Source organism: Pseudoalteromonas sp. MEBiC 03485 (assembly GCF_004195145.1).
Lineage (GTDB): Bacteria > Pseudomonadota > Gammaproteobacteria > Enterobacterales > Alteromonadaceae > Pseudoalteromonas > Pseudoalteromonas apostichopi.
Window position 1 is genome coordinate 1,639,609 of the sequence record NZ_SGBT01000001.1, and the last position, 57,671, is coordinate 1,697,279.

Below are 57,671 nucleotides of genomic sequence, written 5' to 3' on the forward strand. Positions count from 1 at the left end.
TCCGTCATAAAGATATGCCTATAAGCAACGAAGACGCAGCGCAAATTAAACCTATGAGTGCTGAACGCGCTGCGGTTTTATGGACCACTATGGTAAGCCGTGAGCATGACCACCCGGACTTTTTTGATAAAACAGATTGGTGTGGCAAAGAAGACAGCTTTTCAGAAACCATTAACTGGGAAAATGCGTGGGAAGCTGGTGATGAGCAGTTACCAGAAGAGATCCTTAACCACTTAGCGTGGGAAGCAAACACCACTGTGTATTTTTGTATGGCTCGCGACAATATTATTGAAACCAGCTTTGCGGTTTTTAAACGTTGTTGGCAAAACTTTATGTTTTTAGCTGATGGTAGTTTGTTATTAGGTAAAAAGCGTGATGCAGTGGTGCAGTTTTTAGAAACTGGCAACGCAAAATTGGGTAAAAAAGGCGCAGTAAAGTAGCGCTCAATAAACGCTCTATGCTATAAAACAGTCAAGCATTTGTTTTATAAGAGCGCGCATTGTCTAAACCAACTTCACAGAGCGAACACTCGCAACAAGCCGAAATTTGGCAGACTGATGCCGATCGTGCTTTGTATGCGCAGTTATGCAACGCATTTTATGCTCGTGAGATCCCACGTTTGGTTGATGAACCAGATGCTGCAAGGCTAAAACGCTTATTAGCAAGCTTGCCCTACTACATAGAGCGTTTGGCTATGCGTATTGTGAGTGGTGATGCGCCATTGCAGCTAGATTCACAAAACGGTAGTTGGCTTGAAAAACAAAAAACAACGCCGCCAGTTTATAATAAAAAAGACTCAGAAGAGTTTTATAGTCACCATGCTAAGCGCGGGTTAATTGTTCCCGTGCTAATTAATGACGAACAATGTACTACGGTGCGCATAGACAGCTTAGATCAAGTAAGCGACAATAAGGTACATTGCAACGAGCTTGGTTGGTTTGATAATTCAGGTGAATCGTTAGAGCACACACATGTACACCTGTTAAAGCCTGCAAAAGCGGTGATGGCAGCTGCGTGCTGTGGCCATCAATGGCAATTTAATAAACGCACTACACCTAAGCGTTTGTCATTAAGAGAAATGCTACTTGCAAGCAATATAAATTGGCGTAATTTAAAACGCCCTTTGACTTAATTTAACCGCGAAGGAGTGTTCAATGCGGGTTTTTCAATTCGCCTTGTTATGTTTGGCTTTATTTATTCAGTATCGCTTATGGTTTGGCCATAATGGAGTGCAAGATTACACTCGTTTAAAACAGGCGGTTACCTCTCATCAAGACGCTAATGCAAAATTATTAAAGCGCAACAAGGTCCTCAAAGCCGATATTCAAGATTTAAAACTCGGTCAAGAGGGAATCGAAGAGCGAGCGCGCAATGAATTAGGAATGATTAAACCTGGCGAAACCTTTATTCGTGTATTACCAGGTCAACAGCAAAATGAACACTAAGCAAATTATAACCGCCATTGTTCCCGCTGCGGGAGTAGGGAGTCGAATGCAGCATTCGGCGCCAAAACAGTATATTGAACTTGCGGGTAAGACTATTTTAGAACATACCCTGAGTAAGCTTGCCGAACTGAACGATTTACATACTATTAAAGTAGCAATCAGCGATGATGATGGCTATTTTGCTGATTTACCTCATATTGATAAGCGTATTGAACGCGTTTCAGGTGGCAAAGAGCGCGCTGATTCTGTGCTAAATGCCTTAGTATCACTTGCCGACAACCCGCCAGATTGGGTGCTTGTTCACGATGCAGCAAGACCATTAGTGTGTTTGGCTGATATTCAGCGTTTAATAACTGAATGTATAAAAGATAATGAAGGCGGTATTTTAGCGTCAAAAGTAAAAGACACCATCAAGCGCGGCCATTCGCACAGTGAGCAAACGGTGCCACGTGATGATTTATGGCTGGCTTTAACCCCTCAATTTTTCCCTTATCAGGCGCTGACAGATGCGCTATCACAAGCTCTTAAAAGTGGTGTGACTATCACCGATGAGGCATCGGCAATTGAATGGGCTAAGCAGCCTGTTAAGCTGGTTGTTGGTCGTAGTGATAATATTAAAATCACCACCCCAGAAGATTTAGATTTAGCAACATTTTTACTGCAAAAACAACAAAACGAGAGTACCTCATGATTCGAATTGGCCATGGCTTTGATGTACACAAATTTGGCGGCGAAGGACCGCTGGTAATTTGTGGTGAAAAAATAGATTATCCGCAAGGTTTCTTAGCTCATTCAGACGGTGATGTAGCAATCCACGCATTATGTGATGCCATTTTAGGTGCATTAGCAATGGGTGATATTGGCAAGCATTTCCCTGATACCGCCAGCGAATACGAAAATATTGATAGCCGAATTTTGCTACGCCACGTGGTTGGTCTTGCTAAAGAGCAAGGTTACGTACTTGGCAATGCCGATGTCACGATTGTTGCTCAAGCGCCAAAAATGTTGCCGCATATTCAAGCTATGCGTGAAAACTTATGCCAAGACCTTGAAGCTGATATTTCTCAAGTAAATGTGAAGGCAACAACCACAGAAAAGTTAGGGTTTGAAGGCCGTAAAGAAGGTATCTCTAGCCACGCTGTAGTGATTATGAGCAAACAAAACGCATGAGTGAGTTAAACTACTTATACGGTAAACCCCTTTCTAAGGCTGATTTTAAAACCCACGCCGAAGACTTCATGGTTGATGAAGATTTAGGTATTGAGTTTACAGGCTCTGGTGAGCATGTTTGCTTACAGGTTGTAAAAAAAGGCGAAAATACTCAGTTTGTTGCTAAACGCATTGCCGAAAAAGCTGGCGTATCCCCACGTGATGTAAGTTATGCGGGTTTAAAAGACCGCCATGGTGTGTGTACACAATGGTTTAGTGTGCCAGTACCGATTAAAAAGCACATTGAATTTAGTGAGTTAAATAACGAGCAGTTTTTTGTTGTATCGCAACAGCGTCATAATCGTAAGCTTCGAACCGGCTGCCATAAAGGCAATCGCTTTAGCATTACTTTACGAAATGTGACTGAGCCACTGGATATTTTGTGTCGTATTAATGCGGTGCGCGCAGGGGTGCCTAATTACTTTGGTGAGCAGCGCTTTGGTCATGGTGGCCACAACCTTGAAATGGCAAAGCGAATGTTTGCTGGAGAGCGTATCCGTGATAAAAAATTGCGTGGTTTAGTTATTTCAGCTGCACGCTCTTATGTCTTTAATGAAATAGTAAGCAAGCGTGTTGCCGAGCATGGCCTTGCTAAAACAATGCACCGCGAAGTGTTTATGCTTAGCGGAAGTAATGCGTTTTTTGAAGACAATATAAGTGATGACAATATAGCGCGTTTAGCGTCTGGCGATATTATGATGTCGGCCCCTATGGTTGGTAAAGGCGAAAAGGGTTTGACCAAGACCGAAAAAATGTGGCTCGAACCTTATCAATCTTGGATAGATGGGCTAAGCGAGTTAGGCCTTAAGAACGAACGTAGAATGTTACGTCTTATTCCAGACTCATTGGCAGTTGAAACCATTGACGAAATCACTTTAAAGTTAAGTTTTGGTTTGCCAAAAGGTTGTTTTGCTACAGCCTTGTTAAGAGAGCTGGTGGAGTATCAAGACGCTAGCCCTAAAGAACAAAAACAAAAGGATGCGTAAATGAAAATCTTACTAAGCAATGATGATGGCGTGCATGCTAAAGGGATTGCGGTTTTGTATCATGCGTTAACGCAAATTGCTGATGTGACCTTAGTGGCTCCAGATCGCAATTGTAGTGGCGCAAGTAATTCATTAACGCTAATGAATCCATTGCGTGCAACCACGCTTGATAATGGCTTTATTTCGATTAATGGCACGCCGACTGACTGTGTGCATTTAGGGGTTAATGAACTAGTTGAACAGCAGCCAGATCTAGTTGTAGCCGGTATAAACCACGGTGCAAATTTAGGTGATGATACCTTGTATTCAGGTACTGTTGCAGCTGCTACCGAAGGACGCCATCTAGGACTACCGGCTATTGCTGTTTCGTTATGCTCTAAAGAAGGAAATCATTTTGAGACTGCTGCGGCCGTTGCTGTAAGCATTATTAAAGAGTTGGCCTCGCACCCATTACCGAAAGATCAAATCATCAACTTAAACGTGCCAGATATTCCGCTAACTGAGCTAAAAGGCGTAAAGGTAACCCGTTTAGGTTCGCGCCATAAAGCTGAAACCATGACTAAACAACAAGATCCATGGGGTCGTGATATTTATTGGTATGGGACTTTAGGTGCTGAAAGTGATGCTGGTGAAGGTACTGATTTTTACGCCATTAATAATGGTTTCGCATCAGTCACACCTCTCAGTGTTGATATGACGGCGAAAGAAAGCTTACAAGCCGTTGATAGCTGGTTAGCAAATATGGAGATTAATAGTGCTGACTAATTATAATCGCAGCGCACTCGCATTAGCTGAATTATTAAAACGCGAGGGTGTAGAAGATAGCACTGTGCTTGAAGCGATTGCCTCGACACCCAGACATATTTTCATCGATGATGTTTTACAGCACAAAGCTTATCAGAATACCGCATTGCCAATTGGTCAAGGACAAACGATTTCGCAGCCCTATATTGTGGCGCGCATGACAGAATTACTTCGCTTAGCTGGGGTACGTGACAAAGTGCTTGAAATTGGTACTGGGTCCGGCTATCAAACCGCAATACTGGCAAAAACCTTTACTAAAGTGTGCTCGGTGGAGCGTATCAAAGCACTGCAATGGCAAGCAAAGCGCCGTTTACACAAGCTTGATTTATACAATGTCACCATGAAACACGGAGACGGTTGGCAGGGCTGGCAGTCACAAGCACCTTTTGAAGGAATTATTGTTACAGCTGCAGCTGCCACTATGCCGCAAGGGCTACTTGCACAACTTGCTGATGGGGGCGTTATGATTGCACCTATTGGTGAGCAAGATCAGCAATTAATGATGGTCGTTAGAAATGGCGACACATTTACAGAACATAAAGTTGCACCAGTACGATTTGTACCTTTGGTACCTGGTGATATTGAATAGGACGTTAAACTTTGAAGTTGTTTACTAAGTTATATGATATGGCGCTTATATGGGCTAAACACCGCCATGCAGAGCGCTATTTAGCAGGGATGAGCTTTGCTGAATCCGTTTTTTTTCCGGTGCCGCCGGATGTCATGCTAGCGCCTATGTCGCTAGCCCAACCAGATAAAGCGTGGCGCTTTGCCAGCTTTACCACCATAGCTTCTGTAATCGGTGGTATTTTAGGTTACTTACTTGGTTTTTGGTTATTTGAACCTGTGGTTGAACCACTCATCACACAAATGGGTTGGCAAGCTAAATTTGATACTGCATTAAGCTGGTTCGAAAACTATGGTGTATGGGTTGTTTTCTTAGCGGGCTTTTCACCTATACCTTATAAGGTTTTCACCATAGGTGCAGGCTTGATGCAAATGGCATTCTTGCCGTTTTTAATTGCCTCGACAATAGGCCGTGGTGCACGCTTCTTCTTAGTGTCGGCTTTAATGAAGTGGGGGGGTGTTAAAATGGAACAAAAATTACGTCAATATGTTGAAGCACTTGGCTGGGGATTAGTTGTTTTAGTAGTGGTTGCGTACTTTTTACTGCGATAACCCGCAAAACCATTAAATTAGTACGATAAGGAGCATTTTACGATGAGCAGGCAGTTAACAGTCTATGTTACTTTGTTTCTTAGTATTTTGCTCTTTGGTTGTACTTCTCGCGAAGCACCGGCGCCTGTCAGTAGTTTAGATAATAAAGTTAAACCAGCCACTCGCAAAGTAAATATCTCTGGCTCAAAATATGTAGTCAAAAAGGGAGATACTTTGTACTCAATTGCCTTCAGCGCTCAGCAAGATTTTCGCACTCTTGCAAAAATAAACGATATTCCAGCACCTTATACTATCTTCCCGGGGCAGAGAGTGCTGCTTAAAAAATCGGCACAAAAACCAAAAAAGACGAAAAAATATACGAATTTGAGTAAAAAGTCTACTGTTTATACACAAAAAAATAACAAAAAATTAAAGAAAGAGCTTGATCAGCCAAAACAACGAGAGTATGTTCAGAAACAAGCCAACAAAATAATTAGTGATAAAAACAGTAATTCTAATGCAAAAGTTGTATGGAGCTGGCCTGCAAAAGGTAAAGTAACACAACGATTCTCTAATAAAGAGAATGGCTTTAAAGGATTACAAATTACTAATAAACAAGGGGCTTCTGTTTTAGCTGCTGCACATGGAACTGTGGTATACGCGGGCAACGCATTGAGGGGGTATGGTAATTTAATTATTCTGAAACATAATGATGATTACCTAAGTGCTTATGCGCACAATTCAAAGTTGCTTGTAAAGGAAAAACAGGAAGTAAAGGCGGGGCAGAAAATAGCAGAAATGGGCAGTTCAGACTCTTCGGTTACGGCTTTGAGATTTGAAATTCGTTATCGGGGTCAAGCAGTCAATCCTGCTAAGTATCTACCTTAGCCATTTAGGGTATTGATAAAGTGATTTAGCTCAATCACATATTTGCTCGGGAGGACGCTTATGGGTCACACAGCAAAACTTGAGAAAAAAACTGACACGATTGACGATAAATTTGAAGACACGGTAGTCGAAGAAGAATCTTCTGAATTATTAGAAGAAGTCGACAACGAAGATGAAATTTTTGCAAAAGAAGAAGTTGCCAAAAATCTAGATGCTACACAACTGTATCTAGGTGAGATTGGTTTTTCTCCGCTGCTAAGTGCAGAAGAAGAAGTCTATTTTGCTCGAAAAGCACTGAAAGGCTGCGAAGCCTCTCGCAAGCGAATGATCGAAAGTAATTTACGTTTAGTGGTAAAAATTGCCCGCCGCTACAACAACCGTGGCCTTGCGCTACTTGACCTTATCGAAGAAGGTAATTTAGGCCTTATCAGAGCCGTTGAGAAATTTGACCCTGAACGAGGATTCCGTTTTTCAACTTACGCTACTTGGTGGATACGTCAAACCATTGAACGTGCCATCATGAACCAAACACGTACGATTCGATTACCTATTCATGTGGTAAAAGAGCTTAATGTTTATTTAAGAACTGCCCGTGAATTGACGCAAAAACTTGATCATGAACCAACCGCAGAAGAAATTGCAGAGTGCTTAGATAAGCCGGTTGAAGATGTTACTAAGATGCTGCGTTTGAATGAAAAAATCACCTCTGTAGACACACCTATTGGTGGTGAAAATGACAAAGCGCTATTAGATATAATCGCCGATGAAAAAGACTATGGTCCTGAGGGCGAAGTACAAAACAACGACATTAATAAACACATTGTTGATTGGCTTGGGGAATTAAATCCAAAACAACGTGAAGTACTTGCTCGTCGTTTTGGTTTGCTAGGCTACGAGCCATCAACACTTGAAGATGTTGGTCGTGAAATTGGTTTAACACGTGAACGAGTTAGACAAATTCAAGTGGAAGCATTACGTCGCTTAAAAGATATTTTGCAACACGAAGGCTTAAGCACAGACAGCCTATTCGATCAATTCACCTAATTTGACAACAATGTATACCTGATCAAGGGTATTAGGCCTTTGGGTCTAGAACACACAAAAAAGCTGACGTAATGTCAGCTTTTTTTATATCAACTTTATACCTACAGTAAATCTTTTAATTGATACAGTAGTTGGTGAGCTTGCCTTGGCGTTAAGCTATCTGGGTCAAGCTGTTCTAAGGTTAATTCAAGCTCGGAAGGTTCATCATCAAAACTTAATGTTTGTTGTTGCTGCTCAATTGGGGCTGTAACAGGTTGGTGATTTTCGAGCATTTTAAGTTTCTGTTTTGCTTGTTGGATTACCGCCTTTGGCACACCTGCTAGGGCCGCAACTTGTAAGCCAAAGCTCTTGCTTGCAGCGCCTTCAAGAACGGTATGCATAAAGGCAATTGTGTCGTTATGCTCAATGGCATCTAGGTGCACATTCACCAGTCCTGTTTTTTGCTCGGCGAGTTCTGTCAACTCAAAATAATGGGTCGCAAATAAGGTTTTGGCGGCAATTTTTGATGCTAAATAGTCAGCTGTTGCATAGGCAAGCGATAACCCATCATAGGTTGAGGTGCCGCGACCAATTTCATCCATCAGCACCAGTGATTGTGCTGTAGCATTATTTAAAATCGTTGCAGTTTCTGTCATTTCAACCATAAAGGTTGAGCGCCCTGATGCTAAGTCATCACTTGCGCCAATACGCGTAAAGATACGGTCAATATTACCGATTTCTGCACTATCAGCAGGAACGTAACAGCCAATGTGGGCCATCAGAACAATAAGCGCAGTTTGACGCATGTAGGTTGATTTACCACCCATATTTGGACCTGTGATAATCAACATTTTACGGTCGTTATTAAGCTCTACTGGATTGGCAATAAACGGGTCTTTCATAACCTGCTCTACCACCGGGTGGCGACCTTGTTTAATACTGATGTTATCGTTATCGCACAGTATTGGCTTAGCATAATTAAGCGCCTGCGCTCGTTCTGCTAAATTGTTCAGTACATCTAAGTCTGCCAGTACTGCTGCCATTGTTTGTAGCTGCTCAATGTGCGGAGCAATAAGCTCAAATAATTGCTCATATAGCTGTTTTTCAAGCGCGAGGGCTTTTGATTGGCTACCAAGTACTTTATCTTCGTGCTCTTTAAGCTCAGGGATGATATAGCGCTCATTATTTTTTAGCGTTTGGCGGCGAATATAATCCGCAGGAACTAAATGTGAATTAGCGCGGCTTACTTCAATAAAAAAGCCGTGGACCTTGTTATAGCCAATTTTTAAGGTGCTAATGCCTGTACGTTCACGCTCACGTTCTTCAAGCTTTTCAAGAATATCGGTTGCACCTTGGCTTAGCGCACGCCACTCATCAAGTTCGCTGTTATAACCTGGTGCAATTACACCGCCATCACGGATAAGCACCGGTGGGGTTTCGATTACAGCACGTTCTAGTAAATCTTGTAGTTCAGGTAACTTTTGTGACTTTGCAATAATTTGGCTAATACGCGGATCGTTAGCATCCATAAGTAATTCGTGAAGTGGCGCTAGAGCCTGCAGTGCACTTCGAAGGCGCGTTAAATCACGCGGCCTTGCTGTGCAAAGCGCTAAACGTGCAATAACACGTTCAATATCGCCAATTTGCTTTAACGATTCTTGTAGCTCACCACATAATTGAGCATCGATAATTGCGCTGATAGCGTTTAGTCGCGAATTGAGCTCTGTTTTGCTGCGCACTGGGGTATGAATACGGCGTTTTAATAAGCGAGAACCCATTGCAGTCGCTGTTTTATCAAGTACTTGTGCAAGTGTATTCTCGTAACCGCCCGATAAATTAACTGTTAGTTCAAGGTTTTTACGGGTCGCTGCATCTAAGATCACCGCGTGTTCATTTTGCTCAAGGGTAATAGCACGAATATGCGGTAAGGCAATGCGCTGAGTATCTTTTACGTATTGCATTAAGCAGCCTGCAGCAACTAAAGCCGCGTGTGCTTTTTCTACACCAAAACCTACTAAATCTTTGGTGCCAAATTGGTCGCATAGTAAATGCTGAGCAGTATCTAAATCAAACTCCCATTCTGGGCGGCGACGCGCCCCTTTGATATGCTCAATTAGGTGAACATTTGCAAATGTTTCACTATAAAGCAGTTCAGCAGGGGCTAAACGCTGTAATGTTGAACTAAACGCTTCATCCGTATTAACTTCTAATACATTGAATCGGCCAGAGTTAATATCTAAATAAGCAATACCATAAGCGCCTTGTTTATTTTGCCAAACACTGGTTAGCAGGTTGTCTTGGCGTTCTTGTAACAGCGCTTCGTCAGAAATCGTGCCCGGCGTAACAATACGTACTACTTTACGTTCAACTGGGCCTTTGCTGGTAGCAGGATCACCAACTTGTTCACAAATAGCCACTGATTCACCCATTTGTACAAGGCGAGCTAAGTAGTTTTCGACTGCGTGATAGGGTACGCCTGCCATTGGTATTGGATCACCACCGGCTTTACCACGATGTGTTTGAGAAATATCAAGAAGTTGTGCTGCACGCTTGGCATCATCAAAGAAAAGTTCGTAAAAGTCGCCCATACGATAAAACAATAAAATGTCCCGATGCTCGGCTTTTATTTTTAGATACTGCTGCATCATAGGGGTTTGTTGTTTTATAGTGTGCGGTGCATAAAGATCAAACGACATGTATTTACCCAAAGGCTGAATATGAAATTACATCAAGAGATTAAAACACTTGCTGCGAAATTAGGATCTATTTTAACGGATAAACGCTTATGGATCACTACCGCAGAATCATGCACCGGTGGTGGCGTTAGTTATGCCTTAACTGATACCCCTGGTAGTTCTAACTATATTGATCGAGCGTTTGTCACTTATAGTAATCAAGCAAAACAAGAGCTAATTGGCGTAAATGAGCAAACTTTAAACAGTTTCGGTGCGGTTAGTGAACAAACAGTTGTTGAAATGGCATCGGGTGCTGCTAAAGCTGCAAACGCAGATATCGCAATAGCTATTTCTGGTATTGCAGGCCCCGGTGGTGGAACACTGGATAAGCCTGTGGGCTTAGTATGGTTTTGTATTCATTTTTCAGGTAAAAACTACCCAAGCCAGCAGGTTTTCTCTGGCGATAGAGCTGAAGTTAGGCTGCAAGCTATTGTTTATTCATTAAAAAGTATAATTGAACTGATAAAATCTGAAAATTAGCTTGATACTGTGATTTCATACAGTATACTGTCTGCATTAGCCGGATTTGGAGAACAGAATGAACGATAACAAACAAAAAGCCTTAGACGCTGCTTTATCACAAATTGAGCGTCAATTTGGTAAAGGCTCAATTATGAAACTGGGCGACAACAAAGCCCTAGATATTGAAGCAATCTCAACAGGTTCACTGGGTATCGATATCGCATTAGGTATTGGTGGTTTACCTACGGGTCGTATTGTTGAAGTGTATGGTCCTGAATCATCAGGTAAAACAACGCTTACTTTACAAGTTATCGCTGAAGCTCAAAAGCAAGGTAAAACCTGTGCATTCGTAGATGCTGAGCACGCTCTAGATCCTGTATACGCACAAAAATTGGGTGTAAACATCGATGACTTACTTGTTTCTCAGCCAGATACTGGTGAGCAAGCATTAGAAATCTGTGACATGTTAGTTCGTTCAAGTGCTGTTGATGTTGTGATTGTTGACTCGGTAGCAGCTTTAACACCTAAAGCTGAAATCGAAGGCGACATGGGTGACTCACACATGGGTCTTCAAGCTCGCTTAATGTCACAAGCATTACGTAAGCTTACAGGTAACATCAAGCGTTCAAACACGCTATGTATTTTCATCAACCAAATCCGTATGAAAATTGGTGTTATGTTTGGTAACCCTGAAACAACAACGGGTGGTAACGCACTTAAGTTCTACGCTTCAGTACGTATCGATATTCGTCGTATTGGTTCAGTGAAAGAAGGCGATGAGGTTGTAGGTAATGAAACCCGCGTTAAAGTAGTTAAGAATAAGGTTGCTCCGCCGTTTAAACAAGCTGAGTTCATCATTATGTATGGTGAAGGTATTTCTAAACAAGGCGAGTTAATAGACCTAGGTGTTAAGCATAAGATTGTTGAAAAATCAGGTGCTTGGTATAGCTACAATGGCAACAAAGTTGGTCAAGGTAAAGCAAACTCAATTAAGTTCTTAAAAGACAACCCTGAGATCGCAGATGAGATCGAAGGTAAGTTACGTGAGATGCTATTACTTCAAGCAACTGTGCAACCTGAAGATGGTGAAGATGCAGGCCTAATAGCAGAAGACGAGCTATAAGTACCGCTAAAAAAGTACAGTTAAGCGTGATTTGACCCGCACTTAACACAAAAAGACCGCTACATTGTTAGCGGTTTTTTTATGGGTGCTTGTAGCAGCGATTTTATATCGCGTTCAATCACTTTCTCCTTTCTAACTTTACTCTTGTAACTCTTTCATGAAAAGCCGCATATAATGCGGCTTTTCATGCACTTACAGCTTAAAACTTAAAACTTAAAGCTGCCAGTTGAAAGACACTGAGTAGTTACGCGGTGCACCGTAATAGCCTTGCGCCCAGAAAAGACTGTGGATGTACTTTTCGTTGGTCACGTTATTAATATTCAAGTTAACGCTCATATTGTCATTAATATCGTACGTTGCCATTAGGTTTAAAAGACCATACGCATCTTGCGTAGTAGTGATAAGTGCAGCATTTGTTGCCGCATCACGAACTTGTACGCGTTTTGTATCGTCTTGCCAACGATAGTTTAAGCCAAAGGTTAAACCATCAATCTCAGGCACTTTATGAGTTACAGCAAGTTTGAACTGGTTTTCAGGTGTGTAGTCTTTTACTAACTCATCACCATCAATGTTTAGATTGCTGTAGCTGAAGCTTGCACTTAGTGTTTCGTTGATTTGACCACTAAGTTCTACTTCAATGCCATCGCTGTTAATGCCATCTGCGCCATAGTAGCGCGTGTCATCAGGTAATGAATCAGGGATAGCTACAGCAAGGCCAACTTGTTTAGCATCAAAGTAAGCAACTGTTACAAACAAGTCGTCATCAAGTAGCTGTGCTTTTACACCAATTTCGCTGCTTTTTCCTGTGATAGGGTCTAAGTAATCGCCATTAATGTCACGTTCTGTTTGCGGCACAAATGTTTCTGTGTAGCTTGCGTAAGTTGAAAAGCGCTCGTTGATATCATAAACAGCACCGAAGTAAGGCACTGTTTGGTCACTGTCTTTATCTTTTGCGACGCCGTACGATTCGCCCTCAGTTTCCCAGTTTACCTGGCTCACGCCAGCTAAAACACTAAATGCGTCAGTGGCACGGATGCGCGTTGAAATATATGCAGAGCGTTGACGGCTAGTGATATCAGCACCTGTTAAACCATCAGTAAGTGTTGGAACTGGCGCAACACCATCCCAGCCACCTAGTTCAGGCATTGCTGGGAAACCATTACCGGTAGTGTAGTCATACAATGATTTATCTTTGTAATCCATATCTGCTTGGTTTACACCAAATGACAGGTCATGCTCCATACCAAATAAATTAAATTTACCTGTTGCGTAGATATCTAAAATGTCGTGCTTATCTTTGTGGTCATATTCACTCGCATAACCCGTTAAGCCAAGGCCAGTTTCTCTATCTGGTGTGCCGTAAACATAGAAAAGCTCCGAGTCTTGCTCATTTTCTAAGTGCGCGTAGCTTGCTTTTAAGAACCAAGTATTGGTGATTGCTTGCTCAATTGATAAGAACAGCTGCTCTGTCGTGTTATTCCAGTATGACCAGTCAGATGCTGTGCTGGTTGAAGCATCAAAGTTTGTTGCTGAACCATCGCTGTAATAAAGCGGTAAGGCACCCCAAAGTGGGCTGTCAGCATCTTTCTTTTGATTTACGTAGTTTGCAGTTACTACTGTACTATCAGTTAGCTGACCTTCGTAGGCTAGGTAATAAATTGTTTTATCTTGCTCGTAGCGGTCAAGGTATGACTCAGTTTTGTGCTTAGTGAATACAGCGCGTACAGCATGGTTTTCGTTAATAGCAGTTGAAGCGTCCAGCTCTAAACGCTTGTTGTCCCAAGAGCCATAGGATACAGACGCATTGACTTGTGTTTGGTAAGTAGGGCGCTTTAGAACCATGTTCACAGTTGCCGATGGGTTACCAGCACCTGTCATTAAACCATTGGCACCACGGACAATTTCAACACTATCGAAAATAGAAGTATCAAGAGTACCTTGGATTGAACCGTTGTCTTGTGGCATACCCATGCCATTAACTTGGAAGTTGGTGATCTCAAAACCGCGGGCTTTAAAATAAGTACGGTCAGTTTCGATTTGCTCAACAGTCACACCTGGCGTACTTTCTAACACTGCATTGATGTTATCAAGTGAGAAGTCATCCATTAAAGCACGTGAAACAACAGAGATTGACTGCGGTGTTTCTTTAATTGTTAGCCCTAATTTGGTTGCCGACTGTGCTTCTTCAGTGATGTAGTTTTTATGATGCTGGCCATAAACGGCAATTTTTTCAATTGCTTGTTCTTCTTTTTGTTGTTCTGCAAAAGCGTGGCCACTTAAAAGTGCTGAGGTCACAAGGCTTAATTGAGATAAGCGCAAAAATTTTGTTGATGACATGCAAAGTTCCAATTAGTTCAATGAATAGTGAAATTAATGCGTAATTTAATCTAAATGAAAATAATTTGCAATTAGGGTTTTTATTTTAGTGAATAATTGTTTGTAAAAAAGTTTAAAGGGCATAGAAATATAAAAAGGAGATATAAAAAAAGCGGCCGAAGCCGCTTCAGGAAGTAAAACGAGTTTAAATCTTAAAACACATATTTTGCAGAGAATTGCAGACGATCCATATCGCCGTCTGCACCGCTTTCTAACTCACGCTCAGCATGTTTAAATTCAACACCAAATGTAAGCTTTTTAACAGGCGAATATAAAAGGTTGGCACTATAGCTTTGGCTCATTTCTGTAGGATCGCCAGTCACAGCAAGTAAATCTGTGTTGTTATCTGCTGAGAAGAATGAGTAAAGGAAAGTTGAGCGCCATTGGCTGTTCCAGTGTTGTTGGTAGGCAATAAAGCCTGATGTTGAATCAATTGCATCTAGATCATCACCGTCAAGAACAGCACCATTAGCTACATTTAGACCAATGTAGCGGCCTAAACCTGAACCCTGAGTAAGCATAAATTTAAGGTTATTTTGGCCAAAATTAACTTTACCTGAGGCACTGATACCAAACGATGATGTATCAGCATCAATACCATTTTGTTTATAAGTTAACTGGCGAGCAAGACCGGTAAATACTAATTCACCCCAATCAGCTTTATGTGCGTAACGTGCTGTAAAGTCTGGCATTGATGCATCATCGGTAGCTACGCGTGCTCCGCCAACAGTGACTGTACTCTCTGGGTTTTCGATAGAGAATGACCAATTACCTGTGGTGTAGCGTGCCTGTGCTTGACGGACGAACACAGTACCTTCAGCAGGACCAACGAAGTCGAGCGTTTCAGGTAATGCGCCTACGTTTTGGAAGTTTGACCAAGCTTGACCAAATAACCAACCATCATAAGTCACAAATGCTTGACGAATACGAGGCGCGTAAGAGTTACTAACACGTTCATTACCGCCTGGCGCTGAAGCAATAAAGTCGATTTCAATTTTAGTTTTAATGGTTTTACCATCGTCTAACTTTGTTGCTGTGCCTAGGTTAAAGCGAGATTGGCGTGCATGCATGTCAAACACAGCATCGCTGTCGCTGTCTGCGCCTACCGGTGTTGTACCCGGTACGTAAAAGTCACGGCCAATACTGCCGCCAGCTGGTACGCCTGCAGAGTAATCACTCCACATGGCATCAAGTTTTACATAGCCACCATAAGAAACGTCAGTGTTGCCAATGGTTGCGGCGTTAGCGGTACCTGCAAGTGCACATAAAACAGCTGAAGCTGTGAGTGTTTTTAATGCGGTTACTTTTGTTGTTGTCATAATGTGTATTCCTGTCGAAGCTACTTGTTGATTGCATTAATGTTGTTGTATCACTGTTGTTTAAGAAATGACTTCTCTCAATTATCTATTGGTCTATTAGACTAAGGTGGAATGGGTCGTTAAATCGCATCCAACCTAACATTGGACTAGATTATAGAAGGCAATTTCGAAGTTTTTTGTTAAATGGCAAGATATACAACTAAGGTCTAATACTTTCAGGGGCTTTGCTGAGTGATCCTTGAAGCAGGCCGTAGGCAAGTAATTAAAATGGAGACGACAACAATGTCAGAAAGTATCTATCCAGTACCAGCGCATATCAAGAATGCAGCACTAGTTGATAACGATAAATATAATACACTGTACAAGCAATCTATTGATGACCCTGAAGGATTTTGGCGAGAGCACGGTAAACGTCTTGATTGGTCAACTCCTTATAATAAAGTAAAGAACACCTCATTCGACAAAGGCCACATCAGCATTCGCTGGTATGAAGACGGCCAACTTAACGCATCTTATAACTGTATTGACCGTCACCTTGCCACTAAAGCCGATAAAACAGCCCTCATTTGGGAAGGCGACAACCCTGAACACAACGAAAATATTAGCTACCAACAGCTTCATGACGAAGTAGCTAAACTAGCCAATGGCCTTAAAAAATTAGGCGTATCAAAAGGTGACCGTGTCGCTATTTACATGCCAATGACACCACAGGCTATTTACGCTATGCAAGCTTGTGCACGTATTGGTGCGATTCACTCTGTGGTATTTGGTGGTTTCTCTCCATCAGCGATTGCTGACCGAATTAATGATTCAGGCGCTAAAGTGGTAATTACTTCAGACGAAGGTCGTCGTGCTGGCAATTGCGTACCACTTAAGGCAAATGTTGATGAAGCGGTATCACAAGATTCAGTTACTACGGTTGAGCACGTTATTGTGCATCAGTTAACCGGTGGTGAAGTTGAGTGGAATAGCCATGATATTTGGTGGCATGAACTTGTCGCTGACTTACCTGCTGAGTGTGAACCAGAGCCAATGAATGCAGAAGATCCGCTTTTCATTCTTTATACCTCAGGCTCAACGGGTCAACCAAAAGGTGTAGTTCATACAACCGGGGGTTATCTCGTTTATGCATCGATGACACATGAATACGTGTTTGATCTAAAAGAAGATGATATTTTCTGGTGTAGTGCTGATGTGGGCTGGATCACAGGTCACAGCTACATTGCTTATGGCCCATTAGTGAATGGCTGCACGCAAGTGGTATTTGAAGGTGTACCAACCTACCCAACAGCGGGCCGTATGGGTGAAGTGATTGATAAGCACAACGTGACTATCCTATATACAGCACCAACGGCTATTCGTGCTCTAATGGCAAAAGGTGATGAACCAACAGCTACCTCAACACGCAAAAGCTTACGCGTAATGGGGTCAGTGGGTGAGCCAATTAACCCAGAAGCTTGGGCGTGGTATTACGAGCATATTGGTAACGAAAATTGCCCAATCGTAGATACTTGGTGGCAAACAGAGACTGGTGGCATCATGATCACACCATTACCAGGTGCTACAGATATGAAACCAGGCTCAGCAACACGTCCGTTCTTTGGTATTGCCCCTGCACTATTTGATGCTGAAGGGAATACACTAGAAGGCGCGGTTGATGGTAATCTTGTTATTTTAGACAGCTGGCCATCACAAGCACGTACAGTTTATGGCGACCATGAACGCTTTGAACAAACCTATTTCTCAGCATACCCAGGTGTGTACTTCACAGGTGACGGTTGTCGTCGTGATGAAGATGGCTACTACTGGATCACTGGCCGTGTAGATGACGTACTTAACGTATCAGGTCACCGCCTAGGTACTGCAGAAATCGAAAGTGCACTTGTAGCTCACGAAGCGGTGGCAGAAGCTGCTGTAGTCGGTTACCCGCATGATATTAAAGGTCAGGGCATCTATGTTTACATCACACCAAATGAAGGTGTTGTAGTGAGCGATGAACTAACGAAAGAGGTACGTAACTGGGTTCGTAAAGAATTAAGCCCAATCGCTTCACCAGATATGATCCAATGGTCTCCGGGTCTACCAAAAACACGTTCTGGTAAGATCATGCGTCGAATTTTACGTAAAATTGCGGCAAACGAGCACCAACAGCTTGGTGATACGTCTACACTAGCCGATCCAAGTGTTGTTGATGAGCTAATCGAAAACCGATTAAATCGTTAAAATCGCGTTAAAAACTTGATTAGAAGTTGATTCTAAACGTAGTATATCGGCTGTCACTTAGAAATAGGTGTCAGCCGAATTTATTAGGAGTGAACCATGAGTCAGTTTTTAATAGCGGACGATCATCCGTTATTTCGTGAAGCGCTGAAAGGGGCATTGAGTGCTAAGTTCGCTGATTTAGAAGTGTTTGAATCGGAAAACTTTGAGACCACTTTGCAGGTGCTAAGCGAACAAGAAGATCTTGATATCTTACTACTAGACCTTCACATGCCAGGCAATGGCGATTTATACGGCCTTATTCGCATTCGCGAAGACTATCCAAGCTTACCAATAGCTGTTGTTTCTGGCAGCGAAGACATCAATGTAGTTTCTAAAGTAATGGGGTATGGTGCGATGGGATTTATTCCTAAGTCATCTTCATCAGATGATATTGCATTGGCAATCAACCACATTCTTGAAGGCGATGTTTGGCTTCCACTTGAACTTAAAGACAAAGTGGCTGCTGTTGACGGCGAAGACAAAGAAATTGCAGCGCAAGTGGCCTCACTTACGCCACAACAATATAAGGTTTTACAATACTTACATGAAGGCTTGTTAAACAAACAAATTGCTTACGAATTACATATTTCTGAAGCAACAGTTAAAGCACACATTACAGCAATTTTTAGAAAGCTAGGTGTGTATAATCGTACTCAAGCGGTATTAATTGCTTCTAAATTACAATTAGAGCCCATTGAGTCGGCATAAAAATTACTGATAACAAAAATAATAAAGAGGCCATACAGCCTCTTCATTTTATAGCTTAAGCGAACACCACTGTTCGATTACCATTAATAAACAGTTTATGCTCAGATGCTAGTTGCAGTGCTTTGCAGAACACCGTTTTCTCTACATCTTTACCCATTTTTGCCATCATCTCTGCGGTATCAGCATGACTGACATGCGTCACATCCTGTAAAATAATCGGTCCTTCATCAAGCTCGTTATTAACAAAGTGTGCGGTCGCACCGATAATTTTCACGCCGCGTTCAAATGCTTGATGGTAAGGCTTTGCACCAATAAAGGCGGGTAAAAATGAATGGTGGATATTAATAATTTTACCTTCAAAGCGCGCCACAAATTCGGGGCTTAAAATACGCATATATTTAGCTAGACCAATAATATCTGGCTGATAGCTGGCAATTAAATCACCTACTTGTTGATCATGCTCTGCACGGCTTAAACCTTCGTGCGACACCACATGAAATGGTACGCCAAAGCCTGCAGCTAGCGGAGCTAAATCTGCATAGTTGGCAATCACAGCCAGTACCTCGATATTTAATGCTTTTTCGAATTGCTTAAGTAATACACCGCCTAAACAATGGGCTTCTTTGGTGGCAAGCAATACTACTTTGGTTTTTTCGTTGCTATGCAGGGCAAGCTCTGCGCCATCAGGCAGTAGCTCAGCAAGACTTGGTAAAAAATCATCTGAAATAACGCCGCTTAACTCTGTACGCATAAAAAAGCGTTTAGCGTCTTTATCTACAAATTCGTTATTACGTGTAATGTTTAAATTATGCTGATGACAAAGACCGGTGATCTTGGCAATTAGACCAACATCATCATCGCATTGTGTGGTTAAAATCGTGTTCATAGTCCTCATTCTAATCCCGTTTGTGTGAGCCTCATTATTTGCTAATTTTTTAGCGCTGCATAGCGCAAATTGAACTATCTAATAATTTATCTTATTTGATTGCTTAGGCGCCTAAAATGTAACCATTATTTACTTTTTGTGTAAAAGTAGGCTTCTTTCATTATAAATGTGATTTTCTGTCCATAATTATGATTAATTAAGTGCTTTTCTACATCATTTTCTACACTTTTTAACCTTAACGTAAGTAACTGTAAGTGAAGGTAATCGTTTGTAAAATATAGAATTTTATTGCTTTAGTTGAGTCAAAGTAGATTATTACAAACAATAAGGAATAAACTCCATGAAAAGTACTCTGCTTAAAACAATTGTTGCCACAAGTTTGCTTTCGGTGCTGGCTGCCTGTTCTAGTGACGACAGCAGCAATAGCAACAGCGGCTATGTGCAACTGTACAATGGCTCTTATAATAGCCCCTATACACGTTTATTTGTTGATGACACTGAACGTTCGGGCGCAGATTTTGGTGATGTATCAACCCGCCATAATTACAGCTCGGGTGAGTATGAGCTAAGTTTTAAGTATGTTGATGTCAACGATAGCTATATCACTATTGATGAAGAAGCCATTAAAATTAAAGACGATCAAACCCAGTTGCTAGTAATGAATGGTGATTTTGCTGAGCCAACGTTTACTGAGCTCAGTGTGCCATCTTCAAGCGAAGAGGATGAGTTTAATGTTGGCTTTTTTAATATCGTCGGCGAAGACAAGATTTACGATGTTTACATTGCCACTGATGACGGTTTATTTGATACCGCAGAGTTACTGATGACTTCGCAGTACCTGGTAGAGCCAGAACTATCTACGCTTGAGGAAGGTTATTACACTATTTATGTCACTGCCAGTGGTAGCACTGATGTGATTTTTGAATCACCAAAATTGTACTTTAATGATGAAGCAACTTACATGGCGATGATCCGCCCAAGTTATGCAACAGAAGAAGACGGCATTACCCTTGATGTAGTGACGGCAAGTAGCTCGGTGACTCAACTAAACCACCAAGACGCACAAGGCCAGTTGCGATTTATTAATACTATTGATGATTACACACAAACCCAATTTAAAGTAACCAGAGGAACAACGTCTACCAATACCGAAGTTGTAAGCAACGATAATTACTCTGAATACATGAGTATGTCACCAAATAGTTATAGCGTAGCCATGTTAGATGAGGCTGGCGACAAGATTGTTGATAACTTCTTAATGACATTAGAGCGTGAGCAAAGTGCGGTTGGTCTATTTTACAATGACAAAGACTACGGCCCTCGTATGATGACCATTGAAGAAAACCTAACACCTAGCAGCTATAGCCACACAGTTACTGTGGTTAATTTAATTGATAACTATGTAGGGCAAGAGATTGATGAAGTCGATGTGTATTTCACTCTCAATGGTGAAACCGTTGATGATACTAGTAATGTCGTTGAAGGTTTAGACCAGTACGACCAAAAAGAGCAGGTGGTTGATAACGAAGTTTATACAACCTATGTGGTGTTTGAAGATAACGGCCAACAGATTGTGCTATTACAACAGAGCGATATGGATTTTACTGAAGAAGGTAACTATATCTTGGTGATTGAACACGATGAAACTACTTATTCAGGTTATAAAATGACCTTAGAGCGTACGGTGACTGAACAGTCTTAATCGGCTTGAACGCAATATCGTTGTTTCTTTACTCTTGCTAAGTGTTTATTATATAAACAATTAAGGTTTTTGCTTTTTTGTTTAAAGCGTACACATGGAGTGAGTATGGACGACGGTATTGCGTTACTAATATTACTAGTACTAGTTGTTGTAGGTGGCTCAATTGCTGGCATTATTGCCTTTTTTCAACTGTCTAGTTTGAAGCGAGAAGTGGATGCTCTTCGAATAAAACTTAACGCGCCATATATTCATAATTCACAAGCAAATACTGTAAATTCGTTTGATAATTTAAACGAAGATCTGACCGACACTTCAAAACTAGAACCAAAGCCTGAAGCCATTAATAAGCCAAGTGAGGCAATGGCTAAAAAGCCACAGCAAACGAAACCCAAGCCTGCAACTTTTAATCCGCTAGTTAGCCAACTCGTTACACAAATTAAAGCCAATTGGCTAACTTGGGTAGGAGCGGTTGCTCTTGCCTTTGGTGGTATCTTTTTGGCCCGCTATTCACTTGAAGCCGGTTTATTATCCGAAACCATGCGACTCATACTTGGCGCTATTTTTGGTTTGAGCTTAATTGTCGCGGCTGAGGTTTTACATCGTAAAGGTATTATCTTTGATGGGTTTAGCAACTATATTCCCGCGGCGCTGGCAAGTGGCGGCTTTATTAGTTGTTTTGCATTGACCTTACTAGCCTACAGCCATTATGGCTTACTACAAGCCTTACCAGCATTTAGCATTTTAACCTTGGTCTCTTTGGCTGCAAGCTGGATGGCATTACGTTTTGGCCCCGTGCTGGCTGTAATTGGTATTATTGGCGCTTACAGTGTGCCTGTATGGGTAGATACTGGGAGTAGTGACTTTGTTGCACTCCTTACTTATGTTGCTTTTGTCAGTGTATCAGCTTCGCTAGTCGCACATTACGTAAAACGGCATTGGTTGTGGTATCTGTTATGGGCGGGGCATTTAGGCTGGTATTGCTTGGTTGCAATGAGTGCCGCGAAAAACCTGCACTGGTTTATTAATCTTTATGCGCTGTTTAGCATTGTATTGTTAATTGCGATTCCACGCTTAGGGCTGACTATTAAACAAGTTGAATACCGTCCACACCGCTTTAAAACGCTACTGAAACAACTGCCCGATAACCTTCTGTTATTAGCTGTTGTCATGCCACTTTATCTTTTACTCATAAGCAGTAACCAGCTACTAACCTGGCAGCTTAGTATGTTGTCGTTAGTGGCTTTACTGTTGTTTTTGGTATTAAAAAACAGTGTATGGGATCACTGGCTGATAATAGCTGTAGTGAGTGTGGTGTGCTTGCTTACAGGGCAATACAATGCAGTAGATTATTCTGAGCAGCTTTTTGTTTTTAGACAAAATTATGGAGCAGGGCTATTTTTTATTGCTTTGTTTGCTGGTTATGGTTTTTTGTTTGGTCGAAAATACCCTAAACGCTTAGGTTTTGCTTTACTCGCTTCACTTTCAGGCTTTGTGATTATTAGTTGCTTATATGTCATTACTCCCGATCATGCCTTGATGACGGCGTATCCGGTTTGGTGCTTTGTATTATTGGCACTATCTGCTTGGCTATTTAAGTTATCAATCAATAGTACAAATCCAATGCAGGTATTTAGTTACTGGCTTGGTGGTAATGCCAACATTAGTTTAGCGTTAACCATGCTATTAGAGGGTAGCAGCTTAACCTTAGCGCTTGCTGCGCAAGTGTTGTTAGTCAGTTTTTATGTCAATAAACATAAACTCAGTATTCCTACTTGGCCCCTTAAAGGCTTAGTTGGCGCTTTACTTGTTAGGTTAAGCTTTGCTCCTTGGTCAGCTGACTACAGTGATGCGCTGTTGCTCGGGATGCATTGGAGTTTAGTTGTGTACCCTGTATGTGCAGGCTTATTTTACATGGCAGCAAGGCACTGGCAGCAGCAAACTGTTCGCGTTTGGCTAGAAGGTGCCATGCTTCATTGTATCGCTTTATTTATTACCACAGAGACGAGCTATCAGTTGGTAGGGCACTATCCTGACTTTGCGGATTTGTCTGTGTATGAATATATTTTGCTGACTTGTAACTGGGGAATATTGGGATGTGTCTACCTAATGCGTTCACGATTTACTGAGCAATTAGGTAAACTTTATGAAGTTGCAGGTTTTGCGTTGTTAACATTGAGTGGCTTGTTAGTGCTGAAAAGCTTTACCGCTGTAAATCCGTTTTTTGAGCCGATAAATATAGGCAGTTGGCCGATTGTTAACTGGTTACTCTTACTCTGGTTAGTCCCTGCCAGTATTGCAATTTTGGCAAGCCGACTGACAAAATCTCAGCGCTATTTGCATAAGCTGTTTACAGTATTTTCAGGTGTGTTGATTGTGTTATACATCAATGCGGAAATTCGCCACAACTGGCAAGGAGAATTTATAAATCTTGCTTTGCCGACCTCAGATGCAGAGCTTTACAGTTATTCTTTAGCTTGGCTTATCATCGGTGCTTTGGTAGTCGTGGTAGGGCAGTTAAAAACCATTACGGTATTACAAAAGTTCGGTCTAGGGATATTGGCGCTGGTGGTATTAAAAGTGTTTTTGGTTGATATGGCAAACTTAACCGGGTTACTGCGTGCTATTTCGTTTATCGGTTTAGGCTTATCGCTAGTTGCACTTAGTTGGTTGTTCCAAAAATTTAAGGCAAAGCCCTCAGCTTTGCCTTAAATCGATGTTGTTAAAAACTTTGGTTAAGCGCTGTGGTTAAGCAGTGCTTTGAGTTTTGCGGGCTTAACAGGTTTACTAAGGTAATGAATTTGCTCTTTTTTGGTTTGCTGCTTTAGCGCTTCATCACGTACTGCTGTGATTAAAATTGCGGGTACTGGGCTTTGCCAGATTTCTCTTAGAGTTTTAATAAGCGTAATACCATCGCAATCATGGCCAAGCTGATAATCCATTAAAATCACATCTGGTGCACGGTGCTCTTTGGCATAGGCCATCACGGTCTCAACTTGATCAAATAGTTGATAATTCGCCTGCCATTTTTGTAATAGGCTTGCCATAGCATTAAGGTTTTCCGGGTCATCATCAACCGCAATAATGTTCATTGCGCTGCGATTCTCAACACCTTTCTTAGGAGTATCTTTTTGTTGGATAAATTGGCTTTCACCATAAGGCACTTCAATACTAAAGCGGCTACCTTTTCCTGGTGTTGAGCTTACATCTAAACGTAAAGAGAGTAAGTCAGCCATTCGTTTTACTACCCCTAAGCCAAGACCAACTCCTTTGTTATCACCGGCTTCAATACGATAAAAGTCATTGAAGATTTTTGCTTGCTCTACCTCACTAATACCAGGACCTGTATCCCATACTTCAATGCGTAAATGATGTTTACGTTTGCGACAAGCAATTAAAACTCGACCACTCTCGGTGTATTTAACTGCATTTGAAACCAAGTTTTGAATAATGCGGCGTAGGTAAGTGATATCACTGTGAACGATAATCCCCTGTGAACGTATTGTCAGTTTTAAACCTTTTTCGCTCGACATAATAGCGTATTCATTTTTCAGCGGAGCAAGTATGTCATCAATACTAAAGTGACGCGGGGTAGGGGTCATTGCACCTTGCTCTAGCTTAGCGATTTCTAAAAGTGCCGACATTAAATGCACCGTCGAATCTAAACTAGCACCAAGCTTTTCAAAGTTGTTTAGGTTGTTACTCGAAAGGGTTTTATCATCTATAGCTGCAAGGTATAGGCGCGCCGCATTCAGCGGTTGTAAAATATCGTGGCTAGCTAAGGCCAGAAAGCGCGTTTTACTATCATTGGCTTGCTCTGCCTCTTTTTTAGCTAAAGTAAGTGCTTGCTCAGTTTGCACCCGGCTATCGATTTGTGCTTGTAAATCTTTATTGATAGTACGAATTTCTTGAGTACGCGCTTCAATGCGGTTTTCAAGATCCATGTTTACTTCTTCAAGTGCATTTTGTGTTTCGATATGCGTGGTGATATCAGAGAAACTTGTTACAAAGCCGCCATCTGGCAGTGGGTTACCTATCATTTCGAACACTTGGCCATTGCGGCGATGGCGAATAAAGTGATGGGGCGTGCCATTTTTAAGGTGCTGTACACGTTTTTCTACATGACGCTCAACTTCACCTGGGCCACATTCGCCGCGCTCGGCATTGTATCTGAGCACGTCTTCAATAGGTTGGCCGACTTCGAGAAAGTCATCTGGGTAGGCAAACATCTCTGCGTAGCGTTTATTCCATGCCACCAAATTCAGTTCTTTATCAACAACCGAAATACCATGACTGAGGTTTTCAAGAGAGGTAAATAGTAAGTTTTGGTTAAATTGCAGAGCTTGCGTGGTTTCATCAAAAAAGTTGACGACTTCTTCAAAGGCCATGCGTTTACCAGAAGCAACCGTGTGGATCAGCGCTTGTGCTGAAGATGCACCAAGCACACCGGTTAAGGCACGTTCACAATAAGCGATAAACTCAGGCTCTGGGTGTGCGTTGTTATCATCTAAGTTATGGGATAACGCAAAGTGAGCCAATACTTGTTGTGAGCGCTGCACACCTAAGAAGGTTTGTAGCAGCACTTTAAAGTCATAAACAGTGGCTTTAACGTTTTTATTTAAGCGTCTTGCGAATACTGCTTGCTCTTTAGGATTAACAAAAGCAGCTGCTTGAATTTTATCAATTAAACGTTCATCCGCTCCGAGCGAAAAACTAATGTAACAACCTATATTTGCAAATAAAGCGATTAGGGTGCCACGAGTAATAAGTGTTTGTTGCAGCTCTGCGTTTAGGCTATTACCCGCATCTAAAATAGGCAGCATTAAGAACAAGACCCAACAAATGAAGCCTGCTAATAATCCGGCATAAACTCCATAAGCATGACCTTTTCGCCAATATAAGCCACCAACAATGGCTGGGAGTAATTGTGATACCAAAGAAAAGGCGACTAAACCCATACTAGCGAGTGCTTTACCATGGCCAAACCATTGCTGGTAGAAATACGACAAAATCAAAATACCAGCAATTGTGAAGCGTCTTACTAAGAGAATTTGTGACTTATAGCTGCTGGTGATGAGGTTACGTTTAAACTTACGACGCAGCATTAACGGCAACACCACATCATTTGAGATCATGGTGCTGAGTGTGAGTGTGGCTACTACAATCATCGCCGTCGCCGCTGATAGACCACCAATAAATACAAAGGTCGTTAAAAAAGCGTTCTCGTGCATTAGCGGCAGTGCTAACACAAAGCTATCAGGTGAAAAACCACTGCCAATGCCTGGGTGTATAGCTGCAGTGGCAATAGGAAAAATCATTGCTGCTGTAAGCAACAAATAAAGTGGGAATGCCCAGCGGGCAGTATAAAGGTGGCGTTTATCTTGGTTATCGACCACCGTAACGTGGAATTGCCTTGGTAAACAGATAATCGCTGCTGCCGCCATTAGTGATTGGCCAATAAAGTTAAAACTAAAAAAGTCGAAGTTCTGCCAGTGCTGCCAAATAGAGCCCGTTAGCTGCTCGGTTTGCACCGTACTTAAATTAAATAATGTGTATAAGGCAAGCCCAGCAACGGCCACTAAAGCCAGTAGTTTAATCATAGATTCAAAGGCAACAGCAAGCATCAGCCCTGAGCGATATTCGGTTACATCCACCTTACGAGTACCAAAGAATATCGCAAACATTGCCATGATGAGTGTTGCTGAAAGTGCCAGCATAGAGCCGGAGATACGATTGTCGTTTTGTAACAGCAAGAAGCTGCTGCTAAGTGCTTTTAATTGGAGTGCGATATACGGAATCGTCGCTAATAAAGCGATAATCGTCACCATAATGGCGGTGGTTTGCCGCTTACCATAGCGAGCTGAAATAAAGTCGGCGATGGTGGTGATATTTTGCTTTTTACTTACTAGTACTAATTTGCGTAAAAATCCTTGGCCGAAGAAAAATAACAGCGCAGGGCCAATTAATATAGGTAAGTAATTCCAACTGCTGGTGGCTGCTGTTCCGACCGAACCGTAATAAGTCCAAGATGTACAGTAAATTCCTAATGAAAAAGAATAAACAAATGGGTGGTGACTAATTCTTTTTGCAAGAGGAGTGGTTTTGTCTCCCCAATTTGCCAACCAAAACAACACGCCAATATAGGCGAGTGCAACAAATAAAAGCGCAGCTGTCATGTTTAAATTCAGTAATTATTGTAATAACACTACCTTACCAGAATTATGAGCGATTTCGATGGCAAGATTTTTTGCAATAATTATTAATAAAATACAAGTTATTGATATTTAATAAATAGTGTTGTTTTTTGTGTTGTTATTAGACTAATGTCGCAGATCATTCGTTTTTACTATTTTCGCTATTTCGTAAATTTATCTTTGTAGGTTAAGTCGTTGTTAAATATTGTTTTTTACTGTTTGTTAACAAATGGCGTTGTGCAGTTTACGTAAACGTAAACTAGCTGTTACGACTATGGTCTCAATTCCATAAATCAGAACCCTTGCTAACTTAGTTAATGACAACTAATACCACTCATTACTTTTTTGTAATGCATAAGGGGATAAAAAATGGCTTTTAAAGATGAAGAACAAGCAAAAGCTTATTGGGCGGAAAACCTCGCACTGCTATTTAAATTATTAGCAATTTGGTTTGTCGTGTCATTTGGCTTCGGCATTTTACTGGTAGACGTACTTAACGAGGTACGTTTCTTTGGGTTTAAACTCGGCTTCTGGTTCTCCCAGCAAGGCGCTATTTACACCTTTGTTGCTTTGATTTTTGTTTACGTTTTCAAAATGAATACGTTAGATAAAAAATACGGCGTAGACGAATAGGAGCTAAGCAATGGATGTTCAAACACTCACGTTTATTATCGTCGGTTTAAGCTTCGCGCTTTATATCGGCATCGCAATCTGGGCTCGTGCTGGGTCAACAAATGAATTCTATGTTGCAGGGGGTGGTGTACCGCCGCTGGCAAATGGTATGGCAACCGCTGCTGACTGGATGAGTGCGGCATCGTTTATCTCAATGGCGGGTATTATCTCGTTTGCGGGTTATGACGGTGGTGTATATCTAATGGGTTGGACAGGTGGTTATGTACTACTTGCACTTTGTTTAGCTCCTTACCTACGTAAGTTTGGTAAGTTCACGGTACCAGATTTCATTGGTGACCGTTACTACTCACAAGCTGCACGTGTTGTTGCAATTTTATGTGCCATCTTTATTTGTTTCACATACATCGCAGGTCAAATGCGTGGTGTAGGTGTGGTTTTCTCTCGCTTCTTAGAAGTAGATATTGAGACCGGTGTTTACATTGGTATGGTGATTGTATTCTTCTACGCTGTATTAGGCGGTATGAAGGGGATTACTTATACGCAAGTAGCTCAGTACTGTGTATTAGTATTTGCTTACCTTGTTCCAGCAATCTTCATTTCAATGATGATGACAGGTCACTTCTTCCCACAAACAGGTTTTGGTGCAACGCTTAGCGATGGCTCAGGACAGTTTGTACTCGATAAACTAGATGGACTCAGTACCGAGCTTGGCTTTGCGCAATACACTGAAGGCTCGAAGAGCATGATTGATGTATTCGCAATCACTGGCGCGTTAATGGTTGGTACTGCAGGTTTACCGCATGTAATCGTTCGTTTCTTCACTGTTCCTCGTGTTAAAGACACGCGTATCTCAGCTGCTTGGACACTTGTTTTCATTGCAATTGTTTATACAACAGCACCTGCTGTAGCGTCATTCGCTCGTGTAAACATGATTGATACAATTAACGGTAAAGACGGTAGCGGTACAGAGTACGCTGAAGCACCAGCATGGGTTAAAAATTGGGAAAGAACAGGCTTAATCACCTTTAACGATAAAAATGGTGACGGCAAAATGTTCTACTCAGCAGGTAAGATTGAGGATCCAAACAGCGCAAACGAAGTTAAAGTTGACCGCGACATCATGGTACTTGCAAACCCTGAGATTGCAGACTTACCAGCATGGGTGATTGCATTAGTAGCAGCAGGCGGTATCGCAGCAGCGCTATCAACAACTGCTGGCTTACTATTGGTAATCTCGACCTCGGTATCACACGATTTATTAAAACGTACCTTAAAACCAGATATTAGCGACAAACAAGAGCTACTTGCTGCGCGCTTGGCAGCGATGATAGCGATTGTTATTTCAGCTTACTTTGGTATTAACCCGCCAGGGTTCGTGGCTTCGGTTGTTGCCTTTGCCTTCGGCTTAGCAGCGGCGAGCTTCTTCCCTGCAATCATTATGGGTATCTTCTCTAAGAAGATGAATAAAGAAGGTGCGATTGCGGGTATGGTGACAGGTATTACATTCACAGCGGCTTATATTATCTACTTCAAGTTCGTAAGCCCTGAATTGAATGCACCGGCACACTGGTTATTTGGTATCTCACCTGAGGGTATCGGTCTAGTTGGTATGATTGTTAACTTTGTAGTTGCAGGTATCGTACTTAAACTAACAGCTGAAACACCGGTTGAAATCCAAGAAATGGTTGAAGGTATCCGTAACCCTAAAGGTTCGAGCGCAGCACACGCGCACTAATAAAACCATTTTATGAGAACACACTCTTGAAGTTCAAAAGCCCGACTTAAGTCGGGCTTTTTATTTATTTCAAACAGGGGTAGTGTAGATATTGTCTCTATTCTATAGCGAGAATGACCATGAATACCGAGCAACAGGAAGTCGCCCAATTTGTGATGCAACAAACGCCATTTAATCAGCTTGATAGCGCTGCATGCGAGTACTTTGTTAACCATCTCGATATTATTTATCTGACCCGAGAAAATCAAAACCAGTGGTTAAGTTCAGATAACTTAAGATTATTTTTAATTCGTTCTGGCGATTACGATTTAGTTGACCCAAAAGGAGATGTGATCACTAAGTTATCGAGTGGCGATTACTTTGGTTTTCCTTCACTGTTAACTGGCGAAGCGATTCAAAATAGCATTTCAGTGCAAAAGGAAGGCATTGTTTACATGTTAAACCAAGCGGCATTTGATTATTTACGCCGTGAGTACAAGGTATTTGAGCAGTACTTTGTTCGCGCCCATAAAAACCGTTTATTGTCGTCCCATTATAAGAGTCAAAACGAAAGTTGGTCCGAGAAAAAAATCTGCGAATTGATGAATCGTAAGGCCGTTACCTTGGCGCCAGATGCAAGTATTCGTCAAACTGCTAAAAAAATGAAACAACAGGGGGTTTCGTCGATTATGTTAACTGAACATGATCGCCTCGTTGGGGTTGTCACCGACAGAGACTTACGTAACCGCGTATTGGCAGATGAGGTTGACCCACAAGAGCCTGTTAGCAGTATCATGACTTGTAAGCCCAAGTTTATTTTTGAAAATAATCGCGTGTTTTCTGCTTTACACTTAATGCTTAAACACAATATTCACCATCTACCAGTGCTTGATGAATATCACAAACCACTTGGTATGCTCACCAGTACCGATTTGCTGCGGCAGCAAAAAAGCGACCCAGTGCAATTGATTGGGCGAATTTATAAAGCACATAGTGTGGTTGATTTAAAACGTTATTCGCAAGAGATACCCGGTTTATTAAAAGGCTTTTCGAACAATATTGATGACATCTCCTTAATTGGTAAGTTATTAAGTGGCTTAACCGATGCGCTGACTTCGCGCTTGATTCGTTTGTTTCAAGAAGATAATGGTGCTGCACCAACCAGCTTTAGCTTTATCTGTTTTGGCTCTCAAGCACGAGAAGAGCAGACACTCCATTCAGACCAAGATAATGGTCTGTTGCTACCAGATGATTTAACTGAAGAGCAACAAGAGTACTTTAAACGCATGGGCGAATATGTTTGTGAGCATTTAATCGAATGCGGTATAAAGCGTTGTCCAGGCAATATTATGGCGAGCAACTCTGAGTGTCGAATGGGAATAAGCGCGTGGAGCAATAAATTTTATAAGTGGATCACCTCACCGACTCCAGAGGCGATGCTTAATTGTAAGATATTTTTTGACTTACGTTTTATTGAAGGCTCAACTACTTTGTATGAGCGCTTTTGTGAGCAGTTAAAGCGCATTTCTAAAAATGACTTATTCTATGCGGCCATGGCGAGCGACATTAAAAATACCCCTGTGCCTATTGGTTTGTTTAATCAATTTAAATTAGAGAAAGACGAAAAGCAGCATAAGTATCTCGACTTAAAAAAACGCGGTGTGGTGATAATCAACGACATAGTACGTTTATATTCTCTCAAAGCAGGTATTCAGCGCGCTAATACCCAAGAGCGTATTGATGCATTAATGAAATTTTCACTACTTAATAAAGATGACCTTTATAACTTAAAAGATTGTTGGCGCTTTTTAACTCAGTTGCGTTTAGGTACACAAATTAACGAAGAGGGGTTGCCTAGCAACTGCATTAACCCAAATGCTTTGAATTCATTGGAACGACATCAATTAAAAGAAGCATTTTATTTGGTTAAACAGGCGCAGCAAGCCGCCGCATTTAAGTTTGCTCGCGGTAGTTTATAGGAGGCGTTATGGTTAAACGCTGGTTAAGTCGGTATTTAGCGCGCAAGCAACTTTTGGCAGCCGATGCTTATAAAGAGCGCTATGTAGTGATAGACATGGAATTAACAGGCCTTGACCCTCGCCAGCACGAAATTGTCTCGGTGGCGTGGGTGATGATAGAAGATCAGTGCATTAAGCTCAGCGGCGCAAAGCATTTAATAAATAAAGATGTGCAAAGTTTAGAGCAAAGCCCGATTTATCACGGTATTGCAAAACAAGACATAGATACAGGCGAAAGCTTAGCAATGATCCTTGGCAAGCTGCATGAGCATTTTGATGAGTGTATTTTAGTGTTTCATAACGCGGCGCTAGACTGGGGATTTTTAAAACAGGCATGCAGAACGCTTGGCTTAGATGCTAAAGCGCGTTTAATTCTTGATACCTTTGTTATAGAAAAAAAACGCCTGCACCAGCAAGGGCACGAAATAGGCCACGATGATTTAACTCTTAGTGAATGCCGCAAGCGATACAGCTTACCGCATTATAGTTCGCACCACGCCCTCACTGATGCCATGGCAACGGCCGAGTTATTCTTAGCCCAGTGTCATCAAATTAGTCGTGGTAAGGCATTGAAAGTAGGGGAGCTAGTGTGAATCAGTTAGAATTAAAAATTCCTCCTGTCGCGCTGCTGCTGATCATTGCGTTGATGATGTGGGGCATAGCAGACTTGTTTATGAGTTTTAGCTTCTCGTTTTTCGCATCATCTTTTGTAGCACTACTCATTGCATTTTTAGGTGTGGTGTTTGCTTTATTAGGTGTTTATCAATTTCGCATGCAAGGCACGACCGTTGATCCTCGAATTCCAGAACAGTCAGCGAGTCTTGTTACAAGTGGTGTTTATCAGTTTAGCCGTAACCCAATGTATGTTGGTATGTTATTAATGCTAGTTGGTTGGGGAATTTATCTTGGCAATATTGCGAGTTTTTTAATGCTGCCGGTATTTATTCTCTATATGAATCGATTTCAAATTATGCCAGAAGAAACGTTTATGGCAGAGAGGTTTGGATTAGCTTATCAGCAATACATAAAATCTGTTCGTCGTTGGCTATAAAGGAAAAAAGTAAGAGAATGAGGTCGCTGAAGCAGTTTGACTTATCTTGACCTCTTATAAAAACTTCAAAGGTCGATTACCAAAACTGCGCCATCTAAAACATGCTAAGCAACTTTTATTTCACCTGACCTCTTATAAAAATGTCTAAGGTCGATTACCAAAACTGCGCCATCTAAAACATGCTAAGAAACTTTTATTTCACCTGACCTCTTATAAAAATGTCTAAGGTCGATTACCAAAACTGCGCTATCTAAAACATGCTAAGTAACTTTTATTTCACCTGACCTCTTATAAAAACTTCAAAGGTCGGTTACCAAAACTGCGCCATCTAAAACATGCTAAGCAACTTTTATTTCACCTGACCTCTTATAAAAACTTCAAAGGTCGGTTACCAAAACTGCGCCATCTAAAACATGCTAAGCAACTTTTATTTCACCTGACCTCTTATAAAAACTTCAAAGGTCGATTACAATACCGCCATCTAAAAGGCAGCTGCCTTTATCTGCAAGCAAATAGAGTGGATTTTCTTCTTCATGGCAATCAAACTTGCAATTAATGGTTTTGGTCGAATCGGGCGCAATATCGTCCGTGCTCTGTATGAATCTGGGCTTGAAGATCAAATTAAAATTGTCGCTATTAACGAATTAGCCGACCCTAAGGGCATTGCCCATCTCCTTAAATACGATACATCTCACGGCCGCTTTTCTTTCCCTGTTAATCTTGGTGAAGATACTTTAACGGTTGCTAATGATTCTATTGCTTTGTTTGCAGAAGAAAACCCTGTAGAACTGCCTTGGGAAACACTTGATGTTGACGTGGTTCTTGAATGCACTGGGGTGTATCACTCTCGTGAACATGCAGAGCTACACATAACTGCTGGTGCAAAAAAAGTATTGTTTTCACAGCCTGCAGATGCTGATGTTGATGCCACGATTGTGTATGGTATTAACGATGATGAATTAAAAGCAGAACATACCATTGTTTCTAATGGCTCATGCACCACGAATTGTATTGTGCCAGTGATTAAAGTGTTAGATGACGCATTTTCGATTGAATCTGGAGCAATTACGACGATTCATGCCTCGATGCATGATCAGCAAGTGATTGATGCCTATCATCATGATTTACGTCGTACTCGTGCTGCAAGCCAGTCTATCATTCCGGTAGATACTAAGCTTGCTCGAGGTATTGAGCGTATTTTACCTAAGTTTCATAGCCGCTTTGAAGCTATCGCTGTTCGTGTACCAACTATCAATGTTACGGCGATGGATTTAAGTGTAACAGTGAATACAGATGTCAATTTAGCGACTGTCAATCAAGCACTTAAGTTAGCAGCCAAAGATCGTCTTGAGGGTATATTAAGCTACACAGAAGAGCCATTGGTATCAGTAGATTTTAATCATGACCCACATTCTTGTATCATAGATGGCACTCAGACACGTGTTAGTCATAAACGACTGATAAAGTTGTTAGTATGGTGTGATAATGAGTGGGGCTTTGCGAATCGTATGCTCGATACCGCGCGTGCGATGATGGCTGTAAGTCAATAATTTATAAATATAATATTAGTATCGTTAACAAAGGAGAAGTCCATGTCGGTCATTAAAATGGCAGATTTAGATTTAAACGGCAAACGCGTGTTAATTCGTGAAGATTTAAATGTGCCTGTAAAAGAAGGTAAAGTGACCTCTGACGCACGTATTCGTGCAGCATTACCTACAATCAAATTAGCGTTAGAAAAAGGCGCTAAAGTAATGGTAATGTCACACCTTGGCCGCCCTACGGAAGGGGAATATGATGAAGCCTTTTCACTTGCCCCTGTAGTTAATTATTTAAATGACGCACTTGAGCAAACTGTTCGTCTTGAAAAAGACTACCTAGAGGGCGTAGACGTTGCTGATAACGAAGTAGTTGTTTTCGAAAACGTCCGTTTTAACGCTGGCGAAAAGAAAAACGACGAAGCTCTGTCTAAAAAACTAGCTGCATTATGTGATGTTTACGTAATGGACGCATTTGGTACGGCTCACCGTGCACAAGCATCTACTCACGGTGTGGGTTTATTTGCTGACGTTGCGTGTGCAGGCCCACTACTTGCAGCAGAGTTAGACGCACTAGGTAAAGCACTTGATAAACCAGCTCGTCCTTTGGTCGCTATCGTTGGTGGCTCTAAAGTATCGACTAAGTTAACTGTACTTGATTCACTTTCTAAAGTGGTTGATCAACTTGTAACCGGTGGTGGTATTGCTAATACCTTCATTGCAGCGGCAGGTCACCCGGTAGGTAAGTCTTTATTTGAAGCTGATTTAATTGATGAAGCAAACAAATTAAGTGCGGCGGCAAAAGCCAATAACGGTGAAATCCCGGTACCAACTGATGTTGTTGTAGGTAATGAGTTCTCTGAATCTGCAGTGGCAACATTAAAAGATGTGAATGAAGTAACAGACGAAGATATGATCTTCGATATTGGTCCAGATACAGCAAACCAATTAGCAAAAATCATTGCTAATGCAGGTACCGTTGTATGGAATGGTCCAGTAGGTGTATTTGAATTTGATCAATTTGGTAACGGCACTCGTGCTATTGCTGATGCGATTGCTAACTCAAATGCATTCTCGATTGCTGGTGGCGGTGATACGCTTGCAGCGATTGATAAATACGGCATTGCCGATAAAGTTTCTTACATTTCAACCGGTGGTGGTGCTTTCCTTGAATTTTTAGAAGGGAAAAAATTACCAGCAGTTGCTATGCTTGAAGAACGCGCTAAGTAATTAGTGCGTATACCAGCGTAATTATTAAGTAATTACGCTGGTTTAGCTGTTTATAAAATACCTCTCACCCTCGTTTTATTTACAGCTGTTACGGTTAGCGCAAGCTTTTCGTGATGCAGTGATGCATCAAAAAATAACTTATCCGTTCAAACTAGATAGTAGGGAACTACTGTCGATACAATTTGGAGAATACCAAATGGCTTTAATCAGTATGCGACAACTTCTTGATCATGCAGCTGAAAATGGTTACGGCGTACCTGCTTTTAACGTTAATAACCAAGAGCAAATGCGTGCAATTATGGAAGCGGCTGATAAAACAAACAGCCCTGTAATTGTACAAGGCTCAGCAGGCGCACGTGCCTATGCTGGTGCCCCTTTTATTCGTCATATGATTTTAGCAGCCGTTGAAGAATGGCCTCATATTCCAGTTGTAATGCACCAAGACCACGGTACTTCACCAGGTGTATGTCAGCGCTCAATCCAGTTAGGCTTTTCATCAGTTATGATGGATGGCTCATTAATGTCTGATGGTAAAACCCCTTCAAGCTACGAATACAATGTTGATGTGACTCGTCAAACCGTTGAAATGGCCCATGCGTGTGGTGTATCTGTTGAAGGCGAGCTAGGTGTTCTAGGTTCACTTGAAACAGGAGAAGCAGGTGAAGAAGACGGTGTTGGTGCAGAAGGTAAACTTTCTACTGATCAAATGCTAACAGATCCTGAAGAAGCAGCTGATTTTGTTCGTAAAACTAAAGTTGATGCACTTGCTATCGCTTGTGGTACTTCACATGGTGCGTATAAATTCACTCGTCCACCAACAGACGATATCTTAGCAATTGATCGCATCAAAGAGATCCACGCACGTATCCCTAACACTCACCTAGTAATGCATGGGTCGTCTTCAGTACCACAAGAGTGGTTAGAAGTGATCAACCAATACGGTGGTGAAATCCCTGAGACCTATGGTGTGCCTGTAGAGCAGATCATCGAAGGTATTAAATACGGTGTTCGTAAAGTAAATATCGATACTGATCTTCGTTTAGCGTCAACAGGTGCTATTCGTCGTCACTTGGCTTTAAATCCAGCTAACTTCGATCCACGTAAATACCTAGCTGAAGCAACGAAAGCAATGACAGAGATCTGTGTTGCTCGTTACGAAGCCTTTGGTACTGCTGGTCAAGCAGCTAAGATCAAGCCTATCTCTTTAGATGATATGCACCTTAAATACTTATCGGGTGAACTTGATCCACAAATCAAATAATTGATAGTGAATTGAAAAAACCGGCTTCAGATGCCGGTTTTTTTATGCCTTGCTCAAGCCGGATCAACGATATACTTACTCGTACATTCCAGGATCAATGTTTTACTAACCTTGGCTTTCACAGATCATTATTTTACTAGTTGGATACTGATCACTGACTTTTTATTGCTCACCTTTTAAACGAATTACAGATCACCTTAACATTAAATCAACAAGTTACCTTATTCTCTAAGTAAAAAACTGATCTGAGATTGATCAACTTAGTAAAAACCTGATCCTGATCTGGTTAAGTTAGTAGATCAGTGATCCGTAATTTTTAGGCGAAATATTTCCCCCTTGCCTTGACCAAAAGCCCTTTATGTTCGATTTTTAAGTTACTGCTTAAATTAAGGATCGCTACCATGAATAAACCTGCCATGATGTTGTCGAGCTTTGCAATGTGCTTTATTTCATTTCATAGTGCTGCTGAAGCCGTAGATGTGTATGGTCGGGCCCATTTAGGGGTTGCTAATAGCGATACTGGCGATGGCAGTGAAACTTCCATTGAGAGCTATAACTCACGTATGGGGATCAAGGGTAGCGGTGAAATAAGTGATGGTTTAAAAGCTGTATATAAGTTTGAATTTGCAGTAAATGCGGCTGATCAAGATAGTGATGGTAAAACGGAAGAGAATATTACCGCTCGTAATCAATATGTTGGCCTTCAAGGCAGTTATGGGCAGGTAGTGCTTGGTCGTCACGATACCGCGTTAAAGGTATCGCAGGGTAAAATTGATTTAATGAACGACTTTAATGGAGATGTTAAAGCCTTGTTTAATGGTGAAAATCGTCTTGGCGACGTGGTTCATTATAGTTCGCCCGTTGTCGGCAATATGCAATTTGTGGTCACTTATATTGCTGAAGATAATTCCAAACAAGATGAAGAAACCGGCGTTTCTGCGGCATTTATGTATGGCGATAGTAAATTTAAAAAAGCGCCTTACTTCGTAAGTGTTGCCCACGATAGTAAAGTAGCCGGCTACGATACAACACGGTTTACGGCGCAAGGTAAATTAGGCGATTTAACCTTAGGCGGTATGTATCAACAAAGTGAAAAAGTAACAGGTTCTGACAAAGAAGATGGTTTTTTAGTGAGCGCATCTTACAAAATCGATAAATATAAGTTACTAGCGCAGTATCAAGATACTGATGGCAGCTTTGGAAAGTTGAAAGACTCGGGTAGCGGTACCTCTGTTGGTGTTGAACGAAGCCTGTCAAAACAAGCACGTATGTATATGTGGTATACGCAATTCTCACTAGATAATAATGCTGATGAAGATCATGTGGCGGTCACTTTAAGGTATGACTTTTAATCTCGAATTCATCTTTTAAGCGTAAAAAATGGCTATTTTTGCATTGATTCTTTTGCGCTTTTTCAATTACTCGTTAGACTTTCATAAAAATGTCATACTTAGTCATAATAATGAAACCAGTTCGCTAACGAAAGAGATAAATTGGAATGTCACGTAAAGTACTAGTCGTCGATGACGAAGCACCTATCAGAGAGATGCTGGTTTTTGTTTTAGAGCAAAATGGTTTTCAAGCAATTGAAGCAGAAGATTATGACTCTGCAATTGAAGCAATGGTAGAGCCATACCCAGATATGGTTTTATTAGATTGGATGTTACCAGGTGGTAGCGGTATTCAAATTGCGAAAAAATTTAAGCAAAGCGAATATACTCGTCAAATTCCTATCATTATGCTGACAGCACGCGGCGAAGAAGAAGACAAAGTACGCGGTCTTGAAGTTGGCGCTGATGACTACGTAACAAAACCATTTTCGCCAAAAGAATTAATGGCGCGTATTAAAGCGGTTATTCGACGCGTTTCACCAACCTCATTAGAAGAAGCCATTGAAGTACATGGTTTACGTCTTGACCCTATTTCACACCGTGTAACATCAGAAGGTAGTGAATTAGATATGGGGCCTACTGAATTTAGACTACTGCATTTTTTCATGACTCATCCTGAACGTGTTTACAGCCGTGAACAATTACTTGATCATGTATGGGGTACAAATGTATACGTAGAAGACCGTACTGTTGATGTGCATATTCGTCGTCTACGTAAAGCTATTGCACCATTGGGGCATGACCGTTTAGTGCAAACCGTTCGCGGTGCAGGCTATCGTTTTTCAAGTAAATTATAAGTGTCATAGGAATGACCTTAACAAGCTAATTTACATACTTAAGGTAAAGTGAGTGTATGTATCGAGTAGTGAATAAACAGGCGTTAGCAAAACGTCTGTTTATGTATTTCTTACCTTTGTTATTAGTTGGCGTACTTGTAGGTGCGCCTTTTTTGCTTTTATTTTTAGGTTCTTTTGCACTTTTAATTTGGCATTATCATCAATTATATCGCCTTAGTGATTGGCTTCTAAATCAACGTAGCTTTAACCCACCTGAAGGGGAGGGGGCTTGGGAGCAGGTCTTTGAAGGAATTTATCATTTACAACATCGTAACCGTAAAAAGCGCAATGAGCTGGCAGATTTAATTCGCCGCTTTCGAGATGGTGCAGAAGCCGTACCTGATGCGGTTGTAGTACTACAAAAAGATCTAAGCATCATTTGGTGTAACCAACTGGCTTTAAAAGTTTTAGGTTTACAGTGGCCAACTGATCATGGACAACGCTTAGATAATCTCATTCGCGATCCTAAATTTGCAAAGTATATGCATAAAGCATGTTTTGACGAACCACTTGAGCTTGATGGCGGCCATAGCTACGATCAAACGTTAGAGTTTCGTGTTATGCCCTATGCAAGTTCACAATTGATGATGGTGGTACGTGATGTTACACGTTTAAAGCAACTTGAGCAGATGCGAAAAGACTTTGTGGCCAATGTTTCTCATGAGCTGAGAACACCGCTTACTGTGGTGACAGGCTACTTAGAAATGCTTGATTCTGACAGCTTACCTCCCCCAGCTATGTGGCAAAAAGCACAAACAACCATGCTTGAGCAATGTCAGCGTATGGATAGCTTGGTTAATCAATTACTGTCGTTATCGCGAATTGAAGGAGCGCGTCGGCAAGATAACGACAAGCCAGTAAATGTGCCTCAGCTACTTACTTATATTCAAACCGAAGCAAAGTCATTAAACCAAGAGAAAGGCCATGAGCTTATTTTTAATGTTGATGCAAGTTTAGATATTAAAGGGGCCGAAGACGAATTAAGGAGTGCCTTTTCTAACTTAGTATTTAATGCCATTCATTACACAAAGCCAGGTGGCAAGATTGTGGTTGATTGGCAGTTTAAAAATAACCAAGCCGCGTTTAGTGTGACCGATAATGGTGATGGTATTGCCGCTGAGCATATTAATCGTTTAACCGAGCGCTTTTATCGTGTTGATAAGGCTCGTAGCCGCACTACAGGTGGTTCTGGTTTAGGTTTAGCTATTACAAAACATGTACTTACAAGACATGACAGTCGCTTAGATATCAGCAGTAAGTTGGGACAAGGCTCGACCTTTGCGTTCGCATTCGGTAGCGATAAAATCGTGCGTATTGCAAATAAAACGGAAAAAACCGAAAAAACGGCAAAGTCATAAAAATGTCATTTAAGGGTAATCTAACTGTCATCTAGTGTCATTAGAGTAGACCGCAGTTAGGAAATGGGACGAACAAATCGGAGTAACCCCTATGAAATTCAAAAATCTCGTTGCCGCAATGGGTGTGGCTGTAACAACATTTGTATCAGCACAAGCAGCTGCAGTTGATAAAGATATGCCTGAGTACACTAAAACAAGTGGTATCTCTGGTAACTTCTCATCTGTAGGTTCTGACACTCTTGCTAACATGATGACGTTCTGGGCAGAAGAGTACAAGCGCTTCTATCCAAACGTAAACATTCAAATCCAAGCAGCGGGTTCTTCAACTGCTCCTCCAGCATTAACTGAAGGTACAGCAAACTTCGGCCCAATGAGCCGTCGTATGAAGTCAAAAGAAATCGAAGCATTCGAAAAGCGTTACGGCTACAAGCCAACTGAAGTACGCGTTGCAATCGATGCTCTAGCTGTATTCGTACACAAAGATAACCCAATCAAAGGTTTACGTATTGACCAAGTTGATGCGATTTTCTCTTCTACACGTAAATGTGGTGCTGATGCACAAGTTAATCGTTGGAGCGAAGTAGGTCTTGAGGGTGATTGGGCTGCAAAAGATATCCAGCTTTACGGGCGTAACTCAGTATCGGGTACTTACGGTTACTTCAAGAAGAAAGCACTGTGTAAAGGTGACTTCCGTAACAACGTAAACGAACAACCAGGTTCTGCATCTGTAGTACAGTCAATCTCTTCTTCTGTGAATGCGATTGGTTACTCAGGTATCGGTTATAAAACGTCAGGTGTACGTACAGTTCCACTTTCTAAGAAAGGCGATAACTTTGTTGATGCAACATTAGAAAACGTTGCAAAAGGTAAATACCCACTATCTCGTTTCTTATACGTTTATGTGAACAAGCACCCTAACAAACCGCTTTCACCAATCGATGCAGAGTTCTTAAAAATGGTTCTTTCTGTAGACGGTCAAAAAATTGTTGAGAAAGATGGTTATGTGCCACTTTCAGGAAAAATGGCAATGGCTGAACTTAAAAAGCTAGGCCTTCTGTAACAACCATACAGACATAGATGAAAAAACCGCTCATTGAGCGGTTTTTTTTCGTTTAGCTTTTGGCAAATAGCTTGGCTTTTATTCGCTTTTGAGCGAGGCGTACTTGTTTACGCTTTTTACCTGATGGTGCCTTAAAGCTTTGAATTGGCATTACCGTTGGGTATTCATTGGGTAATGTAGGCACACTAAAGTTAGCGTGTTCATCTTTAGGCAAAGCAATTTCTTGTTGGTGTACACGAAGTGCCGCTAAGGTATCATCGTTTTCAACTTCGCTTGGGCATAAAAATAAACCCATTTTACGCATTTTAACACCTAAGCCGATGCTGCTTGAGTAGCGCACAATTGGTGCTGCCAAAATAAGGCCCACTAAAATCGGTGATAACCACCAAAAGAAAGTCGGTGTGTAATAGTAAGCAACCGAGCCCCAAATAATCGCCGTAATAGTCGAAAATAATGTATAACCAATCGCTTCTTTCCACGGCACCATTCTGCCTTCCCGAGGCTGTGCATCCCAACTTACTTTTTTACCTAAAAATACGCACACTACAAAATAGCTATGAAATACCATCATTAGCGGTGCAATCACTATCGCAAAAATCGTTTCGATTAGTGAACCTGCAATTAGCTTCATAGTGCCACCAAAGGCCTTATTACGGTGAACTAAAGTCACAATAACACCCATTAATTTAGGTAGTAATAACAGCACTGCAGTAATAAATAACAACGAATCAATTAAGTCAGTTTTGGCAATTTGCCAAGTTGGGAAAAGCTGATAAGCATGGTTAAAGTACACGTCGCTATTAAGTGCACGAGTCACCGCATCTAATGTGCTTAATGCCAGCATAGATAACCAAATTAACGATGATATATATGCTGTGGCACCAAATAAAAAATGCATTTTACTCATTAGCTTAAGACCAGATTTAGGCAATAAACCTAAATGCTGGATATTACCTTGCACCCAACGTCTATCACGGATTGCGTAATCGAGAATGTTACTTGGTACTTCTTCGTAGCTACCTTCAATATCACTAAGCAGTAACACATCCCAACCACTACGATGTAGAAGTGAAGCTTCTACGAAGTCATGGCTTAAGATTTCACCACCAAATGGGGCATTGCCTTTTAGAACAGGCAAACCGCAGCATTTAGTGAATGCTTCAACGCGAATAATCGCATTGTGACCCCAGTAATTTGCTTGGTTTGTTTGCCAAAAAGCAGACCCTGTTGCCAACATTGGGCTATATAAAATTGATGCAAACTGTAAAAAGCGACCAAAAAAAGTGTCTTGGCGAACTGGGATGGGAATAGTTTGGATCAAACCTGATTTTGGATTACTGATCATGCTAGAAGTCAGCTCAAGCATACATTGACCCGTCATAATGCTATCGGCATCAAGTACAATCATGTGATCGTATTGGCTGCCCCAACGTTCGCAAAAGTCAGTTAAATTACCTACTTTACGGTGTTTATTGTCTTCACGGCGACGATAAAAAGTGTGCTTAGCTAAATCACCTAAGCGCTCAGTGAGTGCATTCCACGCTTTAAGTTCATTACGTGCAATTTCAGGGTTTTGGGTGTCACTGAGCAAATAAAAATCATAATGTGGCATTTGCCCTGTTTTAGCCAGCGAGCGTAAACTTACCTCAAAACCTGCGATTACACGCTCTGTATCCTCGTTGTAGATAGGCATAACAATGGCTGTTTTAGTTTGGCTCAAGGCATGCTGATTAATTTCGATTGGCTTTTGACGTTTTAAGGTTAAAGGGTCAATACGAAATAATTGCAGGATGAAGCCCATGCAGCCACTACAAAAAGCTGTAACGATCCACGCGAAGGTAACTGTAAATAATGCTAGTAAAGCGTACTCAAGCGGTGTCATGCCGTTAGAATTTAAAATATCGAACATGATCCACACGCCGTAAGCGGTAATGGTGAGCGCTAGGCTCGAAAAAAGCCAAGCGCGGGTTTTCTTAAATGGCATTGCTGTTGCCTTTAATTCTTTACTATTGGACGTCGTTTGGATACCAGACATAGCTCCATACCTCGCTGATTTCTTTATCACGTAGTTTTAACGATAAGCGCATATCAACAGGCTTATCTCCCTCTGGCGCCACTTTAAAGGCTACGCGCCATCCTTGATTGTTTGGTAACTGTTGTACCGTTTTATCACTTATTTGCCCTGCAGAGAGTGTAAGATCCGCTTGCATGGCGAAATTAGCAGATAATTTGTTAATAGTTTCCCCACTAAAGTCGACGGTAAATTGGCGATGGCTTTTAGGTGGTGGGTTCTTCTCACCCGGAAGTGCTGCACTGCCAATTCGGGTTCTTAAAACACTCGCTTTATCTTGAGCTGCAAGCGTGGCATTGAAAGTCGAAAGATTGTAACTAAAACTTAAGCTGTCACCAGCTTTCATTGGCTGATCTGGCACCCAGTAGCTAACAATATTGTCGTTGGTTTCTGTATCTGTAGGGATTTCTACTAGCTCAACACGACCTTTACCCCAATTACCCACTGGCTCAATCCACATGCTTGGACGGTTGTGATAATGCGCTTCGGTATCAAGGTAGTTATTAAAGTCACGATCTCGCTGTGCTAGACCAAACCCTTTCGGGTTGTCGTAGCTAAACGAAGTAACGCTCAATTTCTTCGGATTATTCAATGCACGCCAAACCCATTGGCCTTGTTCTGATTGCATTAAAAGGCCATCAGAGTCATGTACTTCAGGACGGTAATCATCAAAGAACTTGGTACTGTTTTCGCCGTGATAGAACATGCTTGTTAACGGGGCAATACCGAGCTTTTTGATGTCTTTGCGTGCAAAAATTTGCAGCTGTGTTTTCACTTCAGTATTCGTTGAAGGTGTTAACTCAAAACGATATGCGCCTGAAACTGATGGGCTATCGAGTAGTGCATAGAGCACGATAGTTGTGTCTTCTGGTGCCGGTTTTACTAACCAGAACTCTTTGAAAACGGGAAACTCTTCACCTGAGCTGAGTGCTGTATCAACTGCAAGACCACGAGCTGACAGACCATATACTTGATGCGGGCCAACTAAGCGAAAATACGAAGCACCTTGGAATACAGCTACTTCATCTTTATATTCGTTGTTATTCAGTGGAAAATGCAAACGAAAACCCGCGTGGCCCAGTTGCGTATTAGCAATGGCAGTATTGATCTCTTGCTCTAACGGTGCAGCGGTTGCATCGTAACGATAGTAATCGGTTTTAAACGGTAAACTTTTTACTTCAGCATTTTGCTCAAGGGTATTTATTGCAACTGGTGAGCGATATAAAAAACCTGGGTGGAATAACTGCACTTCATAAAGGCTTTGATCTTTCCAAATTGCTTGCTCAGTACGAAAACGGATTGCACGATAGTCCTGATAACCAATGCTAGTTAATGCTTCAAGTTCTAATTCTTTAGGCGCAACATACGGCTCAGATGCTAATTTTTTCGCACGCGCGGTGATAACTTCAAATAACTTTTCTTGAGGTATAGTGATCATTGCAGGCTTAAGCTCAACAGCGGCATTATCCTTTACTTGCTGTTTTTCATTTTCGGTAGCTTGAACCTCTGCGGCTATTTGTTCTGTTTTAGTCGCTTTTGGCTGGTCTGGTTCTTCAACAGCGTAACTATGACCTGCACTCATGGCTAATAATACGCCCAAGAAGGTCTTCTTTTTGACAGCGCTGAAGAGCTTAGTTCGGGTTTCTGGTCTCATTCAATTTTCCTTTAGCCGTAAATCACGTTAATTCATTCATACCCCTTAGCAATTCCTGAACCCAAATAAAAAATAATATTCTCAATGACTTTGAGTTGGTACAGCTAAATGCGAAGAGTAAAATTTTGAAATTAGTGAGAAACAATTACATGGTTGCAGTTGTTTATTCGTCACCAATATGGAGAAGTTTAATGAACGAAAGCTTGCCCTAATATGAATAGCTTAATGGGTAAATAAAAATATGAACAAAATTACCAGAGGCTTAATTATGAAAGCGAAATTGTAATCGAGGAAGGGGGGAGTATAGGCACTGAACAGGCTTTCAGTGCCTCAAAATTAATCCAAACGAATCAATGGTATTATTTAACTTCGCCTAATTTTTCTGCATTTGCTTTACATTGATTGTAAGCTTCAATGCACTTATTGCTACAGACTTTATGAACTAAGCCATCAGCGGTACTTTGTTGTTCACAACTTGCTTCACATTGATAGTTTTGTTGAGCACATTGCTGCATTTCTGGATTGTCAATTTTGTTTGAGCAGGCAGACAGTAATGTCATTGCAAACAATGTAGCTGCAATTGCTGGTAGTTTTTTCATGCTTATCCCTAGTTTATGTCTTTTCTTTGCAATCCATCTTACCCAGATTACAGCTATTTAATCCAGCTCAACTTGTAAATTGTCAATTAAACGCACTGAGCCTAAATAGGCGGCAGCTAAAATAACAAGTTGTTTGTCAGCCGCAGTGGCAGCTTTTAGTGTTGAACGATCTGCTATAGCGTAGTAGTCAGGCTTTAGCCCTGCAGCTTCAAGCTGTGCTTTTGCAGCAGCTTCGAGTGCAGCAATGTCATCGTTACCTTTTTTAAGTGCCGCTGCAGTATTGTTTAGAGTGGCAAACAGAACTTTTGCTGTGTCTTTTTGCTCGTCAGATAAGTAACCATTACGAGAGCTCATCGCTAGGCCTGATATTTCACGGCAAGTTGGAACGCCAACAATTTCAACAGGGATAGATAAGTCGCGCGTCATGGTTTTAATGACTTGCAGCTGCTGAAAATCTTTTTCACCAAAACAGGCAAAATCAGGTTGAACTAGGTTGAATAACTTAGTGACAACCGTTGCGACACCTTTGAAGTGACCAGGACGTGAGCCACCACAGTAACCCAAAGAGACACCTGGTACATCGACAAAACTTTGCTCGCCTAAACCATTTGGATAAATGGTCTCAACGGATGGTGTAAATACAATATCAGTACCAAGATCAGCTAAACCTTGTTTATCTTCGTTTAATGTACGCGGATAGCTATCAAGATCTTCATTTTTCCCAAACTGCATCGGGTTAACAAATATACTCACGACTACTTTATCAGCGAGTGTCTTGGCTTTTTCAACAAGTGAAAAGTGGCCTTGATGTAAATTGCCCATAGTAGGCACTAGCGCAATGCTTAAGCCTGCTTGACGCCAAGCCTTGATTTGACTGCGTAAGGATTTTATTTCAGTGATTGATTGCATTTATTTAAACTCGTGTTCGGCACTTGGGAAAGCACCACTTTTTACATCTTCACAATACTTTTGCACTGCAGCTGGCATATTGCCGGTTTCTAACAAAAAGTTCTTTGAAAACTTTGGAATATAGCCTGCAGAAATACCTACTAGGTCGTGCATTACTAAGATTTGACCATCGGTCTGATTACCTGCACCAATACCGATCGTAGGAATGCTCAGCTCATCTGTAATACGCTTAGCAAGCTCACTAGGAATACACTCTAAAACAAGTAATTGTGCACCAGCAGCCTCAAGTGCTTTAGCATCGCTAACCATTTTGTCTGCTTGAGATTGCTCTCGGCCTTGAATTTTAAAACCGCCAAATACGTGTACTGATTGTGGTGTTAGGCCTAAGTGACCACAAACAGGAATACCTTGCTGGGTCATCGCACGGATGCTGTCGTGAAGCCATTCACCACCTTCAAGCTTGACCATGTTTGCCCCTGCACGCATAAGCTCAGCAGCATTTTTACAAGCATCAGTTGGGTTGGCATAAGTCATAAATGGTAAGTCTGCAATAACAAATAACTCACGGCTACCTGCTCGTACGCATCGCGTATGATAAGCAATATCTGTGTTGGTTACCGCTAATGTATCATCAGCACCTTGCAAAACCATACCTAACGAGTCACCCACTAAAATCACTTCGACGCCATTATCATGAAACAATTTAGCAAAACTGGCATCGTAGGCCGTTAATGCGGTGATTTTTTGTTGTTCATGTTTCATTTTATTAAGTGTTGAAACGGTGATTTTAGACATAATTTCCTCTAAGGCTTAGCCTTGGTTGATTACTGCTGAGGGAGTTGTTGTAAACCGTTTAAAGGTAACGTTTTTGTTATATCAGCAAGTGATTGATTACTCGGTAGTACAAGCGTTGGCGCAATTTCCAACAATGGATAAACAACAAATTCTCGCTGTGTTAGGCCATAATGAGGCACGGTCAAGCGAGGGGTGTCTATCACGTCATTACCAAACAATAGAATATCTATATCAAGGGTGCGAGGACCCCAGCGTTCTTCTTTTCTAACACGGCCATGTTCAAGTTCGATAGCTTGAGTTAAATCAAGCAATTGTTCTGGCTCAAGTGCAGTTTTAACACAAGCGACCGCATTTACATAATCGGGTTGATCTTGAGGCCCCATAGGTTTGCTTGCGTAGTCATGCGATACACAAACAAACTCAACATCTTTTAATGCTTTTAGGGCAGCGACAGCAGCATGAATTTGTTTACGTGGCGCGTTTAAATTAGCGCCTAAACCTAAATAAACGGTATGCATGCTTAGTCTACTTTTTTCTTGCGCGGACGACGGCGACGTTTAGGACCGCCTTGGTGCCCTAAATTTTTAACCATCTCTTTTTGGCCATTGATGTCTTGGCTTAGGTAGGCTGTCCACCAATCTGCTAGCTCTTTCAGCTGTTCTTCACCTGCCTGCACACGAAGTAGTAAGAAGTCATAGGCGGCTTTGAAGCGAGGCTGTTGAGTGAGCCTGTAAGCACGCTGACCACCTCGTTTATCAAGGCGTTGTTGAATATGCCAAATATCGCGTGCACCAAGTGTGAAGCGTTTGGGTACTGCGACATGTTGTGCGTTTTCACTCAGTACTTTATTCATCGCTTGTGCAAATGCATCGTACTCTGAAAGTTGATCACGTAGTTGTAACTTCTTAGCAATACTCAGTAATGGGAACCACAACAAGGCTGCAAAAATAAATGCTGGGGTGACTTTTTTATCTGCGTTAATACGTTTATCGGTGTTTTTAAACATTTGCAGGATAAACGCATGTTCTAGGCCATCAGGGTTTGCATCTAAGATTTTATCAAGCGCTGGGAATAATGCTTTGAATAACCCATACTGGCGCAGCATTAAGTAGTTTTCTTCAGCTTTGCCGTTTAAGAACAACTTAAGTGATTCTTCAAATAAACGAGCAGGCGGAATATGGTCAAGTAAATTAGCAAGGCCTTTAATTGGCTTTTCGGTGCCTGGTGCAATGCTCATGCCCAGTTTTGTTGCAAAACGAACAGCACGCAGCATGCGCACAGGGTCTTCCCTGTAGCGTGTTTCAGGGTCGCCAATAAGCTCAATTTGTTTTGCTTTTATAGCACTAATACCGTTGGCATAGTCATAGATACAAAAATCGTTAATTGAGTAATAAAGTGCATTAATAGAAAAATCGCGTCGCTCGGCATCTTCTTCGATGCTGCCATAGACATTATCGCGAAGTAGTTGTCCGTGTTCGCTTGATTGGCTAATTTGATTTTTACTTTCGTCAGCTTCATGATGACCTCGCATGGTCGCCACTTCAATCACTTCTCGGCCAAATACAATATGGGCTAAACGAAAACGACGACCGATTAGGCGACAGTTGCGAAATAGCTTTTTGATCTGTTCAGGCGTTGCGTTTGTTACAACATCGAAGTCTTTAGGTTGTTGACCTAACAATATATCTCGAATACAACCACCAACAAGGTAGGCATCAAAACCACCTTCTTTAAGGCGGTATAATACTTTGATTGCATTTGGGCTAAATTGTTTGCGTGAAATACCATGTTCACTGCGCTCGATCACCAAAGGTAATTCGCTCGTTGATAAAGCATCACTTGATGTCGTGGCATTTGGGCCAATAATTTGCCGACAAAATTGAAAAAGCTTGGAAATAATAATCTGTCTCCTACGACGCGGACTTTGCGACTCATCAAGTATAGCGTTTGTTTGTTACTTCGCCGATGTGAGATTGACGTGTAATCAATGTGTTTTAAATGACGCTAAATTAAGGTGTTGATGATTCGCACACTTTGGGTCGCTATCATATACCAGCAGGGCTGAAAAATTAAGTTACTCGGCCTTTAAAATTGGCAATTTATTTTTCAATAGGAACAAAGTCACAAAAAGTAGAGTTCGAATCCTCGTTAACTTGTATTTCTTGTACCTTTGGAATGTATTCAAGACGGTAAGTTTCGACTGCCCATGCTAGCATTTGTTCTATATCTAATGACAGTAGAGAGACTTCTGGCTTTAAACCTAAAAAGCGAAAGGCATCGAACAAGGCCGGTTTTGGATCTGATTTCGCTATTGCTGGCGCGTAATTCTGTTTCGATAGCTTAAAACCAGGTTTAGCAACCGCTAACGGTAGATGTGCATATTGTGGAGCAGGTTTATTGAGTTGCTTAAACAAACTGAGTTGTCGTGCAGTTGGCTCAATTAAATCAGCGCCGCGAACTACTCGTGTTATATCTTGTGCAATATCATCAACGACCACGACCAGTTGGTAAGCAAATAAACCATCACTTCGCTTTATTAAGTAGTCTTCTTTGGCAAGTTGGCTATTTACACTAACCTCACCTTGAATTAAATCATGATAGTGACTTGTTGCATATTGCTGGGTTAAACGCAGTGCTGAATCAGCTAAAGAGTGGTTTTTATCTCGGCAATGGCCTTGGTAAATTCCCCCGATAGCTTTAATTTCTTTACGGGTGCAATGACATGCATAAACAAGGTTTTGTGAAATTAGCTCATCAACAATTGATTGGTATTGCTCATGACGCTGGGTTTGGTAAATGACGGGCTCGTCCCAGTATAGGCCGTAAGCCTCTAGGGTATGTAATATATCGTCGCTAGCACCGCTTACAACACGCGTTGTGTCGATATCTTCAATGCGTACTAACCATTTTCCTTGATTGGCTTTTGCATCAAGGAAGCTACCCACAGCCGCTATAAGTGAGCCAAAATGTAATGGCCCTGAAGGGGATGGCGCAAAGCGGCCACGATATTCACGCATTGGCGTGTTAACGGCTGTGGTAGACATGGGCTAATTAAAGGATATTAACCGCGTCCAGATTGCTTTTCTTTAATTTCCGCAAGCGTTTTGCAGTCTACACATAAATCAGCTGTAGGACGCGCTTCTAAACGGCGGATACCAATTTCAATACCACATGATTCACAGAAACCAAAATCGTCTTCTTTGATTAATTGAATCGTTTTTTCTATTTTCTTGATCAGTTTACGCTCGCGGTCACGAGTACGAAGTTCTAATGAGAATTCTTCTTCTTGTGCTGCACGGTCTACTGGATCTGGAAAGTTAGCTGCTTCGTCTTGCATATGCGATTTAGTACGGTCTACTTCGTTACGTAAATCGTTACGCCAAGCTTCTAAAATTGTTTTGAAATGAGCACGTTGTGCTTCATTCATATACTCTTCACCTGGTTTTTCTTGATATGGATCCAACCCGGCTTGAGCCAATAACCCTAGTCTTTTTTGGTCTGGCATAACTTTCTCCTAAATCCTTAATATTTTGCCCAGCATTAGCCGGCGGCTATAAATAGCAGAATCATTAGGTTGAGGCAAATTTATTTTTAATTAATCCTATAGGCCTCGAGCTGATGATTGCTCAAATAATTATGGGCGGTTTTGTAAGCCCTTAACTATCCGTTAATTTTTTAAAATTTGCATAGTTATATGGGCAAAAAAAAATAATACAACTTAAATCGTGTTATTTACTGCTGTTTTAAGAAAAGAGTTGTTTAAGGCTGAAAACTACACTTTTCCTGCAATTGAATCTCGTTGGCTGAAATTTTTGCTTTATAAGCAATCACTTCAACTCCTTGCTCTATTGCATGAGCTAAAAGTTGCGCATATTTGGGATCGATATGAGCTGCAGCACTTACTTGATTAATACCTTCATGTAAAACTGCAAACAGTAAGACTGCACGATGCCCTTGTTGCACCATTTCTACTAGTTCCCTTAGGTGCTTTTGACCTCGTTCAGTTTTTGCATCTGGAAAATAACCTTGCCCAGACTGCGGCTCTAATTGCGAGAGTAAAGTCACTGATTTTACTTCAATATAACAATGGGGCTTGTTTTCATCTGTTAATAAAAAATCGATACGGCTATTTTCTTGGCCGTATTTTACTTCTGCTGTAATTGTTTGGTAATCAGTTAGTTCAGCAATAGTGCCAGCATTGAGAGCCTCTTGCACAATTCTGTTTGCAATAGCGGTATTGACACAAATTAAATGATTAAATTGATTCTCTGTTAGTTGTAGTGAATGGGGGTATTTGCGTTTGGTGTTATCACTGGTTGAATAAAAAGCGTTAAACCCTGGCTCAGCACAGCCCGTCATCTTTCCTGTATTGGCGCAATGCGCTGTAAACTCTTCGCCTTCAGCCGTTTTTAAGTCGGCTAAAAAGCGTTTGTAGCGTTTTATTAAGGTGGCTGATTGTAATGCGGGAGTGAACTTCATGGCTCTAATAATTTCGTTTTTCTTTATTGTATGTCATTCATTACGAGGATTGAACCACTCAACATAATGCTATTTATCGCAAGCTGTTGGGAACTTACGTTGGCTGTAGTAAACTCAGGCAACATTTTTAGCGCAAAGAGTATTCTAACATGTCAGAAAAATTTTTAGTTCAACTTAGCGAGCAGGGCGCTGCCGCACACTGGGGCGAAAAAGCCGCTCTTTCTTTTACTGAACAAGGCGCAACTGTTCATTTAACTGAGCAAGATACACTTAAAAACGTACAAAAAGCAGCACGTACGTTAGCTAATCAAGGCTTAAAAAATATTGCTTTAGTGGGCGATGTTTGGTGTACAGAAACACAATGGGCTTTTTATCAAGGCTTTGTTTCACCAAAAAATTTAGATGCAATTGAGTTTGTTGAAAATGCAAAAACAGACGGCAAAGAACTGGCTTCTTTAAAGCAAGCTGCGACTTGGGCTCGTCAAATGATCAATGGCACAGCTGATGATATTTTCCCTGAGAGCCTAGCTGGTAAAGCGGCAGAATTCATTCAGTCATTAGCGCCTGAGCATGTAAGTTACCAAATCATTAAAGGCGATGCTTTATTAGAACAACAATGGATTGGTATCCACGCGGTAGGTCGTGGTAGTGAACGCCCACCGGTATTATTAGCATTAGATTACAACCCAACTGGTGACGAAAATGCCCCTGTTGCTGCCGCTTTGGTTGGTAAAGGCATTACCTTTGATTCAGGTGGTTACTCAATCAAAGCAAGTGAAGGCATGCTAGGCATGAAGTGCGATATGGGTGGTGCTGCTACAGTAACTGCAGGCTTAGCACTTGCTATTAACCGTGGTATCAACAAACGCATTAAATTATTCTTATGTTGTGCAGAAAACCTTATTTCAGGCCATGCATATAAACTTGGCGATATCCTGACCTATAAGAATGGTACAACGGTTGAAATCGTTAATACTGATGCTGAAGGCCGTTTAGTACTTGCTGATGGTTTAATGGCTGCAGGTGAGTCGGGTGCGCCATTAATTATTGATGCGGCAACACTAACAGGCGCTGCACTGGTAGCTGTTGGTCAAGAGTACAACGCATTATTTGGTCTTGATAAAGAGCTTGTACGTGACGTACAAGACTTTGCAGAGCAGGAAATGGAAGCTGCTTGGCCATTACCACTTGAAAAATGGCATCAACAAAACTGTCCATCACCATATGCAGATACCGCAAATAGCCGTCCTCAAAAGGGGGGTGGCTATGGTGGTGCATCTAATGCGGCTGGTTTCTTATCTCGCTTTGTGCCAAATGAAGGCAAAGGCTGGGTACACATTGACCTGGCAGCAGCATTTAACATGGGTAGTACAAGTGAGTGGGCTGCTGGTGCGACAACACAAGGTATGCGTACAGTTGCAAGAACCTTACTAGAAAAAGCATAAGTAATTTACTTTTCTGTGATTAATAAAAAGCGCCTAACTTAGATGAAGTTAAGGCGCTTTTTTTGTAAATTCACAAACTGATACAAGCTTTTTTGAGTAAATTAGTATAAAATCCCGCCCCACATTTTCTCATCCTGTGGTTAGTTATTATTAAATTAGCTACACTTGAATGATCATTCACACTGGGGTCTCTATTTATGTCAGATAAGTGCTATATCACTGCGCAGCAGCTTCTTGAAGATTCATTTCGTGTTGCGGCACAAGTTTATGAAGATGGTTTCCGTCCTGATTTCATCATTGGTATTTGGCGTGGTGGTGCTCCAATTGGTATCGCAGTTCAGGAATATTACGATTATAAAGGTATCGAAACTGACCATATTGCAGTGCGTACTTCATCGTATTACGGTATTAACCAGCAGTCAAAAGAGATCAAAGTTCACGGTTTGCATTACATCATTGAAAATGCGAATGCAGATAACTCATTATTAATCGTTGATGACGTGTTCGATTCTGGCCGCAGTATTTTTGCATTGAAAGAAAAGCTTTCTGAATTAATGCGTTTGAACTTACCACGTGATATTCGTGTTGCATGTCCATACTACAAGCCAAAGAACTCAAAAGTAGACATGGTGCCAGATTATTATATTCATGAGTCTGAAGAGTGGTTAGTATTCCCTCATGAACTTTCAGGCTTAACGCCAGACGAAATCATCGAAGGAAAGTCTGATTTAGCTAATATTCACGACATACTTTTAGAAAAATAAGCATCATTTTTACAAAGTTATGAGTGTTCTTACACTCATAACTGCGCAAAACTTTCGACGTAGTCACTAAGCTTGTCGATATCTACCACTTGTAAGCCTTGAGTACTTCTCTTTACTAAGCCTTTTTCAACTAATTCTGTTACAACGCGTCTATAAGCTCTTTCGGTGGTGGCAAAGCGCTCAGCTTCTGCATTTACGGTAGGGTAGGCACGCAGTAATGTTGGGTTATTATTCTCAGCTCTTAATAAGCAATCTTTAGCTATGTTGTAGCTAAGTGGTAATAGCAGCTTATCTAAATTTATTTTTTGGTTTTCTTGGAATTTAGCAGCGATTGTTTGCGCTGTGTATAAGCTTAGCTCTGGTTTTTCTAATAGTAGTGCACGCCAATGTTTAAGCTCAATTAGGTTATAACTTACATCACTAAAGCACGTTACTGTGTAAATACAGGGATAATTATTCAGTGCTTCAATCTCACCAATCAGGGTGTTATTACAGTCAAGTTGACCTAAAAGAAGGCGTCGGCCGTTACCCACGTCATAGCTGAATGACACCGTGCCGCTTCTAACTAATACGAGTTTTGATAAAGGTTGATCCTGATGGATCAGCACTTCTTTTTTAGCTTGTTGAAAACTGCTGCCAGCAAATGTCAGTAATTGGTCAACAAGATAGCTTGAAAAATGATATTGAAACATTAACGCCGCTCTTCGGACAATTGTCCTATTTATTACATCTTAATGACGTTAGCATTAAGATTCTAAGAATTTACGCTAACTTGCTAGTAAGGTGTTTCACGTTACTGATACCTTCATTTCCCGTGTAATGATTTTAAAGCCAAGATTTTTCTGCAGCTTTACAAGGTTTTTAGTAAGTTAGCTTTTTTATTTTATTGTCAAAGTAGCACTGAGTGCGTCAAAAAAAATGACAAGCTCCAATGCTAACCTAAAGCCTAGGAGAGAACAATTGAGTTGGGAATATTTAGGCTATTTAGCGTCAGCACTTTTGGTTGCTTCTTTGACAATGAGCGATGTTGTTAAGCTACGTTGGCTTAACCTAGCAGGATGTATTGCATTTACCTTCTACGGGCTGGCAATTGGTGCTGTTCCTGTGGCCTTTACCAATGGTTTACTAGCATTTGTGAATATTTACCACATCATAAAATTAAAGCGTCAGCAAAAAGCTGACGCTAAGTAACACTTAGTAATACTAATCTTCTTTTTTATACTTAAGCTGGCCCGCAATCCAAGTTTGTGTCACGTTTATATCGTGGATCTCTGAGACTGGCGCTTTGTAATAGTCTTTATCAATCAAGATAAAGTCAGCCCACTTTCCTTGCTCTAAACTGCCAAGTTTAAACTCTTGATGTGCAGCATATGCACCACCTAAAGTAAAAGCACGTAAAGCTTCATCACGCGATAGTAGCTCTTGTGGTCGCCAGCCGCCTTCTGGCAGCTGATTATGATCCATGCGAGTAATGGCTGAATATAAGCCGTCAAACGGATCAGCAAGCTCTACTGGAAAATCAGAACCCGCCGCAATCACTGAGCCTTGCGCTAAAAAGGTTTTCCAAGCGTAAGCCCCTTCAAGTTGTTTTTCAGTTAGACGTTGCTCTGCCATATGCATATCAGATGTTGCATGAACAGGCTGCATTGATGGAATGATTTTTAACGTTTTAAAACGAGGAATGTCTTCAGGAGTAACAATTTGTGCATGTTCAATTCGGTTACGAAGTAAAATTCCACCGGTTTTTTTAAACACATTTTCATAGGCATCTAGCACTACGTGATTGGCTTTATCACCAATTGCATGGGTGTTAGCACTAAAGCCATGGGTAAAGCTTAAGTTGAATAGTTGCTCAAGCTTTTCTTGGGTTTCAAGCATTAAGCCATGGTGATTTTTTCGATCTGCGTATTCCTCGATTAGGGCTGCACCACGACTTCCTAGCGCACCATCTGCATACACTTTGACACTACGAATCGACAGCATGTCATTCATATCTTTATATCGGCCCGCTTTAAGCATTGTTTCTAGCTGAGGATCAGCAGCACTTAGCATAGCTACTATTCTAACGGGAAGGGTGCTTTGTTCAGAGCGCTGCTTATACACTTGCCAGGTATCATAATCGATACCGGCATCATGGGTTGATGTAATCCCTAAACTAAGTAGATGTTTACCTGCATTATCTAATGCAGTATTAATGCTGGCATGGCTTGCTTTTGGTACATGCTGAGTAATAAGCGTTTCGGCTTTATCAATGAATACCCCTGAAGGTAAACCAGAATCCAGTTTTATAATTTCACCACCGGCAGGAGAGCGAGTTTCTTTGGTGATACCTGCAAGCTCCATTGCTTTTGAATTTACCCACACAGCATGGCCATCAACTCGAGAAAGCACTACGGGTTTGTCTTTTAAATACTTGTCTAAATCAGCAGCATTTGGGAACTGTCCACCAGGCCACTGCTCTTGGTTCCAACCTCGACCAATGATCCAGCCTTGTTTATCTTTAGCAAACTCAGCTAGCATTTTGCCAACTTCATCTGCCGAGCGAGTACTTCTAACATCAAGTTGTGAAAGGTTATTACCTAAACCAATCACATGGCCATGGGCATCAATCAAACCAGGCAATAACGTGGCTTGTTGGCCATCAATCGTGGTGGCATCAGGAAAGCTTTTTTTGATTGAATCATTACCGGTTTTTACAACTTTACCGTCTTTAAAAACCAGTGTTGAAAAGTGTTGAGTTTCACCTTTGTAGGTTGGTGTGTAACCATTTACATTGTAAATTACTGTGGTATTGGCAAAACAACTTATCGAAGCTGTTGCCAGTAAGCTGATGATGAGTTTCATAATCTTCTAATAGTTTTTATTGAATTATGAAAACATTATCAGAGTTGCAGTAAACTGCAACTCAGCAGCAATTAAATAATCAAATAGACATTTTTATTTACTTGCGTAGACCTTAAATTCACTCAGCGATAATTTATTATCTTTATCGCTGTCGTAATTTTTAAAACGTGACCATAGAGCAGGATCTCTTGCAGACTCTGAGCGAGTAAGGTAGCCATCGTCATTACGGTCAAGTTGTTTAAATTTTTCACCAATACTATCTGCAGCAAAACCCAATGTGCTAAATCCACAACATAAAATTAGGCTGGCAAAGGTTAATTTTGACATTACTTTAACTCTTGTTTGTTAAATAGTGTTTAAATTCTAGGAGCGAAATTTGTTGATCTTTATCTGTATCCCACTCTGCCATGCGTTTTTGCAAGTGTGGTTGGGATGACAGTTCTTGCAAAGACAAAAAGCCATTTTTGTCTTTATCTAAGTGATCAAATCTTTGTTTTACATCCAATGCTAAGCTATTGAAGCTTATTGTAATTAAGGTACATGAAGCAAGCCAGAAAATTCTCATAATTACACTCCTTTATAAATAAAAGTGCTTGCCATAATTTAACTCCCATAATTTAAATCCGTTTACACATTCCCTCTGGGATTATGGCAAGCACTTTAAGCCGTTAAGGTTTGAATTTTTCAAACTCTTGTTCAGACAAAACTTGATCGCCGTTTTCATCTAGGTCGGCAAATTGCTTA

At 41.3% G+C, this 57,671-nt stretch carries 52 protein-coding genes (2 of these 52 only partly in view); 32 read left to right on the forward strand and 20 right to left on the reverse strand.

Annotated features, from left to right (window positions below):
• The 11 genes in view from EVU92_RS07575 to rpoS are tightly spaced (at most 60 nt apart) and all read left to right on the forward strand, a layout consistent with a single transcriptional unit that may run on beyond the window.
• Positions 1 to 440, forward strand: partial view of a DUF2947 domain-containing protein gene (locus EVU92_RS07575; RefSeq protein WP_130050694.1) — the 3' portion only. Its footprint begins 43 nt before the window's first position; 440 of the gene's 483 nt are visible here — the last part of the coding sequence; its start codon lies off the left edge, out of view; its stop codon occupies positions 438 to 440.
• Positions 441 to 499: 59 nt separating this feature from the next.
• Entirely contained in the window at positions 500 to 1,132 is a 633-nt protein-coding gene (locus EVU92_RS07580; RefSeq protein ID WP_130050695.1) for a hypothetical protein, read from the forward strand.
• A 22-nt stretch (positions 1,133 to 1,154) separates the two neighbouring features.
• Positions 1,155 to 1,445, forward strand: coding sequence for a cell division protein FtsB (gene ftsB, locus EVU92_RS07585; protein ID WP_130050696.1), 291 nt, complete (start codon positions 1,155 to 1,157; stop codon positions 1,443 to 1,445).
• Positions 1,435 to 2,136, forward strand: a complete 702-nt coding sequence (gene ispD, locus EVU92_RS07590) for a 2-C-methyl-D-erythritol 4-phosphate cytidylyltransferase (RefSeq protein WP_130050697.1) — start codon at positions 1,435 to 1,437, stop codon at positions 2,134 to 2,136. Before ftsB ends, ispD begins: the two co-directional genes overlap by 11 nt.
• Entirely contained in the window at positions 2,133 to 2,615 is a 483-nt protein-coding gene (gene ispF / locus EVU92_RS07595) for a 2-C-methyl-D-erythritol 2,4-cyclodiphosphate synthase (RefSeq protein WP_130050698.1), read from the forward strand. The genes ispD and ispF overlap by 4 nt, the downstream gene beginning before the upstream one ends.
• Entirely contained in the window at positions 2,612 to 3,640 is a 1,029-nt protein-coding gene (locus tag EVU92_RS07600) for a tRNA pseudouridine(13) synthase TruD (protein ID WP_130050699.1), read from the forward strand. Before ispF ends, EVU92_RS07600 begins: the two co-directional genes overlap by 4 nt.
• Positions 3,641 to 4,405 carry a 5'/3'-nucleotidase SurE gene (gene surE / locus EVU92_RS07605; protein ID WP_130050700.1) on the forward strand — a complete coding sequence of 255 codons (765 nt, stop codon included), beginning with the start codon at positions 3,641 to 3,643 and terminating at the stop codon, positions 4,403 to 4,405.
• On the forward strand, positions 4,395 to 5,033 hold the full coding sequence (locus tag EVU92_RS07610; protein WP_054551144.1) for a protein-L-isoaspartate(D-aspartate) O-methyltransferase: 639 nt from the start codon (positions 4,395 to 4,397) through the stop codon (positions 5,031 to 5,033). The genes surE and EVU92_RS07610 overlap by 11 nt, the downstream gene beginning before the upstream one ends.
• An 11-nt stretch (positions 5,034 to 5,044) precedes the next feature.
• A complete protein-coding gene (locus EVU92_RS07615; protein ID WP_130050701.1) occupies positions 5,045 to 5,623 on the forward strand; it encodes a YqaA family protein in 579 nt (192 codons plus the stop codon).
• Between the two features lie 42 nt (positions 5,624 to 5,665).
• Positions 5,666 to 6,490, forward strand: a complete 825-nt coding sequence (locus EVU92_RS07620) for a peptidoglycan DD-metalloendopeptidase family protein (RefSeq protein ID WP_130050702.1) — start codon at positions 5,666 to 5,668, stop codon at positions 6,488 to 6,490.
• Positions 6,491 to 6,550: 60 nt separating this feature from the next.
• Positions 6,551 to 7,534: an RNA polymerase sigma factor RpoS gene (gene rpoS, locus EVU92_RS07625; protein WP_130050703.1), complete on the forward strand. Its 984-nt coding sequence runs from the start codon at positions 6,551 to 6,553 to the stop codon at positions 7,532 to 7,534.
• A gap of 101 nt (positions 7,535 to 7,635) precedes the next feature.
• Here the strand turns inward: rpoS and mutS are convergent, their stop codons facing one another.
• Positions 7,636 to 10,209 (reverse strand): DNA mismatch repair protein MutS, encoded by a 2,574-nt coding sequence (mutS, locus tag EVU92_RS07630; RefSeq protein ID WP_130050704.1) that lies wholly within the window; start codon positions 10,207 to 10,209, stop codon positions 7,636 to 7,638.
• 21 nt (positions 10,210 to 10,230) lie between these two features.
• Here mutS and EVU92_RS07635 point away from each other — a divergent pair, with 21 nt between their 5' ends.
• Complete coding sequence (locus EVU92_RS07635; RefSeq protein ID WP_130050705.1) at positions 10,231 to 10,728, forward strand: nicotinamide-nucleotide amidohydrolase family protein; 498 nt, start codon at positions 10,231 to 10,233, stop codon at positions 10,726 to 10,728.
• Positions 10,729 to 10,786: 58 nt separating this feature from the next.
• Positions 10,787 to 11,833 carry a recombinase RecA gene (gene recA, locus EVU92_RS07640; protein ID WP_130050706.1) on the forward strand — a complete coding sequence of 349 codons (1,047 nt, stop codon included), beginning with the start codon at positions 10,787 to 10,789 and terminating at the stop codon, positions 11,831 to 11,833.
• Between the two features lie 213 nt (positions 11,834 to 12,046).
• On the opposite strand, the gene EVU92_RS07645 is transcribed toward recA, so the two are convergent.
• Entirely contained in the window at positions 12,047 to 14,170 is a 2,124-nt protein-coding gene (locus tag EVU92_RS07645; RefSeq protein WP_130050707.1) for a TonB-dependent siderophore receptor, read from the reverse strand.
• Between the two features lie 191 nt (positions 14,171 to 14,361).
• Positions 14,362 to 15,528 carry a DcaP family trimeric outer membrane transporter gene (locus EVU92_RS07650; protein WP_130050708.1) on the reverse strand — a complete coding sequence of 389 codons (1,167 nt, stop codon included), beginning with the start codon at positions 15,526 to 15,528 and terminating at the stop codon, positions 14,362 to 14,364.
• Between the two features lie 282 nt (positions 15,529 to 15,810).
• On the opposite strand from EVU92_RS07650, the gene acs reads away from it, so the two are divergent.
• Together acs and EVU92_RS07660 are read left to right on the forward strand one after the other, a co-directional pair.
• The gene (gene acs, locus EVU92_RS07655) at positions 15,811 to 17,751 is read left to right on the forward strand and encodes an acetate--CoA ligase (protein ID WP_130050709.1); all 1,941 of its coding nucleotides are present in this window, start codon (positions 15,811 to 15,813) and stop codon (positions 17,749 to 17,751) included.
• Between the two features lie 96 nt (positions 17,752 to 17,847).
• Positions 17,848 to 18,498 carry a response regulator transcription factor gene (locus EVU92_RS07660; protein WP_130050710.1) on the forward strand — a complete coding sequence of 217 codons (651 nt, stop codon included), beginning with the start codon at positions 17,848 to 17,850 and terminating at the stop codon, positions 18,496 to 18,498.
• A 55-nt stretch (positions 18,499 to 18,553) separates the two neighbouring features.
• Here EVU92_RS07660 and purU read toward each other — a convergent pair whose 3' ends face one another.
• The gene (gene purU, locus EVU92_RS07665; RefSeq protein WP_130050711.1) at positions 18,554 to 19,384 is read right to left on the reverse strand and encodes a formyltetrahydrofolate deformylase; all 831 of its coding nucleotides are present in this window, start codon (positions 19,382 to 19,384) and stop codon (positions 18,554 to 18,556) included.
• Positions 19,385 to 19,724: 340 nt separating this feature from the next.
• Between purU and EVU92_RS07670 the strand changes: the two genes are divergently transcribed.
• A complete protein-coding gene (locus tag EVU92_RS07670) occupies positions 19,725 to 21,086 on the forward strand; it encodes a hypothetical protein (protein WP_130050712.1) in 1,362 nt (453 codons plus the stop codon).
• A 105-nt stretch (positions 21,087 to 21,191) separates the two neighbouring features.
• Positions 21,192 to 23,795 (forward strand): DUF2339 domain-containing protein, encoded by a 2,604-nt coding sequence (locus EVU92_RS07675; RefSeq protein ID WP_130050713.1) that lies wholly within the window; start codon positions 21,192 to 21,194, stop codon positions 23,793 to 23,795.
• Between the two features lie 23 nt (positions 23,796 to 23,818).
• Here the strand turns inward: EVU92_RS07675 and EVU92_RS07680 are convergent, their stop codons facing one another.
• Positions 23,819 to 27,259, reverse strand: coding sequence for a PAS-domain containing protein (locus tag EVU92_RS07680; protein ID WP_130050714.1), 3,441 nt, complete (start codon positions 27,257 to 27,259; stop codon positions 23,819 to 23,821).
• 387 nt (positions 27,260 to 27,646) lie between these two features.
• Here EVU92_RS07680 and EVU92_RS07685 point away from each other — a divergent pair, with 387 nt between their 5' ends.
• The 12 genes from EVU92_RS07685 (at position 27,647) to EVU92_RS07740 (ending at position 41,367) form a co-directional block, all read left to right on the forward strand.
• Positions 27,647 to 27,910 (forward strand): DUF4212 domain-containing protein, encoded by a 264-nt coding sequence (locus EVU92_RS07685; RefSeq protein WP_130050715.1) that lies wholly within the window; start codon positions 27,647 to 27,649, stop codon positions 27,908 to 27,910.
• A gap of 10 nt (positions 27,911 to 27,920) precedes the next feature.
• The gene (locus EVU92_RS07690; RefSeq protein ID WP_130050716.1) at positions 27,921 to 29,645 is read left to right on the forward strand and encodes a sodium:solute symporter family protein; all 1,725 of its coding nucleotides are present in this window, start codon (positions 27,921 to 27,923) and stop codon (positions 29,643 to 29,645) included.
• 119 nt (positions 29,646 to 29,764) lie between these two features.
• On the forward strand, positions 29,765 to 31,603 hold the full coding sequence (locus EVU92_RS07695) for a DUF294 nucleotidyltransferase-like domain-containing protein (RefSeq protein WP_130050717.1): 1,839 nt from the start codon (positions 29,765 to 29,767) through the stop codon (positions 31,601 to 31,603).
• Between the two features lie 8 nt (positions 31,604 to 31,611).
• Positions 31,612 to 32,235, forward strand: a complete 624-nt coding sequence (locus tag EVU92_RS07700; protein WP_130050718.1) for a 3'-5' exonuclease — start codon at positions 31,612 to 31,614, stop codon at positions 32,233 to 32,235.
• Positions 32,232 to 32,693, forward strand: coding sequence for an isoprenylcysteine carboxylmethyltransferase family protein (locus EVU92_RS07705; protein WP_130050719.1), 462 nt, complete (start codon positions 32,232 to 32,234; stop codon positions 32,691 to 32,693). The genes EVU92_RS07700 and EVU92_RS07705 overlap by 4 nt, the downstream gene beginning before the upstream one ends.
• Positions 32,694 to 33,226: 533 nt before the next feature.
• On the forward strand, positions 33,227 to 34,243 hold the full coding sequence (epd, locus tag EVU92_RS07710; RefSeq protein WP_130050720.1) for an erythrose-4-phosphate dehydrogenase: 1,017 nt from the start codon (positions 33,227 to 33,229) through the stop codon (positions 34,241 to 34,243).
• Positions 34,244 to 34,285: 42 nt separating this feature from the next.
• Positions 34,286 to 35,461: a phosphoglycerate kinase gene (locus EVU92_RS07715; protein WP_130050721.1), complete on the forward strand. Its 1,176-nt coding sequence runs from the start codon at positions 34,286 to 34,288 to the stop codon at positions 35,459 to 35,461.
• A gap of 196 nt (positions 35,462 to 35,657) precedes the next feature.
• Positions 35,658 to 36,722, forward strand: coding sequence for a class II fructose-bisphosphate aldolase (gene fba / locus EVU92_RS07720; protein WP_063703260.1), 1,065 nt, complete (start codon positions 35,658 to 35,660; stop codon positions 36,720 to 36,722).
• Positions 36,723 to 37,123: 401 nt separating this feature from the next.
• Positions 37,124 to 38,074 carry a porin gene (locus EVU92_RS07725; RefSeq protein ID WP_130050722.1) on the forward strand — a complete coding sequence of 317 codons (951 nt, stop codon included), beginning with the start codon at positions 37,124 to 37,126 and terminating at the stop codon, positions 38,072 to 38,074.
• Between the two features lie 146 nt (positions 38,075 to 38,220).
• Positions 38,221 to 38,910: a phosphate regulon transcriptional regulator PhoB gene (gene phoB, locus EVU92_RS07730; RefSeq protein ID WP_036970740.1), complete on the forward strand. Its 690-nt coding sequence runs from the start codon at positions 38,221 to 38,223 to the stop codon at positions 38,908 to 38,910.
• 56 nt (positions 38,911 to 38,966) lie between these two features.
• Entirely contained in the window at positions 38,967 to 40,307 is a 1,341-nt protein-coding gene (gene phoR, locus EVU92_RS07735; RefSeq protein WP_130050723.1) for a phosphate regulon sensor histidine kinase PhoR, read from the forward strand.
• Positions 40,308 to 40,398: 91 nt separating this feature from the next.
• Positions 40,399 to 41,367: a phosphate ABC transporter substrate-binding protein PstS family protein gene (locus tag EVU92_RS07740; RefSeq protein ID WP_130050724.1), complete on the forward strand. Its 969-nt coding sequence runs from the start codon at positions 40,399 to 40,401 to the stop codon at positions 41,365 to 41,367.
• 52 nt (positions 41,368 to 41,419) lie between these two features.
• Here the strand turns inward: EVU92_RS07740 and mdoH are convergent, their stop codons facing one another.
• The 10 genes from mdoH to sfsA form a co-directional block, all read right to left on the reverse strand.
• On the reverse strand, positions 41,420 to 43,402 hold the full coding sequence (gene mdoH, locus EVU92_RS07745) for a glucans biosynthesis glucosyltransferase MdoH (RefSeq protein WP_130050725.1): 1,983 nt from the start codon (positions 43,400 to 43,402) through the stop codon (positions 41,420 to 41,422).
• Positions 43,374 to 45,092 carry a glucan biosynthesis protein G gene (locus tag EVU92_RS07750; RefSeq protein ID WP_130050726.1) on the reverse strand — a complete coding sequence of 573 codons (1,719 nt, stop codon included), beginning with the start codon at positions 45,090 to 45,092 and terminating at the stop codon, positions 43,374 to 43,376. Before EVU92_RS07750 ends, mdoH begins: the two co-directional genes overlap by 29 nt.
• Before the next feature lie 359 nt (positions 45,093 to 45,451).
• A complete protein-coding gene (locus EVU92_RS07755) occupies positions 45,452 to 45,691 on the reverse strand; it encodes a hypothetical protein (protein ID WP_062564854.1) in 240 nt (79 codons plus the stop codon).
• 57 nt (positions 45,692 to 45,748) lie between these two features.
• Positions 45,749 to 46,600, reverse strand: a complete 852-nt coding sequence (gene panC / locus EVU92_RS07760; RefSeq protein ID WP_130050727.1) for a pantoate--beta-alanine ligase — start codon at positions 46,598 to 46,600, stop codon at positions 45,749 to 45,751.
• A complete protein-coding gene (gene panB / locus EVU92_RS07765) occupies positions 46,601 to 47,395 on the reverse strand; it encodes a 3-methyl-2-oxobutanoate hydroxymethyltransferase (protein ID WP_130050728.1) in 795 nt (264 codons plus the stop codon). It abuts the gene before it with no gap.
• Positions 47,396 to 47,424: 29 nt separating this feature from the next.
• On the reverse strand, positions 47,425 to 47,913 hold the full coding sequence (gene folK, locus EVU92_RS07770) for a 2-amino-4-hydroxy-6-hydroxymethyldihydropteridine diphosphokinase (RefSeq protein ID WP_130050729.1): 489 nt from the start codon (positions 47,911 to 47,913) through the stop codon (positions 47,425 to 47,427).
• Positions 47,914 to 47,915: 2 nt separating this feature from the next.
• Positions 47,916 to 49,202, reverse strand: coding sequence for a polynucleotide adenylyltransferase PcnB (pcnB, locus tag EVU92_RS07775; protein WP_233786756.1), 1,287 nt, complete (start codon positions 49,200 to 49,202; stop codon positions 47,916 to 47,918).
• 292 nt (positions 49,203 to 49,494) lie between these two features.
• The gene (gene gluQRS / locus EVU92_RS07780; RefSeq protein ID WP_130050731.1) at positions 49,495 to 50,439 is read right to left on the reverse strand and encodes a tRNA glutamyl-Q(34) synthetase GluQRS; all 945 of its coding nucleotides are present in this window, start codon (positions 50,437 to 50,439) and stop codon (positions 49,495 to 49,497) included.
• Between the two features lie 17 nt (positions 50,440 to 50,456).
• A complete protein-coding gene (dksA, locus tag EVU92_RS07785) occupies positions 50,457 to 50,900 on the reverse strand; it encodes an RNA polymerase-binding protein DksA (RefSeq protein WP_130050732.1) in 444 nt (147 codons plus the stop codon).
• Between the two features lie 254 nt (positions 50,901 to 51,154).
• Positions 51,155 to 51,874: a DNA/RNA nuclease SfsA gene (gene sfsA, locus EVU92_RS07790; protein ID WP_130050733.1), complete on the reverse strand. Its 720-nt coding sequence runs from the start codon at positions 51,872 to 51,874 to the stop codon at positions 51,155 to 51,157.
• Between the two features lie 149 nt (positions 51,875 to 52,023).
• Here sfsA and pepB point away from each other — a divergent pair, with 149 nt between their 5' ends.
• Entirely contained in the window at positions 52,024 to 53,319 is a 1,296-nt protein-coding gene (gene pepB / locus EVU92_RS07795) for an aminopeptidase PepB (RefSeq protein ID WP_130050734.1), read from the forward strand.
• A 197-nt stretch (positions 53,320 to 53,516) separates the two neighbouring features.
• The gene (locus tag EVU92_RS07800; RefSeq protein WP_130050735.1) at positions 53,517 to 54,083 is read left to right on the forward strand and encodes a phosphoribosyltransferase family protein; all 567 of its coding nucleotides are present in this window, start codon (positions 53,517 to 53,519) and stop codon (positions 54,081 to 54,083) included.
• Between the two features lie 35 nt (positions 54,084 to 54,118).
• Here EVU92_RS07800 and EVU92_RS07805 read toward each other — a convergent pair whose 3' ends face one another.
• The gene (locus tag EVU92_RS07805; RefSeq protein WP_130050736.1) at positions 54,119 to 54,775 is read right to left on the reverse strand and encodes a Crp/Fnr family transcriptional regulator; all 657 of its coding nucleotides are present in this window, start codon (positions 54,773 to 54,775) and stop codon (positions 54,119 to 54,121) included.
• 268 nt (positions 54,776 to 55,043) lie between these two features.
• Here EVU92_RS07805 and EVU92_RS07810 point away from each other — a divergent pair, with 268 nt between their 5' ends.
• Positions 55,044 to 55,274, forward strand: a complete 231-nt coding sequence (locus EVU92_RS07810; protein ID WP_130050737.1) for a YgjV family protein — start codon at positions 55,044 to 55,046, stop codon at positions 55,272 to 55,274.
• 12 nt (positions 55,275 to 55,286) lie between these two features.
• On the opposite strand, the gene EVU92_RS07815 is transcribed toward EVU92_RS07810, so the two are convergent.
• The 4 genes from EVU92_RS07815 to EVU92_RS07830 form a co-directional block, all read right to left on the reverse strand.
• The gene (locus EVU92_RS07815; RefSeq protein WP_130050738.1) at positions 55,287 to 56,927 is read right to left on the reverse strand and encodes an amidohydrolase; all 1,641 of its coding nucleotides are present in this window, start codon (positions 56,925 to 56,927) and stop codon (positions 55,287 to 55,289) included.
• A gap of 93 nt (positions 56,928 to 57,020) precedes the next feature.
• The gene (locus tag EVU92_RS07820; RefSeq protein WP_130050739.1) at positions 57,021 to 57,254 is read right to left on the reverse strand and encodes an EF-hand domain-containing protein; all 234 of its coding nucleotides are present in this window, start codon (positions 57,252 to 57,254) and stop codon (positions 57,021 to 57,023) included.
• A gap of 4 nt (positions 57,255 to 57,258) precedes the next feature.
• A complete protein-coding gene (locus tag EVU92_RS07825; RefSeq protein ID WP_130050740.1) occupies positions 57,259 to 57,492 on the reverse strand; it encodes an EF-hand domain-containing protein in 234 nt (77 codons plus the stop codon).
• Between the two features lie 103 nt (positions 57,493 to 57,595).
• Positions 57,596 to 57,671, reverse strand: the end of a protein-coding gene (locus tag EVU92_RS07830; RefSeq protein WP_130050741.1) for a hypothetical protein. The gene runs 152 nt beyond the window's last position; 76 of the gene's 228 nt are visible here — the last part of the coding sequence; its start codon lies off the right edge, out of view; it ends in the stop codon at positions 57,596 to 57,598.

What these genes read in the sequence shown, in the direction of transcription:
- ftsB (WP_130050696.1), top strand. Translation starts at nt 1,155, where the DNA reads ATGCGGGTTTTTCAATTCGCCTTGTTATGTTTGGCTTTATTTATTCAG.
- ispD (WP_130050697.1), top strand. Translation starts at nt 1,435, where the DNA reads ATGAACACTAAGCAAATTATAACCGCCATTGTTCCCGCTGCGGGAGTA.
- ispF (WP_130050698.1), top strand. Translation starts at nt 2,133, where the DNA reads ATGATTCGAATTGGCCATGGCTTTGATGTACACAAATTTGGCGGCGAA.
- EVU92_RS07600 (WP_130050699.1), top strand. Translation starts at nt 2,612, where the DNA reads ATGAGTGAGTTAAACTACTTATACGGTAAACCCCTTTCTAAGGCTGAT.
- surE (WP_130050700.1), top strand. Translation starts at nt 3,641, where the DNA reads ATGAAAATCTTACTAAGCAATGATGATGGCGTGCATGCTAAAGGGATT.
- EVU92_RS07620 (WP_130050702.1), top strand. Translation starts at nt 5,666, where the DNA reads ATGAGCAGGCAGTTAACAGTCTATGTTACTTTGTTTCTTAGTATTTTG.
- rpoS (WP_130050703.1), top strand. Translation starts at nt 6,551, where the DNA reads ATGGGTCACACAGCAAAACTTGAGAAAAAAACTGACACGATTGACGAT.
- mutS (WP_130050704.1), bottom strand. Translation starts at nt 10,209, where the DNA reads ATGTCGTTTGATCTTTATGCACCGCACACTATAAAACAACAAACCCCT.
- EVU92_RS07635 (WP_130050705.1), top strand. Translation starts at nt 10,231, where the DNA reads ATGAAATTACATCAAGAGATTAAAACACTTGCTGCGAAATTAGGATCT.
- recA (WP_130050706.1), top strand. Translation starts at nt 10,787, where the DNA reads ATGAACGATAACAAACAAAAAGCCTTAGACGCTGCTTTATCACAAATT.
- EVU92_RS07645 (WP_130050707.1), bottom strand. Translation starts at nt 14,170, where the DNA reads ATGTCATCAACAAAATTTTTGCGCTTATCTCAATTAAGCCTTGTGACC.
- EVU92_RS07650 (WP_130050708.1), bottom strand. Translation starts at nt 15,528, where the DNA reads ATGACAACAACAAAAGTAACCGCATTAAAAACACTCACAGCTTCAGCT.
- acs (WP_130050709.1), top strand. Translation starts at nt 15,811, where the DNA reads ATGTCAGAAAGTATCTATCCAGTACCAGCGCATATCAAGAATGCAGCA.
- EVU92_RS07660 (WP_130050710.1), top strand. Translation starts at nt 17,848, where the DNA reads ATGAGTCAGTTTTTAATAGCGGACGATCATCCGTTATTTCGTGAAGCG.
- purU (WP_130050711.1), bottom strand. Translation starts at nt 19,384, where the DNA reads ATGAACACGATTTTAACCACACAATGCGATGATGATGTTGGTCTAATT.
- EVU92_RS07670 (WP_130050712.1), top strand. Translation starts at nt 19,725, where the DNA reads ATGAAAAGTACTCTGCTTAAAACAATTGTTGCCACAAGTTTGCTTTCG.
- EVU92_RS07675 (WP_130050713.1), top strand. Translation starts at nt 21,192, where the DNA reads ATGGACGACGGTATTGCGTTACTAATATTACTAGTACTAGTTGTTGTA.
- EVU92_RS07680 (WP_130050714.1), bottom strand. Translation starts at nt 27,259, where the DNA reads ATGACAGCTGCGCTTTTATTTGTTGCACTCGCCTATATTGGCGTGTTG.
- EVU92_RS07685 (WP_130050715.1), top strand. Translation starts at nt 27,647, where the DNA reads ATGGCTTTTAAAGATGAAGAACAAGCAAAAGCTTATTGGGCGGAAAAC.
- EVU92_RS07690 (WP_130050716.1), top strand. Translation starts at nt 27,921, where the DNA reads ATGGATGTTCAAACACTCACGTTTATTATCGTCGGTTTAAGCTTCGCG.
- EVU92_RS07695 (WP_130050717.1), top strand. Translation starts at nt 29,765, where the DNA reads ATGAATACCGAGCAACAGGAAGTCGCCCAATTTGTGATGCAACAAACG.
- EVU92_RS07700 (WP_130050718.1), top strand. Translation starts at nt 31,612, where the DNA reads ATGGTTAAACGCTGGTTAAGTCGGTATTTAGCGCGCAAGCAACTTTTG.
- epd (WP_130050720.1), top strand. Translation starts at nt 33,227, where the DNA reads ATGGCAATCAAACTTGCAATTAATGGTTTTGGTCGAATCGGGCGCAAT.
- EVU92_RS07715 (WP_130050721.1), top strand. Translation starts at nt 34,286, where the DNA reads ATGTCGGTCATTAAAATGGCAGATTTAGATTTAAACGGCAAACGCGTG.
- fba (WP_063703260.1), top strand. Translation starts at nt 35,658, where the DNA reads ATGGCTTTAATCAGTATGCGACAACTTCTTGATCATGCAGCTGAAAAT.
- EVU92_RS07725 (WP_130050722.1), top strand. Translation starts at nt 37,124, where the DNA reads ATGAATAAACCTGCCATGATGTTGTCGAGCTTTGCAATGTGCTTTATT.
- phoB (WP_036970740.1), top strand. Translation starts at nt 38,221, where the DNA reads ATGTCACGTAAAGTACTAGTCGTCGATGACGAAGCACCTATCAGAGAG.
- phoR (WP_130050723.1), top strand. Translation starts at nt 38,967, where the DNA reads ATGTATCGAGTAGTGAATAAACAGGCGTTAGCAAAACGTCTGTTTATG.
- EVU92_RS07740 (WP_130050724.1), top strand. Translation starts at nt 40,399, where the DNA reads ATGAAATTCAAAAATCTCGTTGCCGCAATGGGTGTGGCTGTAACAACA.
- mdoH (WP_130050725.1), bottom strand. Translation starts at nt 43,402, where the DNA reads ATGTCTGGTATCCAAACGACGTCCAATAGTAAAGAATTAAAGGCAACA.
- EVU92_RS07750 (WP_130050726.1), bottom strand. Translation starts at nt 45,092, where the DNA reads ATGAGACCAGAAACCCGAACTAAGCTCTTCAGCGCTGTCAAAAAGAAG.
- EVU92_RS07755 (WP_062564854.1), bottom strand. Translation starts at nt 45,691, where the DNA reads ATGAAAAAACTACCAGCAATTGCAGCTACATTGTTTGCAATGACATTA.
- panC (WP_130050727.1), bottom strand. Translation starts at nt 46,600, where the DNA reads ATGCAATCAATCACTGAAATAAAATCCTTACGCAGTCAAATCAAGGCT.
- panB (WP_130050728.1), bottom strand. Translation starts at nt 47,395, where the DNA reads ATGTCTAAAATCACCGTTTCAACACTTAATAAAATGAAACATGAACAA.
- folK (WP_130050729.1), bottom strand. Translation starts at nt 47,913, where the DNA reads ATGCATACCGTTTATTTAGGTTTAGGCGCTAATTTAAACGCGCCACGT.
- gluQRS (WP_130050731.1), bottom strand. Translation starts at nt 50,439, where the DNA reads ATGTCTACCACAGCCGTTAACACGCCAATGCGTGAATATCGTGGCCGC.
- dksA (WP_130050732.1), bottom strand. Translation starts at nt 50,900, where the DNA reads ATGCCAGACCAAAAAAGACTAGGGTTATTGGCTCAAGCCGGGTTGGAT.
- sfsA (WP_130050733.1), bottom strand. Translation starts at nt 51,874, where the DNA reads ATGAAGTTCACTCCCGCATTACAATCAGCCACCTTAATAAAACGCTAC.
- pepB (WP_130050734.1), top strand. Translation starts at nt 52,024, where the DNA reads ATGTCAGAAAAATTTTTAGTTCAACTTAGCGAGCAGGGCGCTGCCGCA.
- EVU92_RS07800 (WP_130050735.1), top strand. Translation starts at nt 53,517, where the DNA reads ATGTCAGATAAGTGCTATATCACTGCGCAGCAGCTTCTTGAAGATTCA.
- EVU92_RS07805 (WP_130050736.1), bottom strand. Translation starts at nt 54,775, where the DNA reads ATGTTTCAATATCATTTTTCAAGCTATCTTGTTGACCAATTACTGACA.
- EVU92_RS07815 (WP_130050738.1), bottom strand. Translation starts at nt 56,927, where the DNA reads ATGAAACTCATCATCAGCTTACTGGCAACAGCTTCGATAAGTTGTTTT.
- EVU92_RS07820 (WP_130050739.1), bottom strand. Translation starts at nt 57,254, where the DNA reads ATGTCAAAATTAACCTTTGCCAGCCTAATTTTATGTTGTGGATTTAGC.
- EVU92_RS07825 (WP_130050740.1), bottom strand. Translation starts at nt 57,492, where the DNA reads ATGAGAATTTTCTGGCTTGCTTCATGTACCTTAATTACAATAAGCTTC.